Annotated in this window: 42 protein-coding genes and 1 pseudogene (1 of these 43 running past the window's edge); 29 read left to right on the top strand and 14 right to left on the bottom strand. The window is 70.0% G+C overall.

Annotated features, from left to right (window positions below; all coding sequences use genetic code 11):
* From SK571_RS42995 to SK571_RS42980, 4 genes are all read left to right on the top strand, one after another.
* Nucleotides 1-1378 carry the 3' portion of a glycoside hydrolase family 2 TIM barrel-domain containing protein gene (locus tag SK571_RS42995; RefSeq protein ID WP_319989867.1) on the top strand. It extends 719 nt beyond the left edge of the window, so 1378 of the gene's 2097 nt are visible here — the last part of the coding sequence; the start codon falls outside the window, past its left edge; the stop codon is at nucleotides 1376-1378.
* Nucleotides 1379-1451: 73 nt separating this feature from the next.
* Nucleotides 1452-2429 (top strand): DUF4982 domain-containing protein, encoded by a 978-nt coding sequence (locus SK571_RS42990; RefSeq protein WP_319989866.1) that lies wholly within the window; start codon nucleotides 1452-1454, stop codon nucleotides 2427-2429.
* Nucleotides 2408-3277, top strand: a complete 870-nt coding sequence (locus tag SK571_RS42985) for a hypothetical protein (RefSeq protein ID WP_319989865.1) — start codon at nucleotides 2408-2410, stop codon at nucleotides 3275-3277. Before SK571_RS42990 ends, SK571_RS42985 begins: the two co-directional genes overlap by 22 nt.
* Before the next feature lie 381 nt (nucleotides 3278-3658).
* Nucleotides 3659-5200 carry a phosphoglycerate mutase family protein gene (locus SK571_RS42980; protein ID WP_319989864.1) on the top strand — a complete coding sequence of 514 codons (1542 nt, stop codon included), beginning with the start codon at nucleotides 3659-3661 and terminating at the stop codon, nucleotides 5198-5200.
* Here the strand turns inward: SK571_RS42980 and SK571_RS42975 are convergent.
* From SK571_RS42975 to SK571_RS42950, 6 genes are all read right to left on the bottom strand, one after another.
* The gene (locus tag SK571_RS42975; RefSeq protein ID WP_319989862.1) at nucleotides 5187-6647 is read right to left on the bottom strand and encodes a glycoside hydrolase; all 1461 of its coding nucleotides are present in this window, start codon (nucleotides 6645-6647) and stop codon (nucleotides 5187-5189) included. The genes SK571_RS42980 and SK571_RS42975 overlap by 14 nt on opposite strands.
* Before the next feature lie 8 nt (nucleotides 6648-6655).
* Nucleotides 6656-8398 carry a DUF2264 domain-containing protein gene (locus SK571_RS42970; RefSeq protein ID WP_319989861.1) on the bottom strand — a complete coding sequence of 581 codons (1743 nt, stop codon included), beginning with the start codon at nucleotides 8396-8398 and terminating at the stop codon, nucleotides 6656-6658.
* A gap of 175 nt (nucleotides 8399-8573) precedes the next feature.
* On the bottom strand, nucleotides 8574-9590 hold the full coding sequence (locus SK571_RS42965; protein WP_319989860.1) for a hydroxyacid dehydrogenase: 1017 nt from the start codon (nucleotides 9588-9590) through the stop codon (nucleotides 8574-8576).
* Nucleotides 9587-10447: a carbohydrate ABC transporter permease gene (locus SK571_RS42960; protein ID WP_319989859.1), complete on the bottom strand. Its 861-nt coding sequence runs from the start codon at nucleotides 10445-10447 to the stop codon at nucleotides 9587-9589. The genes SK571_RS42965 and SK571_RS42960 overlap by 4 nt, the downstream gene beginning before the upstream one ends.
* Nucleotides 10444-11373 (bottom strand): carbohydrate ABC transporter permease, encoded by a 930-nt coding sequence (locus SK571_RS42955; RefSeq protein ID WP_319989858.1) that lies wholly within the window; start codon nucleotides 11371-11373, stop codon nucleotides 10444-10446. Before SK571_RS42955 ends, SK571_RS42960 begins: the two co-directional genes overlap by 4 nt.
* Nucleotides 11370-12695 (bottom strand): ABC transporter substrate-binding protein, encoded by a 1326-nt coding sequence (locus SK571_RS42950; protein ID WP_319989857.1) that lies wholly within the window; start codon nucleotides 12693-12695, stop codon nucleotides 11370-11372. The genes SK571_RS42955 and SK571_RS42950 overlap by 4 nt, the downstream gene beginning before the upstream one ends.
* Before the next feature lie 103 nt (nucleotides 12696-12798).
* Between SK571_RS42950 and SK571_RS42945 the strand changes: the two genes are divergently transcribed.
* The gene (locus tag SK571_RS42945; RefSeq protein WP_319989856.1) at nucleotides 12799-13902 is read left to right on the top strand and encodes a substrate-binding domain-containing protein; all 1104 of its coding nucleotides are present in this window, start codon (nucleotides 12799-12801) and stop codon (nucleotides 13900-13902) included.
* A 31-nt stretch (nucleotides 13903-13933) separates the two neighbouring features.
* On the opposite strand, the gene SK571_RS42940 is transcribed toward SK571_RS42945, so the two are convergent.
* Entirely contained in the window at nucleotides 13934-14281 is a 348-nt protein-coding gene (locus tag SK571_RS42940; protein ID WP_319989855.1) for a hypothetical protein, read from the bottom strand.
* Between the two features lie 64 nt (nucleotides 14282-14345).
* Nucleotides 14346-14609 carry a hypothetical protein gene (locus SK571_RS42935; protein WP_319989854.1) on the bottom strand — a complete coding sequence of 88 codons (264 nt, stop codon included), beginning with the start codon at nucleotides 14607-14609 and terminating at the stop codon, nucleotides 14346-14348.
* Between the two features lie 215 nt (nucleotides 14610-14824).
* Here SK571_RS42935 and SK571_RS42930 point away from each other — a divergent pair, with 215 nt between their 5' ends.
* Nucleotides 14825-16585, top strand: coding sequence for a gamma-glutamyltransferase family protein (locus SK571_RS42930; protein WP_319989853.1), 1761 nt, complete (start codon nucleotides 14825-14827; stop codon nucleotides 16583-16585).
* Between the two features lie 173 nt (nucleotides 16586-16758).
* Here SK571_RS42930 and SK571_RS42925 read toward each other — a convergent pair whose 3' ends face one another.
* Both SK571_RS42925 and SK571_RS42920 read right to left on the bottom strand, forming a co-directional pair.
* Entirely contained in the window at nucleotides 16759-17049 is a 291-nt protein-coding gene (locus tag SK571_RS42925) for a hypothetical protein (RefSeq protein WP_319989852.1), read from the bottom strand.
* A gap of 208 nt (nucleotides 17050-17257) precedes the next feature.
* Entirely contained in the window at nucleotides 17258-17986 is a 729-nt protein-coding gene (locus tag SK571_RS42920; protein ID WP_319989851.1) for a DsbA family protein, read from the bottom strand.
* A gap of 383 nt (nucleotides 17987-18369) precedes the next feature.
* Here SK571_RS42920 and SK571_RS42915 point away from each other — a divergent pair, with 383 nt between their 5' ends.
* From SK571_RS42915 to SK571_RS42860, 12 genes are all read left to right on the top strand, one after another.
* The gene (locus SK571_RS42915; RefSeq protein ID WP_319989850.1) at nucleotides 18370-19281 is read left to right on the top strand and encodes an SMP-30/gluconolactonase/LRE family protein; all 912 of its coding nucleotides are present in this window, start codon (nucleotides 18370-18372) and stop codon (nucleotides 19279-19281) included.
* The gene (locus tag SK571_RS42910) at nucleotides 19278-20735 is read left to right on the top strand and encodes a sugar ABC transporter ATP-binding protein (protein ID WP_319989849.1); all 1458 of its coding nucleotides are present in this window, start codon (nucleotides 19278-19280) and stop codon (nucleotides 20733-20735) included. The genes SK571_RS42915 and SK571_RS42910 overlap by 4 nt, the downstream gene beginning before the upstream one ends.
* On the top strand, nucleotides 20735-21787 hold the full coding sequence (locus SK571_RS42905; RefSeq protein WP_319989848.1) for an ABC transporter permease: 1053 nt from the start codon (nucleotides 20735-20737) through the stop codon (nucleotides 21785-21787). The genes SK571_RS42910 and SK571_RS42905 overlap by 1 nt, the downstream gene beginning before the upstream one ends.
* Nucleotides 21784-22932 carry a substrate-binding domain-containing protein gene (locus tag SK571_RS42900; protein ID WP_319989847.1) on the top strand — a complete coding sequence of 383 codons (1149 nt, stop codon included), beginning with the start codon at nucleotides 21784-21786 and terminating at the stop codon, nucleotides 22930-22932. Before SK571_RS42905 ends, SK571_RS42900 begins: the two co-directional genes overlap by 4 nt.
* Nucleotides 22929-23795, top strand: a complete 867-nt coding sequence (locus tag SK571_RS42895; RefSeq protein WP_319989846.1) for an NAD(P)-dependent oxidoreductase — start codon at nucleotides 22929-22931, stop codon at nucleotides 23793-23795. The genes SK571_RS42900 and SK571_RS42895 overlap by 4 nt, the downstream gene beginning before the upstream one ends.
* A complete protein-coding gene (locus tag SK571_RS42890; RefSeq protein ID WP_319989845.1) occupies nucleotides 23792-24547 on the top strand; it encodes an SDR family oxidoreductase in 756 nt (251 codons plus the stop codon). Before SK571_RS42895 ends, SK571_RS42890 begins: the two co-directional genes overlap by 4 nt.
* Before the next feature lie 189 nt (nucleotides 24548-24736).
* A complete protein-coding gene (locus SK571_RS42885; RefSeq protein WP_319989844.1) occupies nucleotides 24737-25762 on the top strand; it encodes an L-idonate 5-dehydrogenase in 1026 nt (341 codons plus the stop codon).
* 42 nt (nucleotides 25763-25804) lie between these two features.
* Nucleotides 25805-26815 carry an NAD(P)-dependent oxidoreductase gene (locus SK571_RS42880; protein ID WP_319989843.1) on the top strand — a complete coding sequence of 337 codons (1011 nt, stop codon included), beginning with the start codon at nucleotides 25805-25807 and terminating at the stop codon, nucleotides 26813-26815.
* Nucleotides 26812-27183: a hypothetical protein gene (locus SK571_RS42875; RefSeq protein ID WP_319989842.1), complete on the top strand. Its 372-nt coding sequence runs from the start codon at nucleotides 26812-26814 to the stop codon at nucleotides 27181-27183. Before SK571_RS42880 ends, SK571_RS42875 begins: the two co-directional genes overlap by 4 nt.
* Nucleotides 27184-27749: 566 nt before the next feature.
* Complete coding sequence (locus tag SK571_RS42870; protein ID WP_319989841.1) at nucleotides 27750-28670, top strand: PucR family transcriptional regulator; 921 nt, start codon at nucleotides 27750-27752, stop codon at nucleotides 28668-28670.
* A gap of 389 nt (nucleotides 28671-29059) precedes the next feature.
* On the top strand, nucleotides 29060-29788 hold the full coding sequence (locus SK571_RS42865; protein ID WP_319989840.1) for an IclR family transcriptional regulator: 729 nt from the start codon (nucleotides 29060-29062) through the stop codon (nucleotides 29786-29788).
* A 306-nt stretch (nucleotides 29789-30094) separates the two neighbouring features.
* A complete protein-coding gene (locus SK571_RS42860) occupies nucleotides 30095-31021 on the top strand; it encodes a PucR family transcriptional regulator (RefSeq protein WP_319989839.1) in 927 nt (308 codons plus the stop codon).
* Between the two features lie 332 nt (nucleotides 31022-31353).
* On the opposite strand, the gene SK571_RS42855 is transcribed toward SK571_RS42860, so the two are convergent.
* Nucleotides 31354-32802, bottom strand: coding sequence for an ABC transporter substrate-binding protein (locus tag SK571_RS42855; protein WP_319989838.1), 1449 nt, complete (start codon nucleotides 32800-32802; stop codon nucleotides 31354-31356).
* Between the two features lie 363 nt (nucleotides 32803-33165).
* Here SK571_RS42855 and SK571_RS42850 point away from each other — a divergent pair, with 363 nt between their 5' ends.
* Complete coding sequence (locus SK571_RS42850) at nucleotides 33166-35871, top strand: hypothetical protein (RefSeq protein WP_319989837.1); 2706 nt, start codon at nucleotides 33166-33168, stop codon at nucleotides 35869-35871.
* A 200-nt stretch (nucleotides 35872-36071) separates the two neighbouring features.
* Nucleotides 36072-36374, top strand: coding sequence for a hypothetical protein (locus SK571_RS42845; protein WP_319989836.1), 303 nt, complete (start codon nucleotides 36072-36074; stop codon nucleotides 36372-36374).
* A 197-nt stretch (nucleotides 36375-36571) separates the two neighbouring features.
* Here SK571_RS42845 and SK571_RS42840 read toward each other — a convergent pair whose 3' ends face one another.
* Nucleotides 36572-39154, bottom strand: a complete 2583-nt coding sequence (locus SK571_RS42840; RefSeq protein ID WP_319989835.1) for a helix-turn-helix transcriptional regulator — start codon at nucleotides 39152-39154, stop codon at nucleotides 36572-36574.
* A 300-nt stretch (nucleotides 39155-39454) separates the two neighbouring features.
* On the opposite strand from SK571_RS42840, the gene SK571_RS42835 reads away from it, so the two are divergent.
* From SK571_RS42835 to mycP, 3 genes are all read left to right on the top strand, one after another.
* Entirely contained in the window at nucleotides 39455-41866 is a 2412-nt protein-coding gene (locus SK571_RS42835) for a right-handed parallel beta-helix repeat-containing protein (protein ID WP_319989834.1), read from the top strand.
* Between the two features lie 320 nt (nucleotides 41867-42186).
* Nucleotides 42187-44844, top strand: coding sequence for a helix-turn-helix transcriptional regulator (locus SK571_RS42830; protein WP_319989833.1), 2658 nt, complete (start codon nucleotides 42187-42189; stop codon nucleotides 44842-44844).
* A 464-nt stretch (nucleotides 44845-45308) separates the two neighbouring features.
* Nucleotides 45309-46517 carry a type VII secretion-associated serine protease mycosin gene (gene mycP / locus SK571_RS42825; RefSeq protein ID WP_319989832.1) on the top strand — a complete coding sequence of 403 codons (1209 nt, stop codon included), beginning with the start codon at nucleotides 45309-45311 and terminating at the stop codon, nucleotides 46515-46517.
* A 293-nt stretch (nucleotides 46518-46810) separates the two neighbouring features.
* Here the strand turns inward: mycP and SK571_RS42820 are convergent, their stop codons facing one another.
* Nucleotides 46811-47143 (bottom strand): hypothetical protein, encoded by a 333-nt coding sequence (locus tag SK571_RS42820; protein WP_319989831.1) that lies wholly within the window; start codon nucleotides 47141-47143, stop codon nucleotides 46811-46813.
* A 261-nt stretch (nucleotides 47144-47404) separates the two neighbouring features.
* Nucleotides 47405-51379, bottom strand: a complete 3975-nt coding sequence (gene eccCa, locus SK571_RS42815) for a type VII secretion protein EccCa (protein WP_319989830.1) — start codon at nucleotides 51377-51379, stop codon at nucleotides 47405-47407.
* 127 nt (nucleotides 51380-51506) lie between these two features.
* Here eccCa and eccD point away from each other — a divergent pair, with 127 nt between their 5' ends.
* The 6 genes and pseudogenes from eccD to SK571_RS42785 form a co-directional block, all read left to right on the top strand.
* A complete protein-coding gene (gene eccD, locus SK571_RS42810) occupies nucleotides 51507-52904 on the top strand; it encodes a type VII secretion integral membrane protein EccD (protein ID WP_319989829.1) in 1398 nt (465 codons plus the stop codon).
* Nucleotides 52880-54337 carry a type VII secretion protein EccB gene (gene eccB / locus SK571_RS42805; protein ID WP_319989828.1) on the top strand — a complete coding sequence of 486 codons (1458 nt, stop codon included), beginning with the start codon at nucleotides 52880-52882 and terminating at the stop codon, nucleotides 54335-54337. Before eccD ends, eccB begins: the two co-directional genes overlap by 25 nt.
* A gap of 132 nt (nucleotides 54338-54469) precedes the next feature.
* Nucleotides 54470-54766 (top strand): WXG100 family type VII secretion target, encoded by a 297-nt coding sequence (locus tag SK571_RS42800; RefSeq protein ID WP_319989827.1) that lies wholly within the window; start codon nucleotides 54470-54472, stop codon nucleotides 54764-54766.
* Between the two features lie 38 nt (nucleotides 54767-54804).
* Nucleotides 54805-55092, top strand: coding sequence for a WXG100 family type VII secretion target (locus SK571_RS42795; protein WP_319989826.1), 288 nt, complete (start codon nucleotides 54805-54807; stop codon nucleotides 55090-55092).
* Between the two features lie 85 nt (nucleotides 55093-55177).
* Nucleotides 55178-55513 (top strand): DUF2563 family protein, encoded by a 336-nt coding sequence (locus SK571_RS42790; protein ID WP_319989825.1) that lies wholly within the window; start codon nucleotides 55178-55180, stop codon nucleotides 55511-55513.
* Between the two features lie 118 nt (nucleotides 55514-55631).
* A pseudogene (locus SK571_RS42785) lies at nucleotides 55632-57671 on the top strand (hypothetical protein); the annotation flags it as partial.

The raw sequence follows: 57671 nt of genomic DNA, 5'->3' as shown, positions 1-57671 counted from the left end.
CATCGCCGCCACCCCCGCCAACATCCGGATGACCGACAGGTACGGCATCGTGTCGGTGCAGCCGGCGGGAGACAAGGAAGCCGACAAGACCGGCCGGCAGTGGGACCAGAGGGTCGAGCTCATGCGGGACGTGATCATCTACTTCCGCAACAACCCGAGCATCCTGTTCTGGGGGGCGGGCAACAACTGGATCACCGCCGCCCACATGACCCAGATGACCAACCTGCGCAAGACATGGGACCCGAACGGCGGACGGGTGATGGGCTGCCGGGCGATCTCCGACGACTCCGCGTACGGCGGAAGAGCGGCGGTGGACGCCGCCGAGTGGGTCGGCACCATGCTCAACCGCCACTACTCGGACTACTCCCGCGACCGCAAGCCGATCATCGAGTCAGAGTACACCCGTGACGAGGCGCCGAGGCGTGTCTGGGACAGGTACTCACCGCCGGACTTCGGCTACCAGACCGGGCCGGACGTCACGTACCACCTCACCTCCGAGGACTTCGCCGGCCCGCACGCCGCCGCCACCCGCCACGAGTTCTGGGGACAGCACATCCAGGGCCCTGGACAACGTCGCTACTCCGGCGCCGCCGCCCTGATCTGGGCGGACTCCAACCAACACGGCCGCCAGTACAACTGGGAGTGCTGCCGCCTGTCCGGCCGCGTGGACGCGGTGCGCATTCCCAAGGAGTCGGCGCACACCTACCGGGTCATGCAGAGCGACACCCCGGACATCCACGTCATCGGGCACTGGACCTATCCGGCGAACATGACCAAGACCGTGCACGTCATGGCCTCCGCCCACGTCCGGCGAGTGCGGCTGCTGGTCAACGGCACCGAGGTGGGCAACGACACCTCGGCCACGAACGACTTCCTGTACTCGTTCCCCTCCGTCCGCTGGCAGTCCGGCACGATCACCGCGATCGGGTACGACACGGGCGGCCGGGAGATCGTCCGCACCGAGAAGACGACCACGGGGGCCGCCGCCGCGCTCCGGCTCACCCCGCACACCGCACCCGGCGGGCTGCGCGCGGACGGCAGCGACATCGCCTTCTTCGAGGTCGAGGCCGTCGACGCGCAGGGACGCCGGATGCCGACCCACCAGGCCCGCGTCGACTTCACGCTGACCGGCCCCGGCCGTTTCCTCGGCGGCTTCAACCCCGGCAAGCCAGGAAGCGCCCACAAGTCCTATGCGGACACCGAGGCCGGTGTCAACCGGGTCTTCGTCCGCGCCTCGCGGACGGCGGGCACGCTCACCCTGCGCGCCACCGCGAGCGGACTGACCGCCGCCACCGCCGGCATCGACTCGGTCCCGTTCACCACCACGGGTGGCCTGACCACCGCGCCGCCTGTCAGGGGCGAACAGTGGAAACAGTGAAGAACTGTCCTTTTGGGATTAGTACGACCACGGCCGGTTCTTCGACGCCAACAGCAGCGCCGACATCCGCGAGATGGTGCACGCCGCCAAGAACTCCCCAGCGGTGGTGATGTGGTCGATCGGCAACGAGGTCTACGACGTCGCGTCGCCCACGGGCGTGCCGATCGCCAGGCGGCTCATCGACGACGTGCGAGCGGTTGACACCACGCGCCCGGTCGTGATGGGCAGTCACATGTACCGGCACGTGCCGGCCGCCGGATCACCGCAGGACCAGATCCTGCGGATGCTCGACGGGCTCGGCGTGAACTACAACAACTCGTCGTCGATCGACGGACTGCACGCCCAGTACCCCACCAAGTTCTTCTTCGAGGGCGAGTCGTCGGCAGCGACCTCGACCCGCGGGTCCTACCAGGACCCGGAGCAGCTCAACACGGGTGAGAACTACACGCCGGGCAAACGCAACACGTCCTCCTACGGCAACAACATGCCGAGGTTCGGCTACAGCGGCGAGTACGGGTTGAAGAAGGACCGTGACCGCAAGTGGTTCGCCGGCCAGTTCCTGTGGTCCGGCATCGACTACATCGGCGAGCCGACGCCGTACGACGTGTTCCCGGTGAAGTCGTCGTACTTCGGCGCGGTCGACACCGCCGGATTCCCCAAAGACGTCTACCACCTGTTCCGCAGCCAGCGGACCACCGATCCGATGGTGCACTTGCTGCCGATGAACTGGACCGACCACAAGCCGGGCGATCCGGTGTCGGTGTGGGCCTACAGCAACGTGGACACCGTCGAACTGATGCTCAACGGCAGGCCGTTGGGGGAGAAGAAGTTCAACACGAAGACCACGACGTACGGTGCCCGGTACCTGGAGACCACCGAGGCGAGCGGGGACGACAAGACGGTCACGTCCGGCCGGTTCCCCGGTAGTTACACGAGTCCCAACGGCAGTGCGGGCAAGCTGCACCTGACCTGGACGGTGCCGTTCCAGCCGGGACGACTGGTCGCGGTCGCAAGCGCGGTGGTGTGGAGGTGGCCCGCGACGAGGTCGTGACGGCGGGCCCACCGCACGCGATCAGGCTGACTCCCGACCGCAACACCACCAAGGCGGACGGCAAGTCGCTCACGTTCGTCACCGCGGACGTGGTCGACCGCGCGGGCGTGGTCGTGTCTGGTGCGGACAACCTGATCTCGTTCCAGGTCAGCGGTGGCAGCCTGGCGGGGCTGGACAACGGCCGGCCGGAGAGCGCGGAGAACTACCAGGCGAGCTCGCGGGCCGCGTTCAACGGCAAGGCACTGGCGATGGTCCGGTCCGGACAGGGATCCTCCGCGATCACGGTCACGGCGCGGGCCCCAGGTCTGCAGACCGGGACCGCGACGGTCGTGGCGACCGGTTCCCGACGTGACGTCGCACAGAACGCGGGTCCTGTGCCGCCACGGTACGCACCGCCAACCGCCGCGGCGGTGGCGGCTGACGCGAGCTACTCCGGCGCACCGAACACGATCCCGGCGGCGATGCTCGACGGCGACGGCTCGACGAGGTGGTCGGCCTACTACAACAAGAGCGCCACACCGCAGCTGCCGGCGGTGAGCTGGGCGCACGCGAAGGAGTGGGTGTCGTTGTCCGGTCTGGAGGGAGCGCCCATCAGCTCGGTGCAGGCCTCGTTCCTCATCGACTCGTCGCACGCCCTGCCCGCGACAATCACGGTGTCCTACTGGACCGGAACGGCGTTCGTGCCGGTCCGCAACGCGCGCATCGAGTGGGCGACGCAGTCCGGGAGACCGACCAGGGTCGCGTTCACTCCGGTGAGCACCGGACGCGTCCGCCTCGACCTGACCAGCCGCGCGTCTGGCACGACGCGCGGGTTCCTCGGGATCACGGAGGCGGCAGCCGGGCGTTAGCGTCAGCAGAGCTGGGTCACCCGCGTTGCCGCGGGTGACCCAGCCCGCTCGGGCGATCCGATGCAGATCGCTGGTGCAGATGGTGCCGTGGCGCCGGGTGAAGTCCGCAATGTCCAGGCAAATCCAGGTGAAGAGACGAAATGCGCAGCGCGGACGCGCCGTCACCCGAACAGCTCTGCCCACCTGCCGCGATCGCGCTCCCGGCACGGATCTGGCGGGGCGGCGCACGTCGTGACTGACCGACGCGGTCTGCCGGTGGTCGGCTGATCGCCCCGCACGCGCGATCACTGGCCGTTGCTCAGCAATATGTGGTGGACAACAGTTGTTTTCTTCGTCAGATTCGCATAGCGAGAGCGCGGCACGACCGTCTTCACTGGACACATGGCCATCTACTTCGTCCGGCACGGCGAGTCAGAGGCGAACGAGCAGAATCGGTTCGCCGGCAGGCAGAACACGCCGCTGACCGATCTCGGCGTGCGGCAGGCCCACCAGGCCGGAGCCGCCGTCGTGGCGCTGGGCATCCGTTTCGACGAGGTTCACACGTCCACTTTGGACCGTGCGCGGCGGACGGCGAGCGTGGTGACCAGCCACCTCCAGGAAGAACCCGCCACCAGGGTCGAGACGCACGCCTTGGACGAGCGCGACTTCGGCGTGTTCACGGCGGCGAACAAGAGCCTGGTCAAGAAGGCGGTCGGGTTCCGCGGCTACACCGAGTGCTTCCACTCGACCACCGGCACGCCGCCGGGAGGGGAGAGCTGGGAGGACCTCAGGGAGCGGGTTCGGCGCTACTACGTCGAGGTGCTGCTGCCCGCGTCGCGCGAGGGCAAGCAGGTTCTCGTCGTCACGCACAAGTACGTGGTCGAGATGTTCGCGGTCGTGCTCGCCGATCTGCACGACTACCGCGACATGAAGATTCCCAACGCGCGGCCGTTGTCCGAAGAGGACCTCCGCCGGATCGCCGCGGCTCCCGCGGTCGCGGCGAAGATCAACGATCTTGGTGAGCACGTCGAGATCCGGTTGCCCGCGTTGCTGGCCGGTGCGTGCGTGCTGGGCGCGTTCCTCCAGCTCGTCCTGCGCAGTCCGTTGCCCGCGGCGGTGTTGTCGACGGCGATCACGACGTTGCTGATGTGCAGCACGTTCTTCGGCATGCTGCGACTGCAACCGTGGACGCTGCGGGTCACCACCGGGCTCGGCCGTCTAGTGGCGGGCACTGTGCTCAAGTCGGCGGCGGGCGCGGCCCTGCTGTTCACCACCGACAGCGTTCCGTTGCTGCTGCTCGGTCTCGCACTGCTGGTGCCGCCGGCCACCCTGGCACCCGTGCTCGCCCTGTTGTGGGGCGGCGACTTCCACGCGAGCGTGCGCCACACGCTGGCTGCCTCGCTCGTGACACCGGTGGTGCTGCTGCTGGTCGCGGCGACGCAACGCGATCCGTTGCCGCGTGGGCTGGTGGCCGCGTCCGCGGTTGTGCTGTTGTGCGCCGTCACGTTGCCGACGCTGGTGGCGCAGCGGCTGCGGCACCGTGACCCGATCACAGCGGGCAGGCTCACCACGAACTGGAACTGGCTGGGCTCCGCCGCTCTCATCCCGCTCGCGGGGCTGACCGGGTACGCGCTCACGCCGTCCGGCTCGTTGCCGGCGGAGCTGATTCCGTTCGGGCTGGCCGAGGTGGCGCTGGTGGTGGCCGCTTTCGCCCTGCCGCGGGTGCTCGTCGGCGTGCTCGAAACCCGCAGGCACCTCTACGTCACGCAGGGCACGCCGAACGTGTTCCTGTGGTTGACGGTCGGCGCACCGCTGGTGGCGCGGGCAGGAGTGCTCGTGAAACTCCTGCCCGCGCTCACCGCCGGTGTCTTCTTCGCCGCGCTCGTGCTCGACGAGCACATCTTCGTGCGGATGTTCCGGCGCCAACTGACTACGGCGCGGTGACCCCGTCGAGCTGGAAGGTCTGCACCTGTCCCGCCGCGAACGGAACCCGAAGCAGCTTGCCGTTCAGCCGCACGTCGGTGCGTTGCACGTACCGGTCGCCGCCGCTGGTCGTCGAGGTCGACCACCTGGTGATCATGCCGGTCGGCAGCGTGGTGAACCTGGTCAGGTCGAAGGTGATCGCCTGCGCCGAGGTCGCGGTGTTGACCGCGACGAGCACGAGCCTGCGGGCGGCCGGATCGTAGGCCACCGCGGCGTTTCCGGTGGAGGCCGAGATGATCCGCATGCCGGGCCGGATGTGCCGGGTGAACTGCGCCAGCACGTAGAGCTTGTTCTGCACGGCGCCCGCCCGCAGCGTGTTCGGGTCGTAGGCGATCAACGCCCAGGCCGGGGTCGGGTCCATCACCTGCCAGTAGCACCACGCTGTGGGGTGGAGCCAGCGCCAGTCCAGGCACAGGTTGGTGGCCATGGTGAGGCCGGTGCCGTCCCGTTCGCCGGTCTCGGAGTTCCAGAGCACCTTGCCCGCCGCCTTAGCGTCGGCGTAGACCAGGTCGCGGCGACCACCGGAACCCTGGTAGCCGTGCACGTTGATCTGGTCGACAACGGACTTCGTGGTGGCGTCGAAGGAGGTCCACGTGCTGTGGGCCGCGTCGTAGCTGGTCTCGTCCGACGCGGCGATGTCCATGCTGGTCAGGCCGCGGGTGTTCATCTCCTGCCGCAGGTGCTGCAGCACGGTCCGCTGGGTCGAGCGATCGAAGTGGCAACCCTCCTGCTTCCCGGTGGCCGACCAGTAGTTCGACGCGGGCTCGTTGAACGGCTCCACCGTGCGGAACGTGACGCCGAAACGGTCGCGGAACTGCCGGGCCACCTCGGCCATGTACGCCGCGTGGGTGCGGTAGTGCTGCGACTGGAGGTTGTTGTTGTTCGCGTCGGCGGCGCCGGAGGGGTTGCGGTTGATGCACATCCACCATGCCGGTGAGTTCGAGAACAGCTCCGTGGTCGCGCCGCGTGCCACCGCCTTCACCAGGGACGCGCGTTGTTTCGCGTCCGCTCCCCACTGCCACGAGCTGGGATCGGTGTTGCGCCAGTCCTGCCAGAAGGTCTCGATCTGCTTGAAGCGCGGGATGTTCGGCGAGACGGCCATGCGCTGGCCGTCCACGCTGTTCCAGCTGCACGCGCCGAGGTTGTAGCGTGCGATGTTCAAGCCCAGTCCGGGGAGTGTCGTTCCGTTGTAGGTCACGGACTTCGTGGTGAACCACAGGTCGGCGAAGTCGTCGCGGTCGCCGAACACGTTGGCCCACCAGGCGAGGGAGGTGCCCCAGCCCTCCCACGTGCCGTAGTTCGTGCCGGGATCGACCGCGATGCTCTGGTCGGCGCCGGCGGTCGTTCCCACCGTCGTCGCCGCGATGGCGGCTGCTGCGCCGGACAGGACTGCTCTGCGGGTGACCATGGCTCCTCCTAAGGATTTGGCAGGGTGATCCTCGTGTCGAGCCCGTCGATCCACCGCAGCAGGACGTGGTCGCCGTGCACGGTGATCTGGGGGTTGTTCGCGGGGCCGCGGCTGCGATCCAGGCGCACGGCCGCCGCGACGACGTCACCGCGTCCGACGGCGCCGCTGATGCCGAGCCACGGAACGGCCGCGAACTTGCCCAGCGGCGACACCCCGCCCTCGGTTTCCACTCCCGCCTGGTCCAGCCCGCGCAGGCCGCACAGTGAGGAACACACGTGCGCACCGGTGACGACGATCTGGGAACGCGCCGGGGTCACGCCGCGTGGCCGGGTGTCCGCGGTGACGGGCCATCCGGACAACCGCAACCGGGCGTCGGTCTCGCCGTCGACGCGCACGATGCGGATCTCCACGCCGTCGCGCACGACCGAGACGACCAGCAGCGGAGGCCCTTCCACGATCTCGCCACCGCGGCCGGAGCCGTGGTCGGGTGACTTGTCCTCGCTGCTGTCGACCCAGCGCACAGGACCGTGCGAAGCGCCGGCGACCACACCGCCGGGCAGCTCGTCGACGAACAACGTCCGGAAGCCGGCGCGGTGGCTGGTCGCACCCGTGGCGTCGAGCAGCACCACGGAGTTGTCCACCAGTCGCTCCAGCGGCGGCATCGTCGCGGTGGAACAGCCCAGCCTCGCGTACAACGGGGAGTCCGCGCGCCGGTCGCCTGGCAACGCGTGGTCGGTGCCGTGGTTGACCACGGTGACGATGCCGTCGGCCCGGCTGCCCAACACCAGCCACCCCGGTGCGGTGATCACACGGGTGAAGTCCCCCGTCTCCACCGGCAGCGGGTGTTCCACGTCCGTCCACACGGGATGATCGGCGGGCAGCGCCAGCCCGAGCATGCCCTTGGCGGCCCAGTAGGGCGATCCGGGTCCGGAGTACGCCTGGCGGATCGCCGGCCAGCCACCGTGCCAGCCGAGGCGCAGCAGCCCGTCCGGTTCGAGCGATCCGTTCTCGACGAAGTGTTTCAGCACCCCGGATGCGGCACGCCGCAGCAGACCTGGCTGTGGCGTGGGTAGGCCCGTGATCGCCGCGACCCAGAACGGGGCCGCGGGCGCGAAGCGGTAGGTGAGACTGCGGCCCTGCATGAGCGGCGACCCGTCGGCGCCCGTCAGCGCCACCGCGTCCGTCAGGTACCGCGAGAGATCCTCGGACCACGTGCGGCGCACCTCATGCGAGCACAACGAATCGGGCACGTCGAACAGGTGCGTCCACAGCAGCGGGTACAGGTGCAGTGCCCAGCCCGTGTAGTGGTCGTACGCGCGTTCCTCGCCGTCGCTGAGCCATCCGTCAGGCCGCCGGAACGACGCGTGCAGGGCGAGATCGTGCTCGACGTCCTCTGCGGACCAGGGGCCGCCGACCTCGCGCAGGAACGATTCCACGACGATGCGGAACCACACCCAGTTGATCGGCGGGTACGGCTGACCGACCACGGTGGCCAGCCACTCGACCACCCGTTCCTGGACGTCGTCGCCGAGGTGGTCCCACAGCCATCGTTTGGTCATCTGGAGCACCAGCGCGATCGATGCCGCCTCGACCTTGGCCTGTCCCAGCTCGTCCGGCCGTGGCCAGGCTTCCGGCGAGTGCGGGTCGGGGCCGGCGGCGAGGCCCCAGGCGTAGCGCTCCAGCAGCGCCGGATCGCCGCCACCCGCGACCCGGAACCCGGCGAGCAGGAACGTGCGCGCGAATCCCTCCAACCCGTCGGAGGCCGGGCCGTACCGGCTCGGCCTCCGACGGGCAGGTCGATCCGCGCGCACCGCTGGGACCAGTACCGGTTGACGGCGTCGAGCATCTGGTCGGCGACCGCCTCCCAGTGCGCGCGGGTCCACCCCGTGCGAGGGGAGAGCAGGCGGTTCTCCGGTGGCAGCGTTGTCATGCCTGCACTGCCAGTCCGTGCCGGGTGACCGCTTCGATCGGGGTCAGCCCCACGACGTAGCGCTCCAGCTCGTCCAGTGCCGCCGCGGCCATGAGCCGGGTCTCCGATCCCAGTGATCCGGCGACATGCGGCGTGATGACCACGTTCGGGAGGTCGTACAGCGGCGACGAGGCCGGTAGCGGTTCCGGGTCGGTCACGTCCAGCACCGCGTGCAGGCGGCCCGCCGCGCACGCCTCCTCCAGCGCGGCAGTGTCCACAAGGGATCCCCGAGCGGTGTTGAGCAGGGTGGCGTGGTCGGGCAGCGCGGCCAGTTCGGCCGCACCGATCAGATGGCGGGTCTCCGGCAACGCGGGTGCGTGCAGGCTCAGCACGTCGGCCTGGGGGAGCGCCTCGGCGAGCGGCACGAGCTCGGCGCCGGCCGCCCGCACCAGCGCGGGATCCACGACGGGGTCGACGACGAGCAGCCGGCCGAGGTCGAGCCGCCGCAGCAGATCCACCACCCGCCGGCCGACCCTGGAGAACCCGACCAGCACGATCGTCCGGTCCAGTCCGGACAGTTCCCCGCGCAGCTCGCGGTAGGACCAGTCCTCGCGGAACCGGCGCGCGTCCGCCGCCAGGAACGGTACCTTCTTGAACGCCCACAGGATCGCCGCGGCGGTGTACTGGGCGACAGGCTCCGCGTTCACGTGTGCCGCCGTGGTGACGAGGACACCGCGATCGAACACGGCGTCGCCGACGTGCCCCCGCATGCTGCCGGCCGCGTGCAGGGCGGCGCGCAGGTTCGGTGCCGCCGCCAGCACGTCGGAGTCGATCGGCCGGCAGCCCCACGAGGTGATCAGCACCTCGACGTCGGCGAGGCGGCGGCGCACGTCCGGTGCGGAGAAGTCGTGCGCCACCAGGGGATCGCCGAGCGCGGCCAGCGCGCGCAGCCGGTCCAGCTCCCGCACCCCGAACTGCAGGTCGAACACGTCGGGGCTCATCGCGAGCAGGACCTCCGGCCGATGACCGCTCACTTGACGCTCCCTGCCGCGAGACCCGTGCGCCACTGCCGGTTGAGCACCAGGAACGCCACCACCAGCGGCAGCACCGCGAGCAGCGACCCGGTGATCACCAGCGGGGTGTACTGGGGGAACTGGTTCTGCCGCGTGCTCCACTGGAAGAGTCCGAGGCTGACCGGGAAGAGCTTCGGGTTGGTGAGCAGGACCAGCGGCAGGAAGAAGTTGTTCCAGATCCCGATGAACTGGAACAGCAGCACCGTCACCACTCCGGGACGCATCATCGGCAGCGCCACGGTGAAGAACGTGCGCAGCTGACCCGCCCCGTCGACCCGCGCCGCCTCCAGCACCTCGTTGGGCACCGCCGCGTCGGCGTAGACCTTGGCGAGGTAGACGCCGAACGGGTTGGTGAGCAAGGGGATGAACACCGCCCAGAACGTGTCGACGATCCGCAGTTCGGAGGCGAGCAGGTACATCGGCAGCGCGAGCACCGTCGTGGGCACGAGCACGCCGGTCAGCGTCAGCGCGAACAGCAACCTCCTGCCGGGGAAGCTCGTCTTGGCGATGGCGTACCCGCAGGCCGCGCAGATCATCGCGCCGAGGACCGCCCCGCCACCGGCGTACAGCACGGAGTTGAGCAGCCAGTTCCAGAAGATCCCGTTCTCCTGCGCGAACAACGCCTTGACGTTGGCCCACAGGTTCCACTCACCGAACTCGAACGCGCCGGTGGTGGAGAAGTCGCCGAGCGACTTGGTCGCCGACGTGAGCAGCCACATCAGCGGCAGCAGGCTGTACAGCGCGGCGATGACCAGGATCAGGTGCACCGCTGGAACGGAAACCCAGCGGGACCTGCGGTCCACGATGGACGTGCTCAACGCGACCTCCTCGTCGAGAAGCGCATGACGACGGCGGACAGCACCGCGCAGATCACCGCGAGCAGCACCGACGCCGCGGCGGCACGCCCGTTGTCACCGGCGACGAACGCGGCCTCGTACACGTACATGCTCGGCGACCAGGTGCTGGTCACCGTGCCGGTGAAGCCCCTGAGCACCATGGGTTCGGTGAACACCTGCAACGAGCCGATGACGGTGAACACCGCCGCCACGAAGATCGTCGGGCGGATCACCGGGATCTTGATGGACCACGCCGTGCGGAACCCGCCGGCACCGTCGGCCCTGGCGGCCTCCACGATCTCCCTGGGAACGGCCTGCAGCGCGGTGTAGAAGATGATCATGTTGTAGCCGACCCACTGCCACGTCGCGATGTTCGCGATCGACGGTAGCACCGCACTGTCGCTCAACGGGTCGATGCCCAGCAGGTTCTTGATCGGGCCGATCGTGGGACTGTAGAGGTAGGCCCAGATCAGACCGCCGATGACCACCGGCACCGCGTAGGGCACGAAGACCGCCAGCGACCACATCCGCCGCAACCGCACCACAGCGGAGTCCAGCAGCAGCGCCAGGATCAGCGCGCCGATCAGCATGCTCGGGATGTGGATCAGTGCGAACAGGGCCACGTTGCCCAGTCCCGCGTGGAACGCCTTGTCCGCGATCACCGAGACGTAGTTGCCGAGCCAGACGAACACGTGCTCGGGACCGGAGAAACCCAGGCCCTGCAGGCGTTCGGTGAACAGGCTCAGGTACAGCGCGTACAGCACCGGGACCAGCACGGTGCTCACGAGCAGCACCAGGAACGGCACCGCCAGCACGAGGCCCGCGAAATCCTTCCTGGGGGCCCTGGTGACCGGTTCCGCCGCCGGCTCCTCCAGCACGGGTGCGCGCTCCGGCGCGAGGACGCTCATGCCGATTTCCCTTCCCGCACGGAGAGTCCCTTGGCGCGCATGTCGGCCACGGCGTGCTGCTGGATCTTCCGCAGCGCCTCCGGCAACGTCGTGCTGCCGGAGCGCACGGGCCCGAAGTTGTCGGAGATCGTCGAGAACAGGCGCAGTGCGTTCGGTCCCCACGTCCAGTCCGGCACCCGTTTCGCCGCTTCGTCGAGCACGTCGTAGACGGGATCGCCGAGGAAGTAGCCGCCCTTGTACGCCTGCCGCGCGATGGCCCTGTTGGGCAGGTGCGCGGGGAACGGCGTGGTGAACGTGCTGCCGATCTTCGGCACGTCGGGGTTCGTGCTGATCCAGCGCAGGAACGTCATGGCCGCCTCGGGAACCTTGCTCTCCGCGGAGACGCCGAACGCCGTGCCGCCCTGCACCCCGTTGGCCGGCTTGCCGTTCCACGTCGGCATGGTCGCCACGGCCCAGCGCCCGGTGTCCTTCGGGATCGACCTGCCCAGCGTGCCGACGCTCCACGAGGCGCCGAGCAGGCCCCAGAGCTTGCCGTCGTGCATCCCGGCGATCCAGTCCTGCGTGCCGTGCACGACCCCGGCCACGAGGTTCTCCGAGATCATCGACTGCCAGAACGACCCTGTGCGCACCGTGCCCTCACCGGCGATGTCCACGGCCCACGTGTCGCCCTGCGCCGTCCACCACGGATCGTCCGCCTGCCACGACATGCCCGCGAAGAACGAGCCGTCGTTGAGCGGGAACGAGCAGATGCGCGCCTGCGGGTCCACCTGCTTCACGGCGGCGGCAGCGGCGCGGAACTCGTCCCACGTGCGCGGCAACGCGATGCCGTGCTGGTCGAAGAGATCCTTGCGGTAGTAGAAGACCATCGGCGCGAGGTCCATCGGCACGCCCCACGTCCTGCCGTCTGGCCGCACTCCGCGCCACGCGGCCGGCGAGTACTGGCTCTCGAGGTCGGCCATGTCCGCGGTGAGGTCGCGCAGCCCGCCGGTGAGCAGGATCTGCGGCAGACCCTGGTACTCCACGTGCAGGACGTCCGGGGCGTTGTGCGCCCGGATGGCGTTGGTCTGCTGGGCGTAGCCGCCGGACAGTCCCGCCGCGATCACCCGCAGCTCGACGAACACGTCCTTCTGCGCGGCGTTGAACGCGGCGACGTACTTGTCCATGCCGGTGAGCCAGGACCAGATGGTGACCGTGGTGGCGCCCGGAGGTGCGGCGGTCGCCGAGCAACCACCGACGAGACCCGCCGCGCCCATGGCGGCGGAGGCGCGCAGGAAACCGCGGCGCGAGAGGCCGCGGGTCCGCAGCGCTGGGGAAAGCTCCATTGCTGACCCTCCTGCTGGAGTGATGTGGCACACCTCAACGCGTGGCACACTCAGCGGTCAACGAAACGATCAGAAACGCTCGTAATCGATCAGAAATGAAGCGATGACCCAGAAGTTGGCTGCTCAGCGCCATGAACTGATCCTGCGGGCCGTACGGGCGCACGGCACCGTCCGCTTGCCGGAACTGGTGGAGCTGCTCGGCGTGTCGGCGGTGACCGTGCGCAGGGACGTGACCGCTCTCGCCGATCGCGGCCTCGTGGTGCGCGTGCACGGCGGCATCACGATGCCCCGGCACGCCGAACCGTTCCCGCGCGGACCGCAGTCGGTGGTCGGTCCCGCTCCGACGCATCCGCTGGTCGGCATGGTGGCGCCCTCGGTGGAGTACTACTGGCCCGCAGTGATCCAGGGCGTGCAGACCGCGGTGGCGGCGGCGGGTGGACGGCTGGTGCTGCGCGCGTCCAGCTACGACGCGCTGGAGGATCGGCGCAAGGCGTGCGAGCTGCTCGACCGCGGCGTGCAGACCCTGCTGGTCGCACCGAGCACGACCGGCCGCGCGGGTGTCGAGCTGCTGCGCTGGCTCGGCGCTCAGTCGGTCCCCGTCGTGCTGGTCGAACGGCTTCCTCCGCCGGAGCTGCCCACGATCGCGCTGGACGCGGCGGTGACCGACCACGCGATCGGCGCGGGCCTCGCCGTGCGGCACCTCGCCACGCTCGGCCACCGGCGCATCGGCCTGGTCACCTCGCGGCAGAGCCCGCACAGCGACGCCATCCGCGCGGGCTGGACCACGGCCGTGTCGTCGCTGGAGCTGTCGTTCAACGGGGTTCCCGCGCTCGACGTGCCGACCTACGGCTCTCCACAGTGGGCGCGGGCGGTCGACCAGGTGATCGACGAGTGCCTGGACGCCGACGTGCACGCGGTCCTGGTGCACGCAGACCGGGAGGCGATCGGTGTGCTCGAACGAGCACGCGAACGGGGGATCAGCGTGCCGAACGACCTCGCCGTCGTGTCCTACGACGACGAGGTTGCCGCGGCATCCGACCCGCCGCTGACGGCCGTGCGGCCGCAGAAGCACGGGCTCGGCGCGCTCGCCGCCCAGCTCGCGCTGGCCCGGCTGGCTGATCCGCTGGACCGGCCGGTGCACCGGGTCGTGCTGTGGCCGACGCTCACGGTGCGGGAGTCGTGCGGCACCGCCCTCTGCCCTGCCTGACGTCGCCCGGTCACCTGTGGCGGCACAGACCCTAGTTCTTGAGGGTGAGGGTCACCGTCGAACCGTCGCGGAGGTTGCCGGGCAGGTACGTCCTGCCGCTCCCGTTCTCCGTGAACCAGCTGACGTTCGCCTGCCGCCACCACCAGCCGCTCGCGAAATGGCAGCGTCCGGCGTCGAGGCCCTGTGCGGGATAGGACGAGTCGGAGCCGTTCTGGTTGATGCCACGCAGGAAGAAGCTCACGTTGGTGCCGACACCGTTGCAGACCCTCACCTGAACCGCGGGCGGCGCGGCGGACGCCACACCGGGCAGCGCGAGCAGAGCGGCGACAGCGGCCGCTGCGGCCATCGGCGCAGAAGCGAACTCGGGCAGAACGTTCATGGGGATCTCACTGACCTTTTGTTTGTGACTTGCCGGATGACCGCTCCTGGTTCGCGTACCGCGCTCAGCGGCGTTGGCACGCGAAATAGGCCCAGTACGCGTCGCCGGAGAACTTGATGTAGGAGTACCTGACGGCGCCGTGGTAGTCGTTGACGCACTCGTCGCGGTCCTGCCGCAGGGCCCACTCGGCTCCGTCGTAGGTCCGGTGACGAGTGCCCTGGCTGTAGAGCAGCTCGCCACTCGCCTGAGCGGGGACGACGGTGAGCACGAGTGCGGCGGCGGCGAGAACCGCGGAAGTGACCGCGCTCCGGAAGACTTTGTTGCTCATGTGTGTGACTCCTTTCGGTTCGGCTCATTGAGCCACGGAAGCCGGACCGGGGCTGCGGGTCGCGTCCTGCGGGCACGTGGGGAGCGGGAAAACCCTCACCAGAGCGGCTCGGGCGAATTCGGAAGTTGTTCCGCGTCGTGCCGGATTCCCGGCGGGAGGCGTGCCGGCTCGTGTTTTCTCGATCATGTCCCGTTGCTGATCGAAGGACTCTCGAGTTGACGCTTCTCAGTGCCGTCCTGAGCTTGGCGCTCACCGCTTCCGTTCTGACCGCGCCCGCACCTGGGGCTCCTCGGTTGACCGAGCAGACGGGGTCCGGCGGCGCTGTGTCCAGTGTGGACCCCGACGCGTCGGCGGTGGGGGTCGAGGTGTTGCGCCGCGGTGGCAACGCCGTGGACGCCGCGGTCGCGACGGCAGCCGCACTCGGCGTCACCGACCCGTTCTCCACCGGAATCGCGGGCGGGGGATTCTTCGTGCACTACCAGGCGTCGACCCGTCGAGTGTCCACAATCGACGGACGCGAGACCGCGCCGGCCGCCGTGCACGAGCAGCTGTTCGTCGAGAACGGCGCGGCGATCGCGTTCGACGAGGCGATGACGAGCGGTCTGTCGGTCGGTGTACCGGGCAACCCCGCCACGTGGAGGCACACGCTGGCCAGGTGGGGCACGCTGAGCCTCGGCCAGGCGCTCGCCCCCGCCGAGGCGATCGCGCGCCGCGGTTTCGTGGTGGACGAGACGTTCCACCGCCAGGTCGCGAACAACGCCGGGCGGTTCGCGGACTTCACCTCCAGCCGCAAGCTGTTCCTGCCCGGTGGCAAGCCACCCGCGGTCGGCAGCACCTTCCGCAATCCCGAGCTCGCGGACACCTATCGCGAGCTGGCGCGGACGAACCTGGTGTCGCTCTACGGCGGCTCGCTCGGCCGCGACGTCGTGCGGACGGTGCGGCAGCCGCCTGTGGCTCCCGGTTCCACACGCGTCGTTCATCCAGGCCGGATGACGATCGCGGACCTCGCCGCCTACCGGGTGACGCAGCCGGCCCCTGCCAGGACGAGCTACCGAGGCCTGGACGTCTACAGCGCGGCGGCCCCGGCCGGCGGTCTCAGCACGGGCGAGGCGCTGAACATCCTGGAGACCACCGATCTGGCGAAGGCGTCGCAGACCGAGTACCTGCACCGGTTCATGGAGGCGACGAAGCTCGCGTTCGCCGACCGCACGCGCTGGGTCGGCGATCCCTCGCGCGCCGACGTGCCCGCCGGGCAGCTGCTCTCGCAGCGCTACGCCGACAGCCGTGCGTGCCTGATCCGGGCCGGCGCCGCGCTGCCCGCGCCCACGGGTGCGGGCGATCCGCGCAACCCGCGACCCTGTGCTGCCAACGGTTCTCCCGCGAAACCGGGCAACGAGGCCGAGCGCACGACGCATCTCGTCGTCACGGACAGGTGGGGCAACGCGGTCTCCTACACCTCGACCATCGAGTCCGAGGGCGGTAACGGCATCGTCGTGCCCGGCCGCGGTTTCCTGCTGAACAACGAGCTGACCGACTTCAACTTCGTGCCCGCGCTGCCCGGCGGCCAGGACCCGAACCTGCCGGGCGCCTGCAAGCGACCGAGGTCCGCGATGTCCCCCGTCATCGTGCTGGACCGCGGCCGGCTCGTGCTCGCCGCCGGATCACCCGGCGGCGGCACGATCATCACCACCGTGACGCAGATCCTCGCTGAGCGCTACGGCCGTGGCCGGACGCTGCTGGAAGCCGTTGCCACGCCTCGCGTTTCGCAACGCAACACGGCGGTGGCCACGGCGGAGCCCGTGTTCCTCGCGTCCTCCGACCGAGCGGCGCTCGAGTCGCTGGGTCACCGGTTCGGCGAGGTCGCCGAGATCGGTGCCGCGACGGCGATCGAGCGTCTGCCGGACGGGCGGTGGCAAGCGGTGGCGGAACCGGTGCGGCGAGGTGGGGGAGCGGCCCGCGTGGTGAACCCGTCCTGAGCGGTCAGCCGCGGTTTCGGTCTATCGTCTCCGCGCCGGATGATCACATTGACAAATGATTCGAATCGACCGTCGAATCGACAGCACCGGGAATTCTGTCAAAGGTGTTGAAACCTGAATGCGAAGGGCCGGTCACCACGGTGACCGGCCCTTCGCATTCAGGTGGAGCGACCTCAGACCAGCTCGAAGACGTACCAGCCCTCCGGCAGGCCGAATGACCCGTCCGAGTGCCTGCAGTGGTGGAAGATCCTGGTCTTCTCCATCCAGCGCCTGGCTCGGTCGCTGCACTCCGAACCCGAGCTCAGCGGCCCTTCGCGCAGGCCACGCCACTTCTCGGAGCGCTCCTCGGTCACGTTCGGGACGTTACCGGTGGACGCTGCGGCCACCGGTGCGAGGCCTGCCGTCATCCCGCTCGCGGCCGCCGCCGCGAGAATTCCGGCTGCCAGTCGAGTGCGAATGCTCACCGCTCTCCTTCAATTGACGCCGAGTTGACGCGACGTAGTTTTTCAGGGAGCGTTCCCAGAAAACAACCGACACAAGTAGGGCGCCAAACAGGCTATGTCGCCACGCGGCCGGAACGGGTGCTCGCCGTTGGCAGGTACCCGCAGACACCATCAACGTCAACGCTGCACCGCTTCGGTGAGGATCGGACCGCGCTGTTCGACAGTCCGCTCAGGCGAGCGCGGCGTCGATCTTCGCCCGGAGCTCGCGGTCGATCTCGCCGTAGGACTGACCGGTCGGCTCGAACTTCGCGCCGTTGAAGAAGAAGGTCGGCGTGCTGGTCACGCCGAGCGTGCCCGCGTCCGCGATGTCGCGGTCGATCGCGGCCTTGACTTCGGGCGAGGCCATGTCGGCGCGGAACCTCTCCACGTCGATTCCCGCCGCCCTGGCGAACTCCTCGAACAGCGCGACGGCACGCGCTTCGTCGGACGAGATGGTCTTGCCGTCGCGCGCCCACTTCTCGAAGTTGTCGTAGAGCGCGTGGTACAGCTCGCGGTACTTGCCCTGCCTGGCAGCCGCTTCGCTCGCCCTGGCCGCGGGCAGGGCCAGCGGATGCATCTCCAGCGGGAGGTTGCGCGTGATGAACGTGATCCGGCCGCGGTAATCCTCCTCCAGCTGCCTCGCGACGTTGTTGTAGTAGCGAACGCAGGCAGGGCACTGGAAGTCGAGGAACTCGACGATTGTGACCTCGGCCTCGTTCGCGGTGGACAGGGCGTTCGCGCCGGCGGGCACCAGTGTGGTGCCACCCGAGTCGGTGCTGTCGTCGCCGCGATGGGAGAACGCGATGCCGCCGAAGACGACGCTCGCGAGTACGACTACGACTGTTGCCAGGACCACGTTCAGCGACATGCCTGGCCGCTTGGTCACCGGGGTGTGCTTCTTCTGCTTCTTGCGCGCCATGGTATAGCTTCGGATCCTTCCGGCTCTGATCAACTGCCGGGAACGGGGTCGGACCTCGTGCCGACCGGCTCCCGTTGCCGCCGGTGCTGTGATGGGCATTACTGTCCACTGTGGACTGCCCTGGCGAGAACGGCGGACGCGACCATACCGCCGACCCGGAGTCCGCTGTCGATCCGTACAGAGTGGGCGAACGGGTTCGCGGCCTTGGAAAACGCCTGGCCGGCGCGGGTCTGAACCACGTCGTGGTCTGTCAAGAGATGGCTCGGTCACACGTGATCGGGCGCCGTCCGAAAAACGAGGAATCACGCGGCGGTGCCGCCGCGTGATCGTTCCTGTCCATTAGAACTGTGTCTCACGGACATCGACTGAGGGTGGTGCGGCAGGTGGCGAACGTCGTCGTGGCTGATCCGCGGTTGGAGGCGCTCGTCGATCCGGCGGCGCGGGTCGAACGGCTCGGCGGTGGCGCGACGTGGAGCGAGGGCCCGCTGTGGCTGCCGGACGAGCAGGCGGTCGTCTGGTCGGACATTCCCGGCAACCGGATCCTGCGCTGGACGGCGTCCACCGGCGAGGTGACCGTCGACCGCGCCGAGGTCGAGTTCACCAACGGCAGGACGCGCGACCGGCAGGGGCGGGTGGTCACGTGCTCGCACGGCAGGCGGGCAGTGGAACGCACGGAGGCCGACGGAAGCACGATCGTGCTGGTCGATCGGTTCGGCGGGGCGCGACTCAACTCGCCCAACGACGTCGTGGTCGCCTCCGACGGCTCGATCTGGTTCACCGACCCGCCCTACGGGATCATCCAGCCGCACGAGGGACATCCCGGCGAACGCGAGTACGGGGCGCATTACGTGTTCCGGTACGTGCCGGGCGCCGAGGAGCCGACACCCGTGATCACCGACATGGAGGAGCCGAACGGGCTGGCCTTCTCGCCGGACGAACGACTGCTCTACGTCTCCGACACCTCCTCGGCGTTGCGCACGGACGGGACCGGTCAGCACTGCATCCGCGTCTACGACGTCACCGACGACCGGCGCTGCGTCAACGGCCGGGTCTTCGCCGAGATCACCCCCGGTGTCGCCGACGGCTTCCGGGTCGACGAGCACGGCAACGTGTGGACGTCGAGCGGCGACTCGGTGCAGATCTACGCACCGGACGGCACACGGCTGGGCAAGATCGTGATTCCGGAGGTCGTCGGCAACGTGTGCTTCGGCGGTCCGGACGGTGACGAGCTGTTCGTCACCGCTTCGACGAGCCTCTACCGCGTGCGCACGCGCACCAGGGGAGCTACCGGGTGACGCCGCTGCTGAGTGTCGCGCACCTGGTCAAGTCCTTCCACGGCAACAGAGCTGTCGACGACGTGACGTTCGAGGTGGGGCGCGGCGAGATCGTCGCGCTGCTGGGCGAGAACGGCGCGGGCAAGTCCACCGTGATCAAGATGCTCGCCGGCGTGTACCGGCCGGACAGCGGCACGATCGAGGTCGACGGTGCCCGGTCGCGGAACGGCATCGCGTTCGTGCACCAGGACCTCGGACTCGTCGAGTGGATGACCGCGGCTGAGAACATCGCGATGGTGGCGGGCTTTCCTCGCCGCGGCGGGATGGTTTCGTGGTCACGGGTGCGGGAGCAGGCGGTTCGTGCGCTCGACCTCGTCGGCGGCGGCATCGATCCGGACGCGCGCGTGTTCGACCTGCCCCGTGCCGAGCGCTCGCTGCTGGCGATCGCCCGTTGCCTGACGGGCGAACCGAAGCTGCTCGTGCTGGACGAGCCGACCGCGAGCCTGCCGCTGCCGGACGTGGCCCGGCTGTTCACCGTGCTGCGCGGGCTGCGGGACCGGGGCGTCGGCATGATCTACGTCTCGCACCGGCTGGACGAGGTGTACGAGATCGCCGACTCCGTGGTCGTGCTGCGTGACGGCGAGGTCGTCGGCAGGGGCGCCACGGATGACGTTCCTCCTGGCGAACTGGTGCGGTTCATCGTCGGCAGGTCCGCGGTGACCACACCGCCGGGTGAGGCCGGCACCGACGTGCGGCTGGAGCTGCACGGGGCCGAGGTGGGCGATGTCGGACCTGTCGAGCTGACCCTGCGCGCCGGTGAGGTGGTCGGCCTGGTCGGCCTGCGCGGCGCCGGCCAGGAGGAGATCGGCAGGGCGGTCGCGGGCGTGCTGCCATTGCGCGCCGGACGCATGTCGTTGGACGGCAAGGACTTCCGGCCACGGGACACCGCGAGCGCGGTGGCGGCCGGCATCGGGTTCAGCACGTCGAACCGCGAGGCGGAGGGACTGGCGAACGGGCTTTCCGTGCGGGAGAACATGTTCCTGAACCCGGCGGTGCGCGGCAGCTGGTCGCGTGGCCGGGCCGAGCGTGGTCACGCCGCGGAGCTCGTCCGCGAGTTCGGCGTACGGCCGGCCGGCACCGAGATCGCCGTCGACGCGCTTTCCGGTGGCAACCGGCAGAAGGTGATGCTCGCCCGCTGGTGGTCGACCGGCCGGGCCGTGGTCGTGCTGGAGGAACCGACGATGGGCGTCGACGTGGGGGCGAAGGCCGACATCCACGCGTTGCTGCGCAGGGCGGGGGAGCGGGGCGTGGCCACCCTTGTCGTCTCGACCGATCTCGAGGAGGTCGCCGCGGTCTGTCACCGCGCACTGGTCTTCGGGCGCGGCCGGGTCCGGCGCGAGCTCGCCGGGAGCCGGCTCACGACCGGTGCACTCGCCGCCGCCGCATCCGGATTGCCGGACGACGAAGGAGTCTGATGCCGTCGCACATGTCGGTGCGATCGACCGCGCTCGAGCCCCCCGAGGGCGTCGCGGCCTCGCGCAAGCTGCTCACCGTGTACGGCATGGTGCTCGTCACGGCCGCGCTGTTCCTGCTCTTCGCGTTGCTGTCACCGGAAACGTTCGCCACCGGGCTGAACTTCCGGTTGCTCGCCGCCGGCAACGCCGTGCCACTCGTGCTGGCGGTCGCGGTCACCGTGCCGATGATCGCCGGCAAGATCGACCTCTCGGTCGGCTACGCGCTCGGGCTGTGGCAGGTGCTCGCGTTGTCGTTGCAACTGGCCGGAATCGACTACCGGCTGGTGATCGCGCTCGTGCTGCTGGGCGGGTCGCTCGTCGGCCTGCTCAACGCGCTGCTGGTCGAACTGGCCCAGGTCGACGCGTTCGTGGCCACCCTGGCGACCGGGCAGGTGATCTTCGCGATCACCTACTGGTACACCGAGGGCAAACAGGTCGTGGACGCCGATGGAGCCCGTGCCGCGTACTTCGACGCGATCGCCACGTGGTCGTTCGGTCCGGTGCCTGGACCGTTCGTGGTCGCACTGGTGCTCGTCGCGGCGCTGTGGTTCGTGTTGGAGTACCTCCCGGTCGGCCGTTGTCTCTACGCGGTGGGTGCGAACCCGCGTGCCGCCGAGCTGACGGGGATCGCGCGCCGCCGCTACGTCGTGGGTTCCATGGTCACCTCCGGTGTGCTGAGCGCGATCGCCGGAATCATGTTGTCCGCGCGGCAGGGCGGGGTGGCACAGGCCAACATCGGCCCGGAGTTCCTGCTGCCCGCGCTGGCCGCCGCGTTCCTCGGCTCCACCACCATCCGGCCCGGCCGGGTGAACGCCTGGGGCACGCTGCTGGGCGTCTTGATCACCGCGATCGGCATCTCCGGCCTGCAGCACCTGCTGCCCGGACGCTTCTACCTGGAGCCGTTGTTCAACGGCTTGACGCTCGTCGCGGCGATCACGATCGCGAGCCTCGCGAGCCGCAAACGCCTTGCTCGCGCCGAAAAGCACCGGCCGAGCGCGGGGGAGGAGTCATGAGGAGCATCGCACTGGCGGTCGCGGGGCTGGTCGCGGTGTGCGGCTGTGCGAGCCCGACCGTGGCTGAGGTGCAGGGCAGTTCGCGGACCGCGGCGGCCGAAGATCGGCTCGTCCCCGAGGGCGTGACCGACGTGCTCGCCGATGCCCGCGAGCGCGTGGCCGCGAGTCTCGAAGGACGCAACGGCTTCACGCCACCGTCAGACCCGTCGCCGGCACAGCGGCGTGGCGGCACCATCGCGTTCGTCGCCGCGGACCTCGCCAACGGCGGCGTCAACGTGGTGGGCAGGGCCGTGGAGCAGGCGGCCGGCGCGATCGGCTGGCGCGTGATGGTGCTGGACGGCAAAGGCAGCGCGCAGGGTCGTGCCAGCGCGCTCGGCCAGGCGATCGCCCTGCGACCGATCGGCATCGTGCTCGGCGGGTTCGACGCGACCGAGCAGGCGGCGACCATCAGGCAGGCGACCGGCGCCCGTGTTCCGGTGGTCGGCTGGCACGCGGGTGCCACGCCCGGTCCGCTGCCGGGTGTCTTCGCCAACGTCACCACCGACCCGCTGGAGGTGGCGTGGCTGGCCGCGGCGTACGCGGTCGCCCGTTCGCAGGGACGGGCCGGGGTCGTGGTGCTGACCGACTCGCAGTACGACATCGCGGTCCGCAAGGCGAAGGCGATGCGCGAGTACGTTCGCCTGTGCTCCGGCTGCGAGGTTCTGTCCTATGAGGACTCACCGATCGCGGAGGCGGACGCCCGCATGCCCGGTTTGGTCTCGTCGTTGTTGCAGCGCAACGGGGATCGGCTCGGTTACCTGCTGGGCGTGAACGGCAACTACTTCGGTGCCGCGAAGTCCGCGTTGCGCGACGCCGGTCGTGCTCCTGAAGGGCCGCCGGTGGCGGTGGCCGCCGGTGACGGTGACGCCGCCGAGTTCCAGCGCGTCCGCACCGGTGATCACCAGGCCGCCACCGTGGCCGAGCCGATGTCGTTGCAGGGCTGGCAGCTCGTGGACGAGCTCAACAGGGCGATCGCCGGAGGGCAGCCGTCCGGCTTCGTCGCCAGGCCTGCGTTGATCACCAGTCAGACGGTGCCCGCCGGCGGGGTCTTCGACCCGCCGTCGGGATACCGCGAGATCTACCGGAAGATGTGGGGTACGTCGTGACAGAGGTCGGTGTCGTCGGACTTGGGGTGATGGGAGCGGCCATCGCGCGCCGGTTGATGGCGACCGGACACACCGTGAGCGTCTACGACGTCCGGCGGTCGGCCGTCCTGGACCTCGTCCGCGACGGCGCGACCGCCGCGCGGACGCCGTCCGAACTGGCCGGCGCGGACGCCGTGCTGCTCTCCCTGAACTCGGCGGAGATCGTGGAGGAGGCGGTCTTCGGCGAGGACGGTGTGCTCGACGACGAGCCCGGCGGCGTCCTGGTGATCGACATGTCGAGCATCGATCCCGCCCGCACCCGTGAGCTCTCGGCCAGGGCCAGTGTGCGCGGCGCGCGCTGGGTCGACGCGCCGTTGTCCGGCGGTGCTCCCGGTGCGGCGGCGGGCTCGCTCACGTTGATGGTCGGCGGTGCCGACGAGGACGTGGCCGTGGCGAGCGGCGTGCTGGCCTCGCTCGCGCGGCGGATCACGCACATCGGCCCTGCCGGGTCCGGTCAGCTGGTGAAGCTCGTGAACCAGGTGCTCGTCGGCTGCGCATTCGCGGCGGTCGCCGAGTCCGCCGCGCTGGTGCGGGCGGCCGGTCTGAACCCGGACGAGGTGCTGAGCGCGTTGAGCGGAGGCAGGGCCGACTCCGTGGTGCTGCGGGAGTTCTTCACCAAGTTCGCCGAGGTGGACCTCACCCCGACCGGCCGGGTCAGCAACATGGTCAAGGACCTGGAGAGCGCGCGCGACTACGCGCGGACCGTGAAGGTGCCGCTGCCGATCACCGCCGCGGTGGCGGAGCTGCACCGCTGGGCCGTCGACGCGGGACACGGTGACCGGGACAACGCGGCGCTCATGCACTACTACCTGGAGAACCCATGAACTCGCTGTTCGACCTGACCGGCCGCACCGCGCTGATCACCGGTTCCAGTCGCGGCATCGGCGCGGCGCTGGCCAGGGGGCTCGCCGAGGCAGGTGCGGAAGTCGTGCTGAACAGCCGTGACGAGCAGATGCTGACGACGGCCGCCGAGCAGCTGGCCGAGGCCACGGGCGCGACCGTGCGCACCGCCGCGTTCGACGTGACCGACCCGCTCGCCGTCGACGCGGCGGTGCGGCGGATCGGACCGGTGGACATCCTGGTCAACAACACCGGGGTCCAGCACCGTGAACCTCTGCTGGACGTCTCGGCCGAGAACTTCCGCCGCGTCGTCGACACGAACCTCACGAGCGCGTTCCTCGTCGGCCGCGCCGTGGCGGAGGGGATGCTCGGACGCGGGCGCGGCAAGATCGTCAACGTCTGCTCGGTGCAGAGCCGGCTCGCCCGGCCCGGCATCGCCGCCTACGCCGCCTCCAAGGGCGGTCTGGCGATGCTCACCCGGGCGATGTGCGCGGAGTGGGCGCCGGGAGGCATCACCGTCAACGGGCTCGCGCCCGGCTACGTGCTCACCGAGCTGACCCGGCCGCTGGCGGAGGACCCCGGCTTCGACGGGTGGATCCGCGGCCGCACCCCCGCCGGGCGCTGGGCGAGGCCGGAGGACCTCGTCGGCACGCTGATCTGGCTCTCCTCTGCCGCGTCGGACTTCGTCAACGGCCAGGTGATCGCCGTCGACGGCGGCATCACGGCGGTGATCTGAGGTGGCGCCGGCCCGCGACAGCAGCGCCTGCGCCCACGACTCCTGCGCGTGGTGGCTCGACGCGCGCCGCCCGACGTGTCAGGACGCCTCTGTCGGCAGTGGACGGTTCCGCGGTTGTGATGCGTGCTGCTCGCGGCGGATCGTCGCCGCCGACTTCCCCCTGGGCGGTGATCTGACGTGGTGGCGGTGATGCCGGCGGTGGTGGCGCACGGCGCGGGAGACCTGCGAGTGGAGACGCGGCCGGTGCCCTCGCCGGGACCGGGCGAGGTCGCCGTCTCCGTGCGCTACGGCGGTGTCTGCGGTTCGGACCTGCACTACTGGCGGCACGGCGCGGTCGGTGGCTTCCGGCTGCGGGAACCCATGGTGCTCGGGCACGAGGTGTCGGGTGTGGTGCACGCGGTGGGCGACGGTGTGGCGTCGGTGATGCCGGGCACGGAGGTCGCCGTGCATCCCGCCACGCCGTGCCGCCTCTGCCCGCAGTGCCGCGCCGAGCGGCACAACATCTGCGCGAACACGGCCTACCTGGGCAGTGCCGCCCGGTTCCCGCACGTGCAGGGCGGGTTCGCCGGTGTGCTGGTCGTGCCGCAGGAGCAGGTGCTGCCGTTGCCGACGGGGCTCGACCTGCGGCTGGCGGCGGTCGCCGAACCCGCTGCCGTGGCGTGGCACGCCGTGCGCAGGGCGGGTGACGTGACCGGCAAACGGGTGCTGGTCACCGGAGCGGGTCCGATCGGCTGCCTCGTCGTGGCCGCCTTGCGCGTGGCGGGTGCGGCGGAGGTGGTGGCAGTGGACCTGCACGACGCACCGCTCGCGGTGGCACGTGCGGTCGGTGCGACGGTCACCGTCCGCGTGGGAACACAGGCCGCGCGGTCACTGGCCGACCTGCGGGTGGACGTGGCGGTCGAGTCGTCCGGTGCGGCGGCCGCGTTCACCACCTGCCTGCACGCGGTCGACCGCGGGGGACTGGTCGTCGGTCTTGGCCTGCTGCCGCCCGGCGACAGCCCGATCGCGGCGAACCTGCTGATCACCAAGGAGATCCAGGTCGTCGGGTCCTTCCGGTTCTCCACCGAGATGGCCGAGGTGCTCGACGCGCTCGCCGACGGGAGCCTGCCGGTGGACCCGGTGATCACCGCCGAGCTGCCGGTCGAGCGTGCAGGGCAGGCGTTCGAACTGGCCGCTGATCCTGCGCGTTCCTGCAAGGTCCTCGTCGGCTTCTGAGTGGACCTGCTTCTCAAGTGGCAAAACGAGAACGGAGTGTTTGTGGCTGTCCAACGCAGGCCGCGGGTGATGGTGTCGCGTCCCGATCTGCCGGGCAACGGCGTCGATCTGTTGGCGGAGCGCTGCGATCTGGTCGAGTGGCGGGGCGACCTGCCGCCAGGGCCCGAAGAGCTGCGGGAGCTCGTCCGCGGCTGCGACGGCGCCCTGGTCCTCGGCAACGATCCGGTGGACACCGCTTTCCTGCGGGCGGCGGGTGACGCGCTGAAGGTGGTCGCCCTGGCATCGGTCGGCTTCGACGCGGTGGACCGCAATGCCGTGCGAGAGCACAGGGTCGTGGCCACGCACACGCCCGCCGCGCCCGTGGAGACGACCGCGGACGTCGCCATGGCGTTGATCCTGATGGCGCGGCGCAGGCTGGGCAGGGCGATGGACTCGCTGCGCCGCGGCGAGTGGCGGGTCTTCCGCATGGACGACCATCTCGGGCTCGACGTGCAGGGTGCGGTGCTGGGGCTGGTCGGCTACGGGCAGATCGCCCGCGCGGTGGCGCGGCGGGCCGCGGGTTTCGGCATGCAGATCCAGCACTACGACCCGTACGGGCCGGGCGATCTGTTCTCGCGTGAGGTCGGGCTGGAGGAGCTGTTGCGCACCAGTGACGTCGTGTCGCTGCACGTGCCGCTCACCCCGGCGACCGCGGGACTGATCGGCGCGCAGGAGCTCGCGATGATGAAGCCGACCGCGACGCTGGTGAACACAGCGCGCGGAGGTGTGCTGGACGAGGAGGCGCTGCTCGCGGCCCTGCGCGCGGGCGCGCTGCACTCGGCGGGCCTGGACGTGATGGCGGCGGAGCCCCGGTGCGACCCAGCGGATCCGTTGTTCGCCGAGCCGAACCTGGTCGTGCTCCCGCATGTGGGCTCGGCCACCGAGGCGACCAGGGCTGAGATGGTGGAGCTCGCCGCGCGGAACCTCCTGGCGGTCCTCGACGGTGCGCAGGCGCGGACGCCACTGCCCGGTACGCCCGGCAGCTACGGTCGTCGCTCCGCGATGGCGGGGTGACGCCGGGTCGGTGGGCCTGGGTCCGGCCGGTGCTGGCCGTGGCCGTCAGGGCGGCGGTCGGCGTGGCGTTCGCGGCACTGGGCGCATGGGAGTGGGCGCACTGGCACAGCGCCGCGGGCGACGCCGTCACCGCGGCGTTGCAGTGGGCCTCCGGTTGCCTTCGCCTCACGCTGGGTGTCTGGCTCGCGCTCGGCGTGCTCGCGCGCTTCGCGGGCGTCGTTCTGTGCGCCCAGGCCGTCGTCACGGCCTTGGTCGGCTCTGGTGGGGCCTCTGCCTGGACGGTGGTGTTGCTCGGAGCGAGCGCTGTGCTCGTTCACAGTTTCGGTGCCAGATGGAGCGTCGGGCACCTGTGCGGACCGCGATGGTGAATCGACGGTTTCCATGGGTTCCTGCCGCAGGGTCGAAGTTCACCCGATCGAGGTTCGGGTGGTGCGGGGTCCACCCGGTCGGGCCGGCGCGGAGTCGGACCGCCATCCGCGATGAGCGGAAACTCTTCCGAGTGGTTCTGGGTTAAGTCAATGTGAAGCACCCTCGTCACCTGCACATTGGCACCCTTATTGTCAGGCCGTCTTGATCGACGAGTTGGAGGGGACGCCGGCTGTCGCCGCGAAACATGCGGTTCCACTGATGGAACGGTGTGCAGGATCCCGAACCATTTGCCGCCATCCAGTGGTCGGGATTACCCGAACCGAACCGTCGGCCGGCGTCTGCCCACAGTGTTGCGCGTCATGCGTTGACGCTGTGAACGTTCCCAATCTAACTTGACCGTGTTCGCGATGTTGGTCTGAAGGGGTGAACGATGTCTGCTCTGAAGGGCCCTGCGGTCGCGAACAGTGTCGGCGTGAACCAATACGTCGTCGTGCGGAACCGGCCGCCCCGTTCGAGGGACTACGGCTCGGCCCAACTGCTTCACGGCGAGTGACGAGGAGTGGTCATGGCAAACCCCGCAACCAGGTGGGAAGAGCAAGTCGATGTCGAGCCCGCGCGGACGCTGCGCGTGGCTGGTGAGCAGGAGCGGCTGATCGCCGAGTTCCGCGCGAAGGTGCGCGCGGCCGGCGAGCAGTGGGCGGGTGCGCGGCCGGCCGGGCTGGCCGAGTTGTTGTGCAAGGCTGCCGCCGACGACCCCGAACTCGCCCGGCTCGCACGTCTGGGCGGTCAGCTGCTCGAGGACTTCGTGGAAGGACTCAGCCGCAACGTCGCCGCGGTGTCCGGGGATCTCGCGGCCGATCTGATCGACGGCAAGCGGCTGCCGCACGACGTGCTCGACCGGCTCGCGGTCGCGTACGTGGTGGTGGTGGCTCGCCCGGTCGCCGAGCGGCGTGCCGGTGACGCCCGCGACCTCGCCGGCCGCGGGGTCCTCTGCACCAGGAGGTCCGGTGTGCTCGTGCTGCTGGTGCCGGACGGTGACAACGCGCTGCTCGACCGGGTCACCGGTGAGCTGACCGACGCCGAGAGCTGGGTCTCGACGGCCGCAGGCCCGGTGACCGGCCTGGCCGACGCCTACGCCGAGGCCTTCGACGTGCTGCGGCTCGTCGTCGCGGGATGTCGGCCCTGCGGTGTCTACGGGATGACGGACGTACTGGTGGAGCACGCGATCATCAGGAACGACGCCGTCACGGCCAGGCTGGCGGAGATGATCCGGCCGCTGCGGGAGAACCAGGTGCTGTGGGAGACGCTCGTCGCGCTCGTCCGCGCGGACTTCAACCGCAACCAGGCGGCCCGCGACCTGTTCATCCACCGCAGCACGATGGACTATCGGCTGCAGCGCATCGCCAAGATCACCGGCTGCGACCCCGTCAGCGGCCGCGGCGGCCAGTTGCTGAGCGCGGCCCTGATCGCGGATGCGGTGGCGTGACCGCCGTGCCGGAGGTTCGAGAGTCCCATGTGGACGGTCAGTCTCGCCTCTCGCGCGACGGCTTGCCCCTGCTGATGGCGTACAGCACCTGGCCGAGCAGCACGGGCAGCGTCACCACCGTCACCACGGCTCCTGCGATTGTCATGCCTCGACGGTAGTTCTGCCCCCTCGCACCCGGAATGCGAGGAACGAGGAAAACCATCGTCGTCGTCGCAGGCATCCTTTGTGGACTGAAGGTCCGGTGTCCCCCGCCGGCGCCGACGTGTCCGCCGCCGCAGTGACGTGGAGCACTGCGGCATGGGATAGGTTTCGTCCGCGGACTGAGCGCGAGGGGGATCATCTTGAGCACGGCACGGTCTTTGCGTTCGGTTGACAGCAGGTCCCCTGCGGTGACCAGGGCCGTCGCACTGGTGGAAGAGCTGGCGAGGCAGCGCAGGCCGCTCGGGATCGCCGAGCTGGCGCGCTCGCTTGACCTCGCGAAGTCGACCGTCGCGAACCTCTGCACCGCGCTCGAGGGAACCCACATGATCCGCCGCGTCGACGGTGGCTGGGCGCTCGGCTACAAGGTCGTCGAGCTGGGCCAGGCGTTTCTGGCCGGTACCGACGTCGTCGGCGAGTTTCGCCGTGCGGCGAGCGCCCTGCCGGTCGGGGCGCAGGAGACGATGCTGCTGGCCGTGCTGGAAGGGGTGGAGGTCGTCTACCTCGCCAGGTACGACGGCACCCAGCCGGTCCGGCTCGCGAGCGACATCGGCCGCCGCATGCCGGCCGTCGTCACCGCGCTGGGCAAGGCCATGCTGGCGGGGCTGCCCGACGACGAGCTGAAAGAGCGGCTCGACCTGGTGCACGAACTCCCGATCCTCACGGCGAAGTCGCACCGCACGCTCGACGACCTGCGCCGCGACCTCGACAGGACCAGGGAACGCGGCTACGCGCTCGACGACGAGCAGAACACCGAGGGCGTCACGTGTGTGAGCGTGGCCCTGCCGGGACGTCCGAGCACACCCACGGCGGTCAGCGCCACCCTGCTGACCGCGCGGATGACGCCCGAGCTGTGCGACGGTCTCATCGCGGACCTCACCGCGCTCGCACACGAACTGTCGCGCACGGCCTCCCTGTGAACCCTGCCGACGGCGGGCGGCCGGTCGAGCCAGGAGACCGCCGACGAGCTCGCGGTCGCGGCACGCGCCGTGGAGAAACACCTCATCAACACCTAGCGGACGCCGTCCGGGCGCCGGGTCGTCCTGTCGGGGGCGGGCGGAGCTGCAGCCGCACCGCACCAAATCCGGGCTGACCGAACCTCCACACCCGTGCCGCATCCAACCCGTACCACAGGTGGAACGGGGCCACAGTATTTGGTACGCGGTCTTGCTTTCATGATCGTGAACTTCCTAGGCTCGGCTGCGGCCTCGGGAGGGTGCGGCGATATGACCGAAGTTGTGGTGCGGCAGGACTTGGCGACGGGCAACGGACGCAGGCACGCGTTTCGCACAAGGGTCCGCGCAGCCGGGCAGGCGTGGGCCGGTGACGGTTCCGGCGAGCTGGCCGATCTGCTCGCCGAGGCGGCGGCCGGTGATCCGGAGCTCACCGAGCTGGTCCGCACCGGCGGCGCGCTGCTCGCGGACTTCCTGGAGGGCTACCGCCGGTCGGTTGACCGGGTACGGACGTCGGGTGACCTGGCGAAGGACCTGGTCGACGGGCTTCACGTGCGCCCGGAGCAGGAGATGACGCTCGCCCCGGACTACCTGGTCGCGCTCGTGCGCTGGTCAGGCAGGGGCCGCGCGGAGACCCAGCGGGCGGACGGCGCGCTGCGGCACGCCGTGGGACCCGATTTACTCGCGACCAGCACCGACTCCGGTCTGGTGCTGCTCGTCCCCAGCACGGACAACCAGCGAACCGCCAGGACCGTCACGCAGATCAAGCGGTTTCTCGGCGGGAACGGCTGGCTCGTCACCGCGACCCGGCCACGTCGTGAGATCCGCGACGGGGTCCGCGAGGCGGCGGAGGTCCTGCGGCTGGTCATGGCGGGACGCAGGCCCTGCGGCGCCTACACCATGCTGGACGTCCTGGTCGAGTACGCGGTCGTGCAGGACGAGGCGGTGGCCGCGCAACTGGCCGCGATGATCCGGCCGTTGCGCGGCCACGCGGTGCTGTGGGAGACGCTGATGGCGTTGATCGACGCCGACTACCAGCGGAACAAGACGGCGCGGAACCTCTTCGTCCACCGCAGCACGCTCGACTACCGCCTGCAGCGCATCGCCGCCGTCACCGGGTGCGACCCGACCACCGGCAGGGGTGCACAGCTGCTGACCGCCGCGCTGATCGCCGGCGCGGTGCGCGACCGGGGCTGCTGACAGCGCCCTGCACGGTCAGTCGCACCGTGTCCTCGAGTCGGCGGGGCGGCGACAGCCGTTCGACGCTGCCCGTCGAACAGACGTCGAAGCATCCGGAGGCGCAGCGGAGTCGCGGCAAAGCGTTCCACCGAACGACGAACTCCTTGCGCTGCACGCGGATGGGCGTACACCACGTCATGAACTAGCGTTCGACTCGGCGGGACTCGTCACTTCCCCGCCGCCGCGAGGCGCGGCTCGCCGGAAGTCACCCCATCCCCGACCTTCCGGCGAGCCGGCCCATCGGCTTGGTCCACACCATCGTCCGATGTCGGCTCGTTGTGCTCGTGGAGCTCTTATCGCAGGGTGGTCGCCCTGGTGATCAGCAGCCGTTCGTGCGGATCGGTCGCGAGGCCGTCGACGCGGGGCGAGCGCCCGATGAACGCCCGCTCGTGCACCAGCGGGATCACCGCGTTGGTGGCGAGCAACCTGTTCTGGGCGCGCACGGCCGCGGCCCGGCGGGACGGGACGTCGTAGGTTTCCAGTGCCGCCGCCACGGCGGCGTCGACCACCGGATCGCACAGCCTGGCCAGGTTGAAGCCGCCAGTGCAGGTGAAGTCGCCGGCGAGGTAGGCGGCCGGGTCGCCGGCGTCGAGCACGTAGGGCCGGGACACGACCACCGCGTCGAAGTTCCCCGCGAGCAGGTCGGGTTCGAGCTGACTGTACCTCCTGACCACCTGCTCGACCTGGAAACCTCTGCCGCGCAAGGACTCCGCGACGGTGGAAGCGACTTCGGGCAACTCGGCCCGGTCGTCGTAGGTGGCCAGGACCACCTTCAGCCCGCTCCCGCTCGCACCGGACGGCGTGATCAGCCACGGAGGTGCCGAACGGAACAGGCCGCGCGCGACATCGGCTCGTCCGTGGAAGACGCCGCGGGCCAGTGCGGCGGGGTCGACCGCCTCCTGCGCCGCGAGCCGCGCGGCCGGTTGCCCGAACGGTGCCCGGGAAGTGTTGAGCAGCAATGACACCGTCCTCGGCAGTCGCACCTGTTCGACCACCGTGTCGGCGAGCCCGCCGAGCGGTAACGCGACCGCGACGTCGACCTCGCCCGCCCGCAGCGCCGTGCCCCGGTTCGCGCCGTCGGGCACGAACCGGACGTCGACACCGGACAGTCTCGACGGCCCGGCCCAGTACCCCTCGAACGGAGCGAGTGCGATTCCGTTGGCCACGTTGAGGTCCGGCAGCACGAACGGCCCCGTGCCCGCCCTCGCTGGACTCACCCTGTCGCCCTGGTAGGCGATGGGCGCGAGCACGACCAGGTTCGCTGACGAAAGCCGTTGCGGCAGAGCGAGATCCGGTACCGATGTGCTCACCTCGAGGTTGAGCTCGTCCACTGCTTCGGCGGTCAGCCCGACGTCCTTGAGCGCTACGGGCACCGAGCTCGCGGCCGCGGCGCGGTTGAGCGCGTCGGCGGCGTGCGCGGCGGTGAGCGTGGTGCCGTCGTGGAACCGCACGCCGCGGCGCAAGCGGAACGACCAGGTGGTGGGAGACGGGCGGGTCCAGTGCTCCGCGAGGAGCGGCTTCGGCTCGCCCTCGGCGTCGAGCTGGACGAGCGTCTCGGCGATGCCGAGTCTGGTCAGCAGCACTCCGTCGTCTCCCCTCGGCGACATCGACTGCGTCGGGGAGACCGGCAGCGCCACGCGCAACCGCGTTCCGCCTCCGGCAGCGATACCGGTGAAGCACCCGGCGGTCAGTCCGCACACGGCGACCATCGCCGCGGCCAGCACGGTCCGTGGCAACAACATGGTGAGCCTCCGCTCCAGAAAGGACAGAAGGGCACGCGTGAGCGGGCCGGCCATCGCAGGCGACGGTAGGCGGGGGCTCACCGGGTTGCCGCTGTTGTCCTGCGGTTGCCGGATTTGTTCCTCGTTCTTCTGGATGGCCAGGTGAGGGATATCCCCCTGGTCATTCCGTCTTCGCCGGACGGACCTGCTCGCGGGTTCCCCGGTTGATATCGAATGCACTGCTGGGGGAGAGCAGGAACAGGAGGGCGCACCTTGGCAGCACCCACGATCGGGGCGAGGACTCCGCCCCTGTCCGCAGGAGGCGACCTCGTCGCGGAACAGTGTGGTCCACACGTTCTGATCCGGCGGCGTGACGAGACGGCGGTGGACGCGGTCGCACTGGCCGAGATCCCGCGCATGCCCGGCAACGCGCTCGTGCTCGCGTCGGCCGGAGCACACCAGCACGAAGGACTGCTCTTCGCGCTGCACGGTTGTGTGGCCACGTTGCGGTCGAGGCGTGGCGATGTACCGCTGCGCAGCGTCTGGCTGGCGGTGTCGAACCTGGGGAACCCCGGCGGGAGGTACGTGTCGTGGCTGCACGGCCTGTCGGTCGAGTTCGGCATGGAGATCGTGGCGCCACACGGTTCGCTCATCGCGGGCCGTGGCATCGGGCTCTACGTCGACCGGGTGGAGGGTGGTGCGGGCTGGCGCTGCTTCAGCCCCGGCAGCAGCGGGAAGGCGCTGAGCTGTCGCTTCCCGATGCCCGCATGGGAGTACCAGCTGCCGGACGTGCCGCTGATGGGCGCGGGTCTCGTCACCGAACCGGTACCGGCTGGTCTGGCCGTGCGGCTCGCGGGCAGTGCGCCGCTTGACCTGCACGCACCGCAGTTCCAGGTTCCGCTCAACCTGCGGATCCCGAAGCTGGTCGTGGGGGAACCCGGCGCGGAGTTCAGCCCCAGGGCAGTCGCGCAGATCATCGACCGCCTGCCGGAACCGGTGTGGGGTGAGTTGCTCGTCGTGCCCTTGCTCGCACCGGTCACCACGGCGAACTGGGCACGGGAGCTCGCCGTCGCGCTGAACCGCGACATCGCCGTCACCACCGGCACGCAGGTGGTGACGGCGAAGGGATCACTCCGCACCCTCGTGCGCGCGGAGAACGGCGACGAGCTGCTCGAACCGCTGGCGACGATCCTGCGTCACAGCCCGTACGGCGCGCAGCCGGAGGTGTGCGACATCGTGCCGCCACCGGCAGGCTGGCAGCAGGCGGGACCCCGCCACTACCGCCCGGTGTCACCGTCGGAAGCGGCATCGGCCGGCCTGATCGCCGAGGTGCTCCCCGGCGGGTTGCACGTGCGCCGCGAGACCGACCGGACGCGCGTCACTGCCGCGTTCGACCCGCGACGCTGGACCCTTGTCATCGGTGACGAGCACCGCGACGTCACCGAGCCGGAGATCTTCGCGATCTGCGACCTGCTGGAGAGCCTGGGCCAGGTGCGCTGCCGCAGCGTCGACCTCCACGTGCTGGGCTCGTCGTGGCAGTACGCGCTCGACGGGTTCGAGCCACATCTGCGGGCACTGGGCGTCCGGGTGGACCCGCACGCGGAGCCTGCCAACGTGCGGGTCCTCGACTCGTCCGGCGCTGCGTCGTCCTGGTACGCCCACACCCCGCTGCTCGCCTCGGGGGCCCGGTTCCGCTCCTCGGCGCCATCACCGAACCACGTGGCCCCCCGGCGTGCGCCGATGCGGGCGCCGGCGCCCACCGCCAGCGAGGCCACCATCCGGTTCGCCCCCGTGTCCGTCGATCCGGCGGCTCCTCGACCGGTCGCCGCCGCGCCGGTCGAGGTCTCCGCCAGGCTGGCGCCGATGCCTTCGGCCTCGTTCGGCGACCCTGCCGGTGAGCGTTTCCACGGGTCGGGCACGACGGCCGAGTCCGACCGGAACGGCGGTGACCGGCTCAGGCCCGCGGCGTCGGCGGCTCCGCGCGGAGAGGCGTTCGGCACGGAACCGGTTGCGGCACCGACGTCCTCGGCTTCGTTCGACGGCGCCGACGGCACCGGGCCGGGACTTGCTGCCTCGCCCGCGTCGCCCATCGCCACCGTGTCGGGCCCGCGGCCCGAATCGCCGGTCGCCCCGGCGCCACGTCCAGAACCTGTGCTCGCGCCCGTCCCGCGGCCTGAGCAGGAACCGCCGGCCGCACCCGTGCCACCGGCGGGGGAGCACGTCGCCGTGGCCCCGATCGGCCTCGAGCCCGAGCCGGTCAGGCCGGTGCGCTCGGCGGCGTCGGTCGAGCTCGCCGACCGGGCCAGCACGCCGGCTGAGCAGACGCGCCTCAGCCTGAGCGCCGGATCGCACTACACCGAGGGGCTGGCCGCGGTGAACGTCGCGCTGTCGGCCTGGCCGATGCTGAAGCCCGAGGCGAAGGCGGACTACATCGCCGTCTGCCTCTACCTGGGCAGGGGAGCGGCGGGCGCCGTCGCTCTCAACGAAGCCCTCGGCACCGGCGGGCCCGAGCCGTTCGACGGCTACCTGCCGTGCCTGGTGTCGGGGCTGCGGCGGCTGCCGACGCACCGCAAGGTGGTGCTGCGTCAGGAAAGCCTCCACGGCACCGACGACTGCCCGTACCCGGAAGGCTCGATCCTGCGGGAGCCAGGCTTCCTCAGTGCGAGCGCACAGCTCGACGTCACCACCGCTGCCGCCGACCTCGACCTGCTGATCTGGCCGGTGTCAGCCCGGCGCACGTCCGAGCTGCTCATGGGCCGTGCGCTGGAGGAGACGGTGTTCCCGGCCGGCCGGCGGTTCAAGGCGCTCGCCGCGCGCACGCACGAACCCGAGGACGACGCCGTGCCGCACGCGCCACGGCGAGCGTTCCTGGTGCGCGAGCTGCTGACCGACGAGGACCCGGAGTCGCCGGAGGCACTGGCACGGGACGCGGCCGCGTTGCCGAGGCTGGAGCGGGCCTGGGAGCAGCGGCGGCGGGGTGAGCTGCGGGTGATCGAGGACGAGGACGCCATCGCACGCCTGACCACGCCCATGGTGCTGGGTGCTCAGGCACAGGCGGAGGCGCACGGCACTCTCGAAGCCGCGTCGTGACCCTGTCCGGCGGGCGGTGGGAACACCGCTCGCCGGCAGCACGGCAGCGCATGCCAGGACGGACGTCCGCGCCGGTGAGGGGTTTCCGGACAAGCGGCCACTGCGGGCGATCGCGGCTCACCGACCGACCCGCGTGACCAATAGTCGAGGCGGCTCCCACGACCACCGGGGAGCGATCGACACCATCAGGAGGATCAGGAATGCAGCTTGTGAAGCACATCGCGGGCGGCGCCGTCATGGCCGGTGTGGTGGCAGCGACCGTCGCTGGTTTGTGCGCCACACCGGCGTTGGCGGCGAACAGGAACCTCGACGGCCCGCCGCGCTCGTTCAAGCAGGAGACCTACAACGACAGGCACGGCCTCGAAGCGCGGTGCCGCACGTTCGGGACGATCATCCGCTCGGGTCCGGTCGAGGCTCCGCCCCCCGACCGGATCGGCAACCACTCCGACGACTACGAATTCGGCCCCTACAAGTACCGCGTCGTGTGCCGGCCCAAGGGCTGACCTGGTGCCGCGCGGCCGCGACCGGGGGGCCTGGCCCGCACCGATGATCGGCCGCAGGCCTCGACACGTGCTGTCGCCCGCGTCACCCGACGCGGGCGCGCACTCGCTGACCTGCGTGGCACAGCGCGGCCGGGGGTTCGTCCCGGCCTGTCACCAAATCGGTGGTGCCCACCCGGCCACCGTTTCGAGTCGCACCACTAGCCGGGGAATCCTCCCGTGAGCATCGCCGACGCGAGCTCGACCCTCGACCGGTAGCCGGTGCGGGAGAACATCCGCGACAGACGGCCCTCGACGCTCTTCTCGCTCGCGCCGAGCAGGATCGCGATCTGCTTGTTGCCCAGGCCGTCGGCGACCAGGGTGGCCAGCAGGCGTTCGTTCTCCGCCACCGTCTCCTGTCGTCCGGGAACGGAGATGCCGTGCGTGCGCATGAGGTTGCGCAGCCAGGCGCGGCACATCAACGCCTGCAGCCCGCCCGCCGCGGCGTAGGCCTCCAGCAGCAGCTCCGGTGCGGCGACACCGAAGCGCACCAGGCGTTCCAGCCCGCTCACCAGTTCGAGCGGCTGACCGCGCTCGCGCAGCAGCGCGACGGCCTGGTCGGCCGCCGCGCGGTCGTCGTGGACCGCGGCGTGGACGGTCAACCGGTTCAGCTCGGCCTGCTCGGTGCCCATGCACTTCGCGACCGCCTCGACGCGCTCCAGGAGACCCGGCAGCAGCCGGCGCTCGCCGAGGTCGACGGCGATGTCGGCCAACGAGGTCCACAACAGGTCGGTCAGTGCGATCACCCCGGCCTCGTTCGCCTGGCGCAGCGCCACTTCCAGCACCTCCCTGGCGGCGGCGTGCCGGCCGAACAACCGCTCGTGCGAGGCCTCGGTCAGCGCGAGCAGATAGGGGAGAACGGGGGTGCGGTCGCGGGCGGTGGCGATCAGCGCCAGCGCACGGGACAGCTTGCCCCGGTACAGCTGCACGGTCGCCGCCAGGTGGAACATCGCGGTCTGGTCGGCGTCGCAGCCGTTGCGCGCACCGGTGGCCACGCTCTTGCGGGTGAGCTGCAAAGCCTCGGTGGCGCGGCCGTGCGCGGCTGCCAGCGCGGCCTGGCAGGCCGTCTTGAGCGGGATGCGCACCCGGTCCGCCAACGCGAGCAGCACCTCGGCCCTGCGCTGTTCGCCGAGCGTCATCAGGGTGCCGACGAGCCAGCGCAGCTCGCTGTGCGGCCGTTCACCGGCCTCGACCCTGGCGACGACGTCCGTCACGGCGTGGTCGAACTCGGCGCAGTCGCCGAGCCACAGTCCGGTGATCGGGCTGATCTGGTCGACGTGTGGCGCGACCAGTGCCGCGTCCGGATCCTGCCGGATCTTCTCCAGCAGCTCACGGGTCTGGCGCCAGTGACCGAGCAGGGCCAGCGCGTACGCCCGGCCCACGGCCTGCTCGAGAGGTGTGCCCGGCCACGGCCACCACTCGTCCTCCGCGACCTGTTCGAGCGTCGCGATGTCACCGGACTCGTGCAGCGCGGTGAGGTGCAGCAGGCAGACGTTGACGAGCTGACCCTCGCCGATCTCCTCCGCGTCGCCGCCCAGCACGGCGCCGGTCGACTCCAGCGCCTGTTTCGCCTCGCCGCACAGCAGACAGGTGCGGGCGTGCGTGAGCAGGATCCGCACGCGTTCCGCGCGATCGGTGGTCAGCTCGGCGGCCGCCCGCAACCAGGACAGCGACCGGTTCGGGCTGTCCACCGCGGCCTGGCCGGCGCTGGTGAGCAGTTCGGCTCGAGCGCGGCACGGATCCACCAGCCTGCCCGCGCTGGCCAGCTGGTCGGGCAGGTAGGTGTCGATGTCGCACCGCGCGGTGCCCTGCCACAGCGCGGTCACCGCGATCTGCGCGAGCCTGCGCCGTTCGTACGGTCCGAATGTCGCCTCCAGCGAGAAGCCGACCAGCGGCACCCGGAACCGCCAGGCAGAGCCGACTCGGACGTGCTGCAGCACCCCCGCGCGAGCCAGTTCGCCGAGTGCTGTCGTGGCCTCGTGCTCGGTCAGCCTGAGCGACTCCGCGACGAGCCGCGGTGCGGCCGGGCCGAGCAGACCGAACGCGGCGATCGCCTTCGCCACGTCCCACGACGTCGGCCCCAGCGCGCGGACGTCCGCCAGCAGCTCCTCGTTCGCGGGTACCTGGAACTGGCCGCGCCACGGGGTGAGGTAGGCGTGCCGGTCCACCACCGACATCAGGTCACCGCCCATCCTCAGGGCCGTGGCCAGCACGTTCGGCCAGCCCCGCGTCACGGCCCAGAGCGCATCGCACAGCGCGGGCTCCGGGAGCGCGCCGATCAGGGACGTGACCAGTTCGGAGACCCGGCCGCGCGGAACCGGGCGCAGGGTGACGAGCTGCGCTAGATCATCGGCGCGCAGCCGCTCGAAGGTGGAGCGGAACGCGGCCCTGGTCTCGGGGCGGAGCGGCAGGGCGACCGCGCACACGCACCGCGTGCCCGTGTTCGCGACCTGGCGGACCAACGCCTCCAACGTGCCGAGAGCGTCGACCGGCAGCCGATGCGCGTTCTTGAACACCAGGACCGTCCCCGGCCTGCCGCGCAGTACCGAAAGCGGCGGAACGCGGCTCATCAGGTCGGCTCCGGCGGGGGGCTCGCTGAACGAGAGGTTCACGACCACGACGCGGCCCTCTCTGGCGACTTCCAGCCGGTGGCAGATCTCCTCGACGTAGGACCGCAGCTCCACCCCGCTCGGTCCACTGAGGATGGTCAACGGCGGGCGCCCCGTGCCGGTGAGCTGCTCCACGACGTGGCAGGCGAAGCTCTCAGCGGGAGGAGCAAGTCGTTCTGGCTGCACGGAAGTCGCTCTGTTCTGGTCTCCGCCGCGGCCTCGTGAGGGAACTCCCCCCATTCTGCCGCGGGTGGTGGCAGGTCGTCCTCTACTCGGTCAACGGCTGGGCAACACTAGCGAGACGTGCGCGGGACCGCTGATCGGGCGTCGAACGGATGATCTCGGGACTGACGCGGTCGCGGCGGCATTTCGGTGTGGCGCGGAAATGATTCCGACCTTCTCGGGCGGACCGGTGCGCAGCAGGGAGGAATCCAGGTGGGCCACGACGTGATCACGGTCAACCCGGCGGCAGGGCGGGGTCACAGGTCCATTTCGGACGCCCTGACGGCCGCCGTGGACGGGTCGGTGATCCTCGTGAGCACCGGCCAGTACTACGAGACGCTGGTGCTGACCAAAGCGGTCACCATCACCGCGGAGGACGGTCCTGGCTCGGTCCGGGTCGTGGCGTCGTCCGGACCGGCCGTCGTGCTGGGAACCGACTCCGGCGCGTTGTCCGGTCTGACGATCGAGGCGCAGGACCAGGAGAGTCCCGCGGTGGTCGTGACCGACGGCCAGCTCAGCTTCACCGAGTGCCGCGTCAGCGCGACCGCCTGGTCCGCCGTGTACGCCACCGGCCGCGGCTCGGTGCTGATGCGCGGCTGCGAGGTGCGCAACCCGGTGGGCGCCGGCGTCGTCGTGACGTCCACCGGCAACGTGCTGGACTCCTGCCAGGTGCTCGAGATCGGCACGTCGGGCGTCGTGATCGCGGAGCACGGCGAACTCGCCATGCGTGCCTGCGCGGTGCGTGACGCGGGCGGCAACGGCATCTGCCTCAACGGCCACGGCCGGATCACCGTCACCGACACGACCATCACCAGGGCCACCAAGCCCGCGGTCGCGATCGAACAGCACGCGGGCGCGGTGGCCACGCGGGTGACGGTGAGCGACACCCAGGGCATCGGTTTCTACCTCGCCTCCTCCGGCAGCGTCCTCGTCGAGGAAGGCTCGGTGAGCGGTGCCGGCGCGGAGGGAGTGCTGGTCACGGAAGGCTGCGCGCCGGTGCTGCGGCGGCTGCGGGTGGAGCGCACCCGCGACTACGGCTGCCTGTTCAGCGGCCGCGCCGCCGGCACCGTCGAGGACTGCGAGGTCCGTGACGTCAGCGGCGTCGGCATCGGTATCAGCGAACGCGGCACCGCGGAGTTCACGCGCGCGTCGGTCTCGTCGTGTTCGAAGGCGGGCGTGAGCGTCGAGGGTTCCTCCGACCCGTTCTTCCGCCGCCTGCGCGTCGTCGGCTGTGACGGCGCGGCGATCGACGTGGGCGACAGCTCCCGCGGTCGGTTCGAGAACGTGGAGATCGAGAGGTGTGGCGGAAGCGGGATCGCGGTGAGCGGCTCGGCCCGCACCTCGGTGACGGGAGCGAGTGTCCGCGGTACCGCCAACAGCGGGGTGCTGGTGCGGGAAGCGGCGCTCGCTCTCTCGGACTGCGAGATCGCGGAGTCCGGCGCGGACGGCGTGCACGTCGGCGTCGGCGGTGAGCTCACCGCCGCCCGCTGCCGCGTCCGGGACAGCAAGGCGAGCGGTTGCCTGTTCGACGTGGGTTCCACCGGTGTGCTGGAGGAGTCGGAGTTCACCACCAACACCGGTGACGGCATCGCTGTCAACAGCGAGGACCAGATCCGCGTCGTCGAGTGCCTGACGCGGGACAACCGGGGATCCGGTCTGCGGCAGACCCGGCCGAGCACCGAACTGCACGTCGTGAACCTGCGCAGCACCGGCAACGCGGTCCGCGACGCCCACGGCTCGGCGTCGGTCGCCGGTGGCGCGGCACCCGCGGCGCCTGCCGCACCCGCGGCCACCGCCGAGCACCGGCCGCCGAGCGACCCGCTCAGCGAACTGAACTCGCTGGTGGGTCTGGAAGGCGTCAAGCGCGAGGTCAACTCGCTGGTGAACCTCAACCTGATGGCCAAGAAGCGGCTCGAGGCAGGTCTGTCCGCGCCGCCGATGGCGAGGCACCTCGTCTTCGCGGGGGCGCCGGGCACCGGCAAGACCACGGTCGCCCGTCTCTACGGCGCGATCCTCGCGGACCTGGGCGTGCTGCGATCGGGTCACCTGGTCGAGGTCGCGCGAGCGGACCTGGTCGCGCAGATCATCGGTGGCACGGCGATCAAGACCACCGAGGTGTTCACCAGCGCGCTCGGCGGCGTGCTGTTCATCGACGAGGCCTACACGCTGAGCGCGGGCCAGAACGGCGGCTCTGGCCCCGACTTCGGGCGCGAGGCCATCGACACGCTGCTGAAGCTGATGGAGGACCACCGCGAGGACGTGGTCGTCATCGCGGCGGGCTACTCCGCCCAGATGGAGGAGTTCCTGCAGGCCAACCCCGGTCTGGAGTCGCGGTTCAGCCGCACGATCGAGTTCGAGAACTACTCGCCTGACGAGCTGGTGACGATCGTGCGGCTGCATTGCCGCAAGCACGACTACCGGCTGGACGACGCCGCCGCGGAGACGCTGGCCGACTACTTCGACCGCATCCCGAAGGACGGCACGTTCGGCAACGGCCGCACGTCCCGCAAGGTGTTCGAGGTGATGGCGGACCGCCAGGCGACCAGGCTCGCGGTGGCCGACGTCGTGACGGCCGCCGACATGACGCTGCTCAACGCCGAGGACTTCGACGAGTCGATGGTGTGAGTCCCGGCCGGGCAAAGGCCGGCTGGCTTCGGCCGGCCGGCCTTGTTCGTGTGCGGAGCGACCGGCACCGGTTCTTTACCTTTTCATTGCCGTTCATTTCCTTCGCGCGCTTCGCCGTCTGACTCAATTTGTCTCATATGGAAGCCTTCTGTCAGCGGTTTTACTGATGTCGAGCAGGGTCCACCAGGTAATTTTCGATGCTTTCTGCAAAATCGGCGGAAAAGACTTCACGTCTATGGCCGCACTCACGAGCCGTCCCTAGCCTTTCTGTCATCCGTTCACCCGAACGGAGCAGGGTTTTGGTCCGCGCGTGGCGTGGAGTGAGCAAGCGGGAGGCCTCGGTGCCGAGCGAGCGCAAGGTGTTCGTGGGCCGCACGGAGGAAGTTGCGGCATTTCAGGAGTGGATGGGCGCGGCAGCCCTGGTGGTCGTGCGGGGCGGCGGCGGTATCGGCAAGACCACCTTCCTGCGTGAACTCGAAAGTGTGTGGGCTGCACGCGGTGTCACCGTCCTCCCCCTCCCCACCACCGCGGACGCGCCGCATTGGGACGTGTTTCGGGCACAGGCCGTCGTCGACCTGATCCGCGACTGCTTCCAGGAGTTCGACGGAGCTCAGCTCGCGGGCTCCGTCGCCGCGGTCAGCAGGTTGTGCGACGAGGCTCGCGCGGCATCGGCGCCCGGCACGGACGCGCTGTTCGCGGAGCTGGTGCGCCTGTTCAAGAAGTTGCGCGCGAACCGACCTGTCGCTGTGTTCGTGGACGACGCCGACCTCGCGGTGGACCCGGTCCGTGCGATCGCCGCGGCGTACCGCGCCGGCTGCACCGTCGTCGTCACCTGCCGGGAAGACGGCACGGCCGGCCGCCCCGCCTCGTTGAGCTCGCTCGCGGACCACGTGGTGAACCTCGGCCCGCTGACGGAGAGGTCGACCACCGAACTGCTGAACCGGGTCGTGCCCGCCCCGCTGGACGAGGCGGTGGTACCTGCACTGTGGGCAGCGCTCGGCCCGCTCGCAGGCAATCCGGGTGCCGTGCTCACCACCGTGGAGGCATTGCGCCGCGACAACGGTTTCGCGGAGGTGCTCGGTCACCTCTGCCTGCGCGACCCCGATCCGTCCGCCCTCGCCCTGCCTCGCGAGCACGAGCTCGTCCGGCACGTCGAAGGGCTCGGCGACGTCGGTGTGCAGCTGATGGCGGTGGTGTCGGCGGCTGACCGGTTCGGCATCGACGACGTGCTCGACTTCGCCGACGCGCTCGGCCACGACCTCAGGCGGTGCGGTGACGCCGTCGACCAGCTCGTCGCCACCGGGGCGATGGCGTGCGACCACAACGGGCGGCTCAGCGTGCCGTGCCCTGCGCTGACGACCGCGCTGGTCGGCGGCCTCGGTGCCGACCGGCTGCGGGGAATCCATCGCGCGCTGGCCGAGCACCTGCTGCACGCGGGCACCGCCGAACTCTCGGTCGTCACCGACCACGTCGCGCTCGCCGGTGCCGCACTGCCGGCCGACCCGTCGCTCGTCCCGCTGCTGGAACGTGAGGCCACGCGGGTCGCGCGGGCGAACCAGCCGCTGGCCGCCAGGTGGTTCCGCACCGCGTTGCGGCACGCCGAGCCCGGCGCGGACCGCGTGCGGCTGCTGCGCATCGTGCTGCACCTGCTCCTGCGCACCGCTCAGCACACCGAACTGGCCGAGGTCGTTTCGGCCGAGGTGACCGCGGGCGTCGACGAATCCTGCGCGTACGAACTGGCCACTGCCGCGGCACTGGCGTCTGTCCACATCGGACAACCGGTGCCCGCCGACGTCCACGACGCGCTCGCGGGCGATGCCAGGGCGCGGCTGGCACTGGGGTTCGCGGACCGCTGGTTCGACGGGCGCGAAGCCGTGCCCGCCACCGAGGTCGCGGCCGCGTTCGCCGGCTTCCGGGTGAACCGGGTGCTCGACTGGGAGCACGACCCGCACGGCATGATCGAGGTGGCCGCCGACCTCTACGACGTGACGGGCATGCTGAAGCTGGCGCTCGGTCCCTGCTACGGCGTGCCGGATTCCGGTCCGCTCGGCGTCTACCGCGAACTGGTGCGGCAGTACGTCGACGGCGACTGGCCGGGCGTCGTCTCCAGCGCGCGCAGGCTGGAGCTGAGCGGGCCGGCGACCGCGATGCACCAGGTCGCCCGGTTGCTGAGCGCCGAGGTGCACTCGGCGTGCGGTGACTTCAGGCGTGCCGCCTCGTGGCTCGGCCTGGGCAGGACGGACGACGCGTTCCCCGCGCTGCGGGCGTGGGTGGAGGTCGGCCTCACCTACCGCGGGGGAGAGCGGCAGCCGGCATTGGAGCAAGGCTGGGCCGCCTACGACCGGGCCACCGGTGAGCAGGAGAGCGGCGTCGGACTGCCGTGGCTCCTGCTGCGGCTCGGCATCTATGAGAAGCGCCTGGACAACGGCGACGGGCTGGCGCGCGCGGCCGCCGAAGCCGAACGCTGGTACGAGCGGGTCGGTGGCACCAACCTGCGCACCGCGAAACTCGTCCTGCGCGCTCTGTCCGAACAGGACCTGGCGGCGGCGACCGCTGCCGTGGAGTTGCTGCGCAGGCGCGGCAACACGGTCGACCTCATGCTGGCCTGCATGGCCGTCGCTGTTCTCTGCGACGACCCCGCGCCGTGGTACGGCGAGGCACTGCAGCTCGCCAAGCGCCTCGGCGAGGGCTGGATGGACGTGCGCATCAAGGAGACGATGCGCAAGGTCGGTCTCGCTCCGCCGCGTGCCCGTGCGGCCCGCGACGACTTCTCCGACGTCGAGCTGCAGATCATCGCGCTGGTGCAGCACGGCAAGACCAACCGTCAGATCGCGACCGTGCTCAGCATGAGCGAGAAGACCGTCGAGAACTACCTCACGAGGTTGTTCGTGCGCACAGGCTGCCGTTCACGCCTGAACCTCGCCACGGCCAGCCTCCAGGGAAGACTCGCGGGCGCCGCCCCCGAACGGCGCTCGTGACCCCGGGCGGCCTGGGAGTGTTGCAGGGACGTTCCCAGGCCGCCGCATGTCCATCGCGCTTTCGGTCACGGCGTGGTGGGTGTTGGGAAGTGTGGCCGGGTGGTTTGGGAGTGTTGCAGGGACGTTCCCGGGCTGCTGCAAACTCATCGCGTGTTCGGTCACGGCGTGGTGGGTGTTGGGAAGTGTGGCCGGGTGGACTGGGAGCGTTGCAGGGACGTTCCCAGGCTGCTGTTGGCTCATCGCGTGTTCGGCCGCGGCGTGGTGGGTGTTGGGAAGTGTGGCCGGGTGGCCTGGGAGCGTTGCAGGGACGCTCCCAGGCCACTGTCAGTTCACGGCCGGACAGGTGAGGGATATCCCGAGGATCACCCCGGTTCTGTTCCGCACCAGCGCCTCCCCGCCCTCCTGGTTGATTCGATGAGCGTTCCTGAAAGACCCGTCTTGCGCACGAACAGGAGGACGCCTTGGTGAACCGCCGAACGCGCGTGCTGCCGGTGCTCGCCGCGGTTCTCGCGTGCGTCGCGTTGCCACAGCCCGCATGGGCGGACGTGCCGAGGATCCCCAACGGTCGCAGCTGCCTGCCTCCTCCGGTGGCGAGCGCGGGAACCGTGCCGTGGGCGCAACAACAACTGGCGCCGCAACGGATCTGGTCGCTCACCCGCGGCGCCGGCGTCACGGTGGCCGTGGTCGACACGGGTGTCGACGGTGGCGCGGTGCAGCTGTCGGGACGGGTGCAGCCCGGCCTGGACGTCCGCGGTCCCGGCAACAGTCCGGCGAACACCGACTGCTTCGGCCACGGCACGTTCGTGGCTGGCATCATCGGTGCGGCTCCCGTCGGCGGGACGATGTTCGCGGGTGTGGCGCCCGAGGCCACGATCCTGCCGATCCGCATCGCCGACGACGCGACCGACACCACGGCGGCCATGCTCGCCAAAGGAATCCGGACCGCGGTGGACCGCGGCGCGCGTGTCGTCAACGTGTCCGCCAGCAGCCCGCTGAAGGACGGTGACATGGAGGCGGCGGTCGCCTACGCGGTCGCACGCGACGTGCTCGTCGTCGCGTCCGCGGGCAACAGCGCCGAGGAGGGCAATCCGACGCCCTACCCGGCTTCGTTCGAGTCGGTGATGGCGGTTGGCGCGACCGACCAGACGGGCAAACGAGCGTCCTTTTCGGACACCGGGAGCTACCTCGACCTCGCCGCACCCGGTGTCGACGTGTGCAGCATCGGGCCGGGCGGGCCGGGGCAGTGGGAGGCGAGCGGCACGAGCTACGCGGCGCCGTTCGTGAGCGGTGTGGCCGCTCTCGTGCGTGCCTACCGGCCCGGCCTGACCGCCGCGCAGGTGAAGCACCGGCTGGAGGCAACCGCGGACAGGCCGCCGGCGAACGTGCCCGACGCCGCTTTCGGCTGGGGCACCGTCAATCCCGCCGCGGCGGTGACCGCGGTCCTGCCGGAGGAAGGCCCGGCGGGAGCCGCGCAGGCCCCGATTCCGCCGGGTGCGCACGCGGTCCCCGCGCCGGTGCGGGACAGGATCTCGGGGGTGCTGGTGGCGCTCAGCGTGCTGGGCGTGATCCTGGTCGGGGCGGTTGCGGTCCTGTCGGTGCGGCTGGTGCCGATCGGGATGCGGCGCCGCTGGCGGCCCGCACGCTCGGTGGAAGTGCTCCCGGCCGAGGAGTGAGAGTCCGCGGACACGTCGAACGCGTTGGGGTGCAGCAGGACCGCGCGATCGACCGCACCCGCGCGTGATGGCGATCCGCGTTGCGTCGGCGCGACCGCGACGCCGGATTTGCCGGCGTTCATGGGGGAGTGACCTCGGACCCCTGGGCGGCAACATCGCGCCGCACCTGGAGTTCTTCGCGATCACTGTTCGCCAGTGCGCATTACGCGCTGAACGACCTGTGGTCATGGACAAAAAAGATGCCAAGGGCAGCGATCGCGCGCTGCCCTTGGCATCGAGGTCCGTTGCTCGGGCTAGTTCTGCCAATCTCCGCAGATAGCGGCCACAGTCGCCCGGTAGCCACCGTTCTCCCACCAGGTGGACTTCGAGTTGGAGCCTTTCGAGTAGGCCTTGCCCGACGAACATTTGTTGGTGGCGTCACTCATCGCCCTGGTGATGGCCTGTTGCCGCGTGTACCAGTCCTGAGTGGTTCCCTTGGGCCATTGCTTGGCGAGTGGTGCCCACCCGTTGCCCACGACATGTGCACCGTCCGGAGCCGTCGCCGCGAAGGCGGGAGTGGCCGTCACGAGACCCGCGACCGCCGCGAACGCACATGTCGCAACAGCGAAAACAACTCGCTTCTTCATGTAGTCCTCTTTCGTCATCAGGCCCAACTACGCCTGAACGGGAACGACCTGACTTCCTCAGCCGAGCTCGATGCAGTGCCCTTCTGCTCCTCGGCACTGCGTCTTTCAGCTCACTCATCGAAACAGCGAGAAAAACGCGAAAAGCCCTCAACGCCGGGACGAGCTCATCCTGGGGGGATAACCCTCACCTGCGAGGTGGCCGAGGACGGTTCGAACGACGAGACCCCGCCGGGGTGGCCGGTGACCACCCCGGCGGTGCCGTCACTTCGGCACGATCGGCGTCTGCAGGAGGTTGATCGTGCGGCGCCGGTTGACGAACTGCGCCCGGCCCTGGGGCAGCGTCTTCGGCCTGACGTTGCCGATGAAGACGCCCTCGTCCTTGGGGCAGGAGAACATCGCCACCGCGACGCCGAGCTCCCACAGCTTGCGCATCAACGGGCTCATCATCCCCCGGCCCGCGTTCGCGGTGCTGCGCGCGATGATGAGGTGCAACCCGATGTCCGCGCCGTGCGACAGCAACGGCACCAGCGGCTGCATCGGGTCCTCGTATCCGCCGGTGTCGGCCAGCTCGAAGTCGTCGATCAGGATGAACAACCGGCCGCCGGACCACCAGTCGCGCTTGCGCAACCGGTCGGGCGGGATGTCCGCTCCCGGCACCCTGGTCTGCAACAGCTCGGCCACCTCCCGGATCGACTCGGTGAGGCCGTCCGTGCTGACGGTGTAGTTGATCTGGTGGTCGAGCGGGACCGAGTCGTGCAGCTCACGCCGGAAGTCGACGAACATCACCCGGCCCTCGTCCGGGCTGTAGTGCTGGGCCACCGCGCCTGCGATGTGCCGCAACAGGTTCGTCTTGCCCGTCTCCGTGTCACCGAAGATCAACAGGTGCGGGTTGGTGTCGAAGTCGTGCCACTGCGGGCCGAGTGCGCCGTCCTCGATGCCCAGCGCCATGGTGAAGTCCAGCTCGGGCGCCGCCGCGACCGGCCGGGGCAGCTCGGCCACGGTCAGCTGGGTGGGCAGCAGCCGCACCAGCGGGGCGCGTGGCGCGGTGGGCAGGTCGAGCGACTCGGCCAGCACGGAGGCGGCGTCGGCGACGTCGTCGGTCGTGCTGGTGCCGTCGATGCGGGGGAGTGCCGTGAGGAAGTGCATCCGGTCGGCGGTGAGGCCGCGGCCGGGGATCTCCGGGACGGTGGCCGCGGCGCGGCTGTTGATCTCGGAGTCCAGCGGGTCGCCGAGCCGCAGCTCGAACCGCGAGCCGAGCACGTCGCGCAGCCAAGGCCGCATCTCCGACCACCGGTTGGTGGCGATGATCAGGTGGATGCCGAAGCTGAGACCACGCGCGGCGAGCTCGCTGAACCGGTCCTCGAGCTCCTCGTAGTCCTGGCGGATGGTGTACCAGCCGTCCACGACGAGGAACACGTCGCCGTGCGGGTCGACGTCGGTGAACAGGCCCTGCCGGCGGGCGCGGCGGTAGCTCGTCATCGAGTCGATGTTGTTCTGGGCGAACAGCTGCTCGCGGCGCGCCATGAGGTTGCACATCTCGGCGACGGTGCGGGTGACCCGTTCGCGGTCGAGGCGGCTGGCGAGGCTGCCCAGGTGCGGCAACCGGGCCAGCGCGCTGAGCGTGCCGCCGAAGTCCAGGCAGTAGAACTGCACCTCCGCCGCGGTGTGGGTGAGCGCCAGCGCGCTGATCAGCGTGCGCAGCAACGTGCTCTTGCCGGACTGCGGACCTCCGGCGATGCCGACGTTGCCCCTGGCTCCCGAGAGGTCGGCGCTGAGCAGTTCACGCCGCTGCAGTGCGGGCAGGTCGACCAGGCCGACCGGGACGCGCAGCACGGAGGTGTCGTACTCGCCGATCGGGCGGGGGCCGAGCTCCGGGTGGTCGACCAGCGGAGGCAGCAGCTGGTCGAGCGTCGGCGCCTGCTTGAGCGGAGGGAGCCAGACCTGGTGCGCCACCGGGCCGACGCCCCGCAGCTGGTCGATCAGCACGTCCAGCATGGTGCTCGCCGGTTCATCGGTCTGCTCCGGTTCGTCGTCCACCTGGGTGGACTCGACCTTGGGCGCCACGTACTCGGTGCCGAAGGCGACCAGGTGCTGCTCGACCTCGTCACGACGGCGCCGCCTGCTCGACGGCGCGCGGTAGGGGCCGGAGCAGTAGGCGCCCTTGAAGCGGATCAGCGTCTGCGTGTCCGAACGCAGATACCCGTTGCCGGGGTTGTTGGGCAGCTCGTAGGCATCCGGCACACCGAGAACGCTGCGGCTCTCCATCGCGGAGAAGGTGCGCAGACCGATCCGGTACGACAGGTGGCTCTCGATCTTGTGGATGCGCCCCTCGTCGAGTCGCTGACTGGCCAGCAGCAGGTGCACGCCGAGGCTTCGGCCCAGCCGTCCGATCATGGCGAAGGTCTCCACGAACTCCGGCTTGCTCGTCAGCATCTCGCTGAACTCGTCGACGACGACGAACAACGCGGGCAGCGGCTCCAGCTGAACTCCCTGCGCGCGGGCCGCCTCGTAGTCGCGCCGTGAGGCGTAGTTGCCCGCCGCGCGCAGCAGTTCCTGACGGCGGTTGAGCTCACCGGCCAGTGCGTCCTGCATGCGGTCGACGAGGTCCAGCTCGTCGGCGAGGTTCGTGATGACGGCCGAGGTGTGCGGCAGCTTGTCGAACCCGAGGAAGGCTGCGCCACCCTTGAAGTCGACCAGCACCAGGTTGAGCTCTTCCGACGAGTGCGTGGCGACCAGGGATAGCACCAGCGTGCGCAGCAGCTCGCTCTTTCCCGAGCCGGTGGCGCCGATGAGCAGGCCGTGCGGCCCCATGCCGCCCTCGGCTGCCTCCTTGATGTCCAGCTCGATGGGCGTCCCCGTCGAGGTCATCCCGATCGGCACCCGCAGCCGCTTGCGGGCACTGGCTCGTGACCGCCGGTACGGCGTGGGGTCGAAGGACCGCAGGTCGCCGATGCCGAGCAGGCTGGGCAGCTCGTAGTCGCTCGCCAGCGGCTCGTCCGTGTCCTGCGCCTCGCCGACGCGATAGCGGGCCATCAGCCGCGCGAGTGCTGACGCCGCCTGCGGGCTGAGCGAGTCCGCCCGGCACAGCGGGCTGGGCACCGGCTTGCCCAGCCGGTCGAACGAGACCGTGCTCAGCTGCCCGTCGACCACGTCCAGGTACAGCGTGTGCTGCCGGGACTGCCAGGACAACGCACCGGAGAGGTCGAGCACGATCGCGTTGCGGAAGCCCTCGTCGAACGCGCGGTGCTCGTCGGGCAGCGAGACACCGTCGACCACCACGACCACGAACGGTTCGGTGGCGCTGATCGGGCTGTCCGGTTCGAACGGCGGCCTGCCGACGAACTCCGCCCCGCCGAGCAGCCGCTCCAGCTCGGTGATGCTGTCGGCGACCAGCCGCCGGGTCCCGGTGGCGTCCTGGGCGTCGAGGTTCTGGTTGTGCGGCAACCACTTCACCCAGTCCCAGTGGGCTCGCGCCTCGTCGCTCACGCAGACGGCGATGCGGGCCTCGCCGGGACCGTGCGCGGTGGCGAACTGAGACAGCAGCGCGCGGACCAGGCCGCGCACCTCCTCCGGGTAGCCCTGGAACTGCAGGCGGGCGAACGCGCGCAGGTACACCGCGATCGGCGCGTCGTCCAAAGTGGAGTAGGCGCGGATGAACCGCCGCAGCGCGTGGGCGCACAGCGGTTCGAGGTCCTCCAGCGGCTTGGACTCGGCCGGTGGCTGGAGCTTCGTGGCACTGCGCTGCTTGCCGACACCGATCCGCACCTCACCGAAGTCCTCGTGCATCGGACGGCGTTCCCACAACCTGTAGCCCATCGCCGTCGACCACAGCGCCCGCGGGTCGGGATGCACCCACAGGGCGGCTTTGTGCTGCTGCGAGAGCGCCGTGCGCATCTTGCCGCGCAGCTGTCCGAGGTAGCGGACGTAGTCGCGGCGGTCGCCGTGCAGCTTCTCCTTGTGGTCCACCCCTGACCGGAGGAGGTTGGCCACCAGCATGCCGATTGCCGCCACGAGCATCAGGCCACCGCCGACGTAGGCGAGTGCGCCGGAGCCGGGCCGGACGAACATCAGCACCATCGCCAGCGAGCTCAGTGCCATGGGCGCGTACGTGAGGACAGCACCGACACCGCCGCCGGTGATCTCGGGCACCGATGGCGGTGGTTGCAGCTCGATCTCGTCGCTGGGCGCGGTCGGCCCCGGCCTGCGCGTCCTGCGCGTGAACATCTCTGTGGCCACCTGGACTCCTCTGCTGAAGGGTTTCCCCCCGATGACGCGATCTGGTGATCGGCGCCACCGGGAGCGGTCGGGCCGCGGTTAGTTTCCGCAGCACGCTCGTCGCTCGCAGAAGGATCTGGTGTCCAAAATGGAAGAACGCACACAGAATCGCACAAATGTGCCGACGAGGCTACGGTTCGTTCTCGGCGAAAAGGCAGTGGATGTGGCACTGCCGGGAGATGTCCAACTGGTCGACCTGTTGCCGTCGATCCTGGCCCAGTTCGGAAAGGAGTGGATCGAACAGAGCGTCGACCACGAGGGATGGGTCGCGCAGCGGCTCGGCGAAGCTCCGCTGGACGAGGACAGGTCTCCTGCCGAGTTGAACCTCCTCGACGGCGACACGATCTACCTGCGGCCACGGGGCGAGGAGATGGCCCCGCTCGACTACGACGACCTGGTCGACGGTCTCGCCGAACGGGCCCGCGCGGACGCGGGCAAGTGGACGCCGGAACGCTCGCGGCTGATGCTGCGGGCAGGTGCGCTGACGGCACTGGCAGCCGGACTCCCAGCCCTGTTCGCGGGTGCCGGGACCACGTCGTTCTGGGTGCTGCCCGGTGTGCTCGCGCTGGTCTTCGTCATCGGTGCCGCCGCGCTCACGCGCACGATCGGCGACATCGTCAACGCCACCGCGCTCGCACTGGTGGCTCTCGCCTATGCGATGGCATCGGGCTGGTTGTTCGCGTCCTGGCTCGACCCCGGTGGTGAGTTCGGCGTGAAGGTCGTCTGCGCGGCGGCCATGGCGATCGTGACTCTCGTGCTCGCGCTGGTGGCCATCGCTGATTCCGCACTGATTTTCGTCACCGGCCTCGTGTTCAGCCTGCTGGTGCTGGTTCCGTCGGTGATCTGGGTCTGGTCCTCGCTCGCGGCGCAGCAGAGCGCGGCCATCGGCGTCGCGGTGAACTTCGTGGTCGCCTTGTTCATACCTGGTACCGCTTTCCGGCTCGGACGTCTCAAGCTGCCCATGCTCCCGACCGAGGCCGCCGAGGTGAAGCAGGACATCGAGCCGGTACCGCACCGGGTCGTGGCCGAACGCAGCACGATCGTCTTCGGCTACCTCAAAGCGCTTTATCTCGGCTACGGCGGTGCGCAGACGGTGCTGCTGGTCGGATTGGCCGGCAGGGGCGGGAAGTGGCCGCTGATCCTCGCCTCGCTGTGCGCCCTGCTGCTGTTCCTGCGCTCGCGTCACCTCAGCGGTCTCGTGCCCAGGTGGTCGCTGCTCGTGCCCGCTGGTGCCGCGGTCGTCACGATCGTGCTGCGCCTGGCCTACGGCGAGCACCCGCTGGACCGGGTGCTGGCGGTGTGCACTCCGCTGCTCCTGGTCGGAACGGGACTGCTCGTGCTCACCCACGTCCTTCCCGGAAAACGGCTTCGTCCCTACTGGGGACGCGCGGTGGACATCCTCGAGTACGTGGTGGCGATCTCCATCGTGCCCGTCCTGCTGGCGGTGCTCGAGGTCTACGCGTGGATCCGGGGGGTGAGCGGCTGATGCAGTCGCGCAGGGATCAGGTCCAGGCGTACTTCTTCGTCGTCGGCCGGTTGGTCTCCGGTCTGATGCAGGGCAAGCCGGACGTCTTGGAACACCCCAACAAGCGGTTCAACAGCGGCACCTTCGTCGGTGTGCTGATCGCCGGTCTGATCGTGGCCTGCGTCGGCATCTTCGGGCTGTTGTTCCCCGGTGGCAACAACTCTTGGCGGGTGCCGGGCACCGTGGTGATGGAGAAGGAATCCGGAGCGCGCTACGTCTACCTCGACGGCCAGCTGCGTCCCGTGCTGAACCTCTCGTCCGCGATGCTCGCGGCGGGTACCGAGGTCAGGTTGGCCGCGGTGGACAGGAAATCGTTGACCGGCGTGCCGGTGGGTACGCCGATCGGCATTCCCGGTGCGCCCGACGGACTGCCGGGCGCGGACCGGCTCAACACCTCGGCGTGGACGGTGTGCGCCAAACCTGCGGACCGGCATGCCGTGGCAGGCAAGCCGACCGTGACGCTGCGTCTTGACCAGGTGCACGGTTCCGCTGTCCCGCAGGAGAAGGCGCTGCTGGTCTCCACAAAGGACGGTGGCGTGTTCCTGGTGTGGCGCGGCAACCGGCACAAGATCGCGGACTCGCTGATCCTGGAGGCGCTGGGCTACAACTCGGTGGTGCCCCTGTCGGTGTCACCGGCCTGGCTGAACGTCATTCCGTCCGGGCGGGACGTGCAACCACCGGCCATCGCGGACGTGGGCAAGCAGGGTCTCCCCATCGCGGCCAAGCCCGGCCTGGTCGGACAGGTCTACCAGCTGCGCAACCCGGCCACCGGGTCCAACGAGCTCTTCGTGCTCAAGACCGACGGTCTGCTGCCGATCAGCCGCACCGTCGCCGCCATGCTGCTGGTCAGCCCTGCCACCAAGAACGCCTATCCGGACGCATCGGTGCGACCGCTGGACGTGGGACCTGGTGACGTCTCCGGCGTGCCTCTGCTCCCCGGCGATCCCATCTCGGCCGACCTGCCGCGGACGCCGCCGGAACTGATCGATCCCGGCGCGTCCGGCGAACCGTGCCTGAGGTTCGATCCCGGCGTCGGCGCGGAGCGCGCACCCGTCCTGCTGACACTGCCACTGTCCACAGAGGACGTCGCGGTGCCGCCGGCCGGCAAGCACGCCGAGGGCAAAACGGCGGACCAGGTGGTCATTCCGATGGGCAGTGGGGCGTTGGTGCGCACCGTACCCGCGCCCGGCGCGCTACCGGGCACCGCGTTCCTCGTCACCGATCTGGGGGTCAAGTACCCGTTGGTGAGCGACGAGATCGCCGGCGTACTGGGGTACGGGCACGTGAGCGGGGCAGGAGTCCCTCCCGCGGTGCTCGCGCTCCTGCCGACCGGGCCCGCCCTGGACCCGAAGGACGCGCTGGCGAGCAGGCCGATCAGCACTCCGGGCTCATGAGGGTTTTTCCCCCGACTTGATCCTCGAGGGCCCTTTGCCCACCACAGGGAAGCGATCGGATCTCTAATTGAACCGCGGCCGCTTCTGGCGTACACCGGACGGCCTTCGAAATTCACTCAGGAGGTTATGAGAATGGCCGGAAACAACACCACGCTCACGCCGGCAGAAATCGAGAGCTGTGCTCAGCGGCACCGTACTACTTCCTCCAGCGTCACCTCGCAGCTGACCACGGTCAGCGGTCAGATCAGCGCGCTCTCGGGCTCGAACAAGGGTGCCATGATCAACAAGCTGATCACGGTTCACCAGGACTGGGACTCCAGCATGAAGAAGGTCGTCACGAACCTGGACGAGATGGCTTCGACTCTCTCCAAGGCCGGCAGGACCCTGCAGACCCAGGACGAGACCAACGCCGGCAACACCTCAGTCTGACGTTTTTCGAGAACCTTTCTCACTGTTAGGAGTGCATTGTGACCGGAGCGATTACCTACAACTACCCGGCTCTCGACGAGGGTGTGCAGGTGATGAGGCGCGCCAACAACCAGATCTCGGACGAGACGAACAACCTCATCCGGGACACCAAGAACCTTCTCACCAGCTTCGAAGGTCAGGCGTCGACGGCATACGACGCGGCCGCGCAGAGGATCTCGACGGCCCTGAACGAAGGCAACGCCAAGCTCAACACGTTGTCCGGCAAGGTCGCCACCGGAGCCCAGGGCATGGGCGACTCGGACAGGCAGGCTGCCGCCTCCTTCTGAGGTCTGGCGGGTGGTGCCGGACGGCTCGTGTCCGGCACCACCCGCTCCAGCATCCCAGTGATTCCACGAACCAGAAAGGACTGACATGGCTGATGAGACCTTCATCGAGCCCTCAGTGGTTCTCAAGACGGCGGGCACCATCCCTCAGCTCCTCAGCGACACGTCTTCATTCGAGCACTGCGCCTCCATCCCGACGAAGGCAGGGAATTTCCAGGCCGCTCTGACGCTGGAGCAGGTGGTGCACGCCAGGCAGTCGGGTCTGCTGCAGCACGTCTCGGATCTCCAAACGGCCCTCCAGCAACTGGGGGACAACCTGACCAAGGCGTGCAACACCCTCGTGGAGAGGGATCAGGACAACGCCGGGCAGCTCGAGCCGGTGGTCACGTCGCCCACGTTCAACGACTACGTGCCCACGCTGTAGATCGCCGATTCCGATGACGTTTCTTCGGCTGAAGTGGGCGCCAGTGCCTCCGTGGCACTGGTGCTCACTTGAGCTGTCTGGACCCGCGCGGACCCTGTGAGTGCGAGGACGACTGGACATGACCACGCCGAACGACGATCTCATTCAGCCGCCGCCTTTCACACGTGGCGGGCCGGGCAAGTTCGCCCCTGCGCCCGATCCTGAGTGGACGGACACGCCGCCACTGCACACGACGGGTGGACCGGGCAAGGACGGGACCGTCAGGCCGCCCCCTCTCATCACGGTGGGTTCGCACTCCGGCACCGGGTTGGACAACAACTCGACCATGAACCGGTGGACGACGTTGCCACCCGGCATGGTCCCCGTGCGCCGAGGCTCCGGCGATGGGAGCACCGGCGGGATCCAGATCGGCAGCCTGGACGATGTCGGAGGTGGTGCCGGCGACATCAATGGCATCAACTCGATCGCCCAGTTCCAGGCGGTCGCGGGTGCGGCACTGGATCCTGGGGCCCCTGCGGGCTGGATCGCGTTGTCCTCCGCGTTCTCCGCGGCGGTTGCGCAGTTGCGGACCTTCGAGGAGAACCTCCTCAGTGAGATAGCGCAGATGGCCCTCTCCTTCAGGGGCGAGACGGCCACCGCGGTCAACGACTACGTGTCGAACCAATTCATCCCCTACAGCCGTGCGGCCACCGCGACGCTGGCGAGCTATCCGGCCGCACTGGGCGGGATCGCGAACTCGATCGTGTCGTTCCAGCAGACGGTGCAGCAGACACAGTCAGCCCAGTCCCAGCGGATCGACATGATCGGTCGCCAGATCGGCGACCTCGCGGCGAACATCATTCTGGCGGGCGGCACCGCCGACGCCACGGCGATGGTGAACAACGCGGTCCAGCAGGACCTGAACAACGTCGTCCTGCCCCAGCTGCGAGCTGCCCTGCTGGCACTGTCCGGCGGCTACGCGAGCTACGGAGGCCAGCTGGCCGAGTTCGGCTCCGGCTCCGGTGTCCGCACCGGGTCAGGAGCGGGCGGTGGGGGCACCGACGGGCGGGCTCAGGATGTACGCACCGCCACCGCGACGGATGCGGCCAGGCCCACCGGCGTGGAAGAGCGTCTCCGCGGGGAGGACCCGGCCAACGGCGCCGGCGGGACGGAGCAGACCACCAAGGACGCTCAGCTGGAGGCCATCAGGCAGAGCAAGGAGACGTTCGACAACACGATCGACCGCATGATCAGCGAGTTGCCGCCCCCCGGCGTCTCACCACAGGCCGATGCGCAGCGCGCCCTGCTCGAACAGATCAAAGCGGAGGGCGACCGGCAGTTCGACGACGCGGCGCGGCAGGTGGAGGCCAGCGACGCGCAGACCGGCACGGCCTCGGACGACGGCACTTCCCGCACCGAGCAGGAGGTGTACGACCAGGCCCAGCGAGAGATCGACGATGCGATCGAGGACGCGAAGCACGACGGCGACGGTTCGGGCACGGGTGGCTACGGCTCTGGAACCGGTACGAGCACCGGCACCAGCCCCGAGCGGCAGAGGGCGTTGGTCGACGCCAAGCGGGACATCGACAAGAGGCTCGACCAGATGGAGAGGGAGGCGCAGGGCGACCCCGAACGGCTCGCCGCGCTGAAGGACGTCAGGGAACGGGTCGACGACACGTTCGCCGGGCTGATGGCCGGTGGGTCCGGTGGTGGTTCCGCCAAGTCCGAGCGGGACAACGCGCTGGACGAGGCGAAGAAGGAAATCGACAGCGACTTCAAGGACCTGGAGAACACCGGCGGTGGTTCCACCGGCGGTGATGGTGAAGCGGCCAGGCAGAAAGCGATGGACGACGCCAAGGCCGCGTCCGACAAGGCCAAGGCTGACATGGCCAACGTCACCGGTGGCGGCGGCGGTGGCAGCGCAGGTGGCGGTAGCGGTGGCAGCGGCAGCGGCAGCGGTGGTGGCGGCAGCAGCGGCGGCGACGCCGCGAAGGCGCGCGCGGACGCCGCGAAGCAGAAGGCCATGGACGCGGCCAAGGGCACGGCCGACGCGGCGAAGGCTGCGATGGCAGGCCTGAACGGTGGCGATGGTGCCGGCGGTGGTGCTGGTGGTGGTGCTGGTGGTGGTGCTGGTGGTGATCAGGCGCGTGCGGATGCTGCGAAGCAGCAGGCGATTGCC

The organism is Lentzea kristufekii, assembly GCF_033949925.1.
GTDB classification, from domain to species: Bacteria; Actinomycetota; Actinomycetes; order Mycobacteriales; family Pseudonocardiaceae; genus Lentzea; species Lentzea kristufekii.
This window is presented reverse-complemented; position numbering and strand designations above follow the sequence as displayed.

Excerpts from the sequence above, each read along its gene's own strand:
- SK571_RS42990 (WP_319989866.1), top strand. The coding sequence starts at position 1,452 with ATGGTGCACGCCGCCAAGAACTCCCCAGCGGTGGTGATGTGGTCGATC.
- SK571_RS42980 (WP_319989864.1), top strand. The coding sequence starts at position 3,659 with ATGGCCATCTACTTCGTCCGGCACGGCGAGTCAGAGGCGAACGAGCAG.
- SK571_RS42975 (WP_319989862.1), bottom strand. The coding sequence starts at position 6,647 with ATGGTCACCCGCAGAGCAGTCCTGTCCGGCGCAGCAGCCGCCATCGCG.
- SK571_RS42955 (WP_319989858.1), bottom strand. The coding sequence starts at position 11,373 with ATGAGCGTCCTCGCGCCGGAGCGCGCACCCGTGCTGGAGGAGCCGGCG.
- SK571_RS42950 (WP_319989857.1), bottom strand. The coding sequence starts at position 12,695 with ATGGAGCTTTCCCCAGCGCTGCGGACCCGCGGCCTCTCGCGCCGCGGT.
- SK571_RS42945 (WP_319989856.1), top strand. The coding sequence starts at position 12,799 with ATGACCCAGAAGTTGGCTGCTCAGCGCCATGAACTGATCCTGCGGGCC.
- SK571_RS42940 (WP_319989855.1), bottom strand. The coding sequence starts at position 14,281 with ATGAACGTTCTGCCCGAGTTCGCTTCTGCGCCGATGGCCGCAGCGGCC.
- SK571_RS42935 (WP_319989854.1), bottom strand. The coding sequence starts at position 14,609 with ATGAGCAACAAAGTCTTCCGGAGCGCGGTCACTTCCGCGGTTCTCGCC.
- SK571_RS42920 (WP_319989851.1), bottom strand. The coding sequence starts at position 17,986 with ATGGCGCGCAAGAAGCAGAAGAAGCACACCCCGGTGACCAAGCGGCCA.
- SK571_RS42905 (WP_319989848.1), top strand. The coding sequence starts at position 20,735 with ATGCCGTCGCACATGTCGGTGCGATCGACCGCGCTCGAGCCCCCCGAG.
- SK571_RS42900 (WP_319989847.1), top strand. The coding sequence starts at position 21,784 with ATGAGGAGCATCGCACTGGCGGTCGCGGGGCTGGTCGCGGTGTGCGGC.
- SK571_RS42890 (WP_319989845.1), top strand. The coding sequence starts at position 23,792 with ATGAACTCGCTGTTCGACCTGACCGGCCGCACCGCGCTGATCACCGGT.
- SK571_RS42885 (WP_319989844.1), top strand. The coding sequence starts at position 24,737 with ATGCCGGCGGTGGTGGCGCACGGCGCGGGAGACCTGCGAGTGGAGACG.
- SK571_RS42870 (WP_319989841.1), top strand. The coding sequence starts at position 27,750 with ATGGCAAACCCCGCAACCAGGTGGGAAGAGCAAGTCGATGTCGAGCCC.
- SK571_RS42860 (WP_319989839.1), top strand. The coding sequence starts at position 30,095 with ATGACCGAAGTTGTGGTGCGGCAGGACTTGGCGACGGGCAACGGACGC.
- SK571_RS42855 (WP_319989838.1), bottom strand. The coding sequence starts at position 32,802 with ATGTTGTTGCCACGGACCGTGCTGGCCGCGGCGATGGTCGCCGTGTGC.
- SK571_RS42845 (WP_319989836.1), top strand. The coding sequence starts at position 36,072 with ATGCAGCTTGTGAAGCACATCGCGGGCGGCGCCGTCATGGCCGGTGTG.
- SK571_RS42820 (WP_319989831.1), bottom strand. The coding sequence starts at position 47,143 with ATGAAGAAGCGAGTTGTTTTCGCTGTTGCGACATGTGCGTTCGCGGCG.
- eccD (WP_319989829.1), top strand. The coding sequence starts at position 51,507 with ATGGAAGAACGCACACAGAATCGCACAAATGTGCCGACGAGGCTACGG.
- SK571_RS42800 (WP_319989827.1), top strand. The coding sequence starts at position 54,470 with ATGGCCGGAAACAACACCACGCTCACGCCGGCAGAAATCGAGAGCTGT.
- SK571_RS42790 (WP_319989825.1), top strand. The coding sequence starts at position 55,178 with ATGGCTGATGAGACCTTCATCGAGCCCTCAGTGGTTCTCAAGACGGCG.